Source organism: Streptomyces odontomachi, assembly GCF_024435355.1.
Classification (GTDB): domain Bacteria; phylum Actinomycetota; class Actinomycetes; order Streptomycetales; family Streptomycetaceae; genus Streptomyces; species Streptomyces odontomachi.
Genome location: NZ_JAMJWG010000010.1, coordinates 1 through 57,671 on the forward strand (window position 1 = coordinate 1; position 57,671 = coordinate 57,671).

General features: G+C 72.1%; 44 protein-coding genes and 2 tRNA genes (1 of these 46 running past the window's edge). 11 read left to right on the plus strand and 35 right to left on the minus strand.

Annotated elements, in window-relative coordinates:
- Positions 1–19: 19 nt before the first annotated feature.
- The gene (locus tag NQO67_RS21090; protein WP_255951890.1) at positions 20–838 is read right to left on the minus strand and encodes a helix-turn-helix transcriptional regulator; all 819 of its coding nucleotides are present in this window, start codon (positions 836–838) and stop codon (positions 20–22) included.
- Positions 839–1,186: 348 nt separating this feature from the next.
- Between NQO67_RS21090 and NQO67_RS21095 the strand changes: the two genes are divergently transcribed.
- Positions 1,187–2,773, plus strand: coding sequence for an MFS transporter (locus tag NQO67_RS21095; RefSeq protein WP_255951662.1), 1,587 nt, complete (start codon positions 1,187–1,189; stop codon positions 2,771–2,773).
- Positions 2,774–2,878: 105 nt separating this feature from the next.
- On the opposite strand, the gene NQO67_RS21100 is transcribed toward NQO67_RS21095, so the two are convergent.
- The gene (locus tag NQO67_RS21100) at positions 2,879–5,662 is read right to left on the minus strand and encodes a hypothetical protein (RefSeq protein WP_255951663.1); all 2,784 of its coding nucleotides are present in this window, start codon (positions 5,660–5,662) and stop codon (positions 2,879–2,881) included.
- Between the two features lie 374 nt (positions 5,663–6,036).
- Here NQO67_RS21100 and NQO67_RS21105 point away from each other — a divergent pair, with 374 nt between their 5' ends.
- The 3 genes from NQO67_RS21105 (at position 6,037) to NQO67_RS21115 (ending at position 12,353) form a co-directional block, all read left to right on the plus strand.
- Positions 6,037–7,542 carry a vWA domain-containing protein gene (locus NQO67_RS21105; protein ID WP_255951664.1) on the plus strand — a complete coding sequence of 502 codons (1,506 nt, stop codon included), beginning with the start codon at positions 6,037–6,039 and terminating at the stop codon, positions 7,540–7,542.
- 240 nt (positions 7,543–7,782) lie between these two features.
- Positions 7,783–9,624, plus strand: a complete 1,842-nt coding sequence (locus NQO67_RS21110; RefSeq protein WP_255951891.1) for an ATP-binding protein — start codon at positions 7,783–7,785, stop codon at positions 9,622–9,624.
- A 158-nt stretch (positions 9,625–9,782) separates the two neighbouring features.
- Positions 9,783–12,353 (plus strand): hypothetical protein, encoded by a 2,571-nt coding sequence (locus tag NQO67_RS21115; RefSeq protein ID WP_255951665.1) that lies wholly within the window; start codon positions 9,783–9,785, stop codon positions 12,351–12,353.
- 22 nt (positions 12,354–12,375) lie between these two features.
- Here NQO67_RS21115 and NQO67_RS21120 read toward each other — a convergent pair whose 3' ends face one another.
- The 3 genes from NQO67_RS21120 to NQO67_RS21130 form a co-directional block, all read right to left on the minus strand.
- Complete coding sequence (locus NQO67_RS21120; protein WP_255951666.1) at positions 12,376–13,686, minus strand: hemolysin family protein; 1,311 nt, start codon at positions 13,684–13,686, stop codon at positions 12,376–12,378.
- A gap of 13 nt (positions 13,687–13,699) precedes the next feature.
- A complete protein-coding gene (ybeY, locus tag NQO67_RS21125) occupies positions 13,700–14,197 on the minus strand; it encodes an rRNA maturation RNase YbeY (RefSeq protein WP_255951668.1) in 498 nt (165 codons plus the stop codon).
- Positions 14,198–14,327: 130 nt separating this feature from the next.
- Positions 14,328–15,371: a PhoH family protein gene (locus tag NQO67_RS21130; RefSeq protein ID WP_255951669.1), complete on the minus strand. Its 1,044-nt coding sequence runs from the start codon at positions 15,369–15,371 to the stop codon at positions 14,328–14,330.
- A gap of 232 nt (positions 15,372–15,603) precedes the next feature.
- Between NQO67_RS21130 and NQO67_RS21135 the strand changes: the two genes are divergently transcribed.
- Positions 15,604–16,143: a hypothetical protein gene (locus tag NQO67_RS21135; RefSeq protein ID WP_255951670.1), complete on the plus strand. Its 540-nt coding sequence runs from the start codon at positions 15,604–15,606 to the stop codon at positions 16,141–16,143.
- Positions 16,144–16,304: 161 nt separating this feature from the next.
- Here NQO67_RS21135 and NQO67_RS21140 read toward each other — a convergent pair whose 3' ends face one another.
- Positions 16,305–17,417 (minus strand): carbohydrate kinase family protein, encoded by a 1,113-nt coding sequence (locus tag NQO67_RS21140; RefSeq protein ID WP_255951671.1) that lies wholly within the window; start codon positions 17,415–17,417, stop codon positions 16,305–16,307.
- Between the two features lie 169 nt (positions 17,418–17,586).
- Between NQO67_RS21140 and NQO67_RS21145 the strand changes: the two genes are divergently transcribed.
- Entirely contained in the window at positions 17,587–18,996 is a 1,410-nt protein-coding gene (locus NQO67_RS21145; protein ID WP_255951672.1) for a family 4 glycosyl hydrolase, read from the plus strand.
- A gap of 120 nt (positions 18,997–19,116) precedes the next feature.
- Here the strand turns inward: NQO67_RS21145 and NQO67_RS21150 are convergent, their stop codons facing one another.
- Positions 19,117–20,412 carry a glucarate dehydratase family protein gene (locus NQO67_RS21150; RefSeq protein WP_255951673.1) on the minus strand — a complete coding sequence of 432 codons (1,296 nt, stop codon included), beginning with the start codon at positions 20,410–20,412 and terminating at the stop codon, positions 19,117–19,119.
- A 152-nt stretch (positions 20,413–20,564) separates the two neighbouring features.
- On the opposite strand from NQO67_RS21150, the gene NQO67_RS21155 reads away from it, so the two are divergent.
- The gene (locus tag NQO67_RS21155; RefSeq protein WP_255951674.1) at positions 20,565–21,371 is read left to right on the plus strand and encodes an IclR family transcriptional regulator; all 807 of its coding nucleotides are present in this window, start codon (positions 20,565–20,567) and stop codon (positions 21,369–21,371) included.
- Positions 21,372–21,443: 72 nt separating this feature from the next.
- On the opposite strand, the gene NQO67_RS21160 is transcribed toward NQO67_RS21155, so the two are convergent.
- The 6 genes from NQO67_RS21160 to hrcA all read right to left on the minus strand — a co-directional run bounded on the left by NQO67_RS21160 (position 21,444) and on the right by hrcA (position 30,161).
- Positions 21,444–22,349 (minus strand): ribonuclease Z, encoded by a 906-nt coding sequence (locus tag NQO67_RS21160; protein ID WP_255951675.1) that lies wholly within the window; start codon positions 22,347–22,349, stop codon positions 21,444–21,446.
- Positions 22,350–22,381: 32 nt separating this feature from the next.
- On the minus strand, positions 22,382–22,741 hold the full coding sequence (locus tag NQO67_RS21165) for a histidine triad nucleotide-binding protein (RefSeq protein WP_255951676.1): 360 nt from the start codon (positions 22,739–22,741) through the stop codon (positions 22,382–22,384).
- A 533-nt stretch (positions 22,742–23,274) separates the two neighbouring features.
- Entirely contained in the window at positions 23,275–26,664 is a 3,390-nt protein-coding gene (locus NQO67_RS21170) for a S41 family peptidase (protein WP_255951677.1), read from the minus strand.
- Positions 26,665–26,695: 31 nt separating this feature from the next.
- Positions 26,696–27,919, minus strand: coding sequence for a nitronate monooxygenase (locus tag NQO67_RS21175; RefSeq protein ID WP_255951678.1), 1,224 nt, complete (start codon positions 27,917–27,919; stop codon positions 26,696–26,698).
- Positions 27,920–28,007: 88 nt separating this feature from the next.
- Positions 28,008–29,144 carry a molecular chaperone DnaJ gene (gene dnaJ, locus NQO67_RS21180; protein ID WP_255951679.1) on the minus strand — a complete coding sequence of 379 codons (1,137 nt, stop codon included), beginning with the start codon at positions 29,142–29,144 and terminating at the stop codon, positions 28,008–28,010.
- Positions 29,145–30,161: a heat-inducible transcriptional repressor HrcA gene (hrcA, locus tag NQO67_RS21185; RefSeq protein WP_255951892.1), complete on the minus strand. Its 1,017-nt coding sequence runs from the start codon at positions 30,159–30,161 to the stop codon at positions 29,145–29,147.
- Positions 30,162–30,672: 511 nt separating this feature from the next.
- Between hrcA and NQO67_RS21190 the strand changes: the two genes are divergently transcribed.
- Entirely contained in the window at positions 30,673–31,506 is an 834-nt protein-coding gene (locus NQO67_RS21190) for an MBL fold metallo-hydrolase (protein WP_255951680.1), read from the plus strand.
- A gap of 134 nt (positions 31,507–31,640) precedes the next feature.
- The gene (locus NQO67_RS21195; protein WP_255951681.1) at positions 31,641–32,453 is read left to right on the plus strand and encodes a DUF3097 domain-containing protein; all 813 of its coding nucleotides are present in this window, start codon (positions 31,641–31,643) and stop codon (positions 32,451–32,453) included.
- Here the strand turns inward: NQO67_RS21195 and NQO67_RS21200 are convergent.
- The 4 genes from NQO67_RS21200 to lepA all read right to left on the minus strand — a co-directional run bounded on the left by NQO67_RS21200 (position 32,431) and on the right by lepA (position 39,025).
- On the minus strand, positions 32,431–33,021 hold the full coding sequence (locus NQO67_RS21200; RefSeq protein WP_255951682.1) for a Uma2 family endonuclease: 591 nt from the start codon (positions 33,019–33,021) through the stop codon (positions 32,431–32,433). The genes NQO67_RS21195 and NQO67_RS21200 overlap by 23 nt on opposite strands.
- Positions 33,022–33,150: 129 nt before the next feature.
- Positions 33,151–34,383: a radical SAM family heme chaperone HemW gene (gene hemW, locus NQO67_RS21205; RefSeq protein ID WP_255951683.1), complete on the minus strand. Its 1,233-nt coding sequence runs from the start codon at positions 34,381–34,383 to the stop codon at positions 33,151–33,153.
- A 285-nt stretch (positions 34,384–34,668) separates the two neighbouring features.
- Entirely contained in the window at positions 34,669–36,561 is a 1,893-nt protein-coding gene (locus NQO67_RS21210) for an AMP-dependent synthetase/ligase (RefSeq protein ID WP_255951684.1), read from the minus strand.
- Between the two features lie 592 nt (positions 36,562–37,153).
- Complete coding sequence (gene lepA / locus NQO67_RS21215; RefSeq protein WP_255951685.1) at positions 37,154–39,025, minus strand: translation elongation factor 4; 1,872 nt, start codon at positions 39,023–39,025, stop codon at positions 37,154–37,156.
- 382 nt (positions 39,026–39,407) lie between these two features.
- Here lepA and rpsT point away from each other — a divergent pair, with 382 nt between their 5' ends.
- The gene (gene rpsT / locus NQO67_RS21220; protein WP_255951686.1) at positions 39,408–39,674 is read left to right on the plus strand and encodes a 30S ribosomal protein S20; all 267 of its coding nucleotides are present in this window, start codon (positions 39,408–39,410) and stop codon (positions 39,672–39,674) included.
- 413 nt (positions 39,675–40,087) lie between these two features.
- On the opposite strand, the gene holA is transcribed toward rpsT, so the two are convergent.
- The 17 genes from holA to NQO67_RS21305 form a co-directional block, all read right to left on the minus strand.
- Positions 40,088–41,101, minus strand: coding sequence for a DNA polymerase III subunit delta (holA, locus tag NQO67_RS21225; RefSeq protein WP_255951687.1), 1,014 nt, complete (start codon positions 41,099–41,101; stop codon positions 40,088–40,090).
- A gap of 347 nt (positions 41,102–41,448) precedes the next feature.
- Positions 41,449–41,706 carry a hypothetical protein gene (locus tag NQO67_RS21230; RefSeq protein ID WP_255951893.1) on the minus strand — a complete coding sequence of 86 codons (258 nt, stop codon included), beginning with the start codon at positions 41,704–41,706 and terminating at the stop codon, positions 41,449–41,451.
- A gap of 132 nt (positions 41,707–41,838) precedes the next feature.
- Complete coding sequence (locus NQO67_RS21235; protein WP_255951894.1) at positions 41,839–42,720, minus strand: YceI family protein; 882 nt, start codon at positions 42,718–42,720, stop codon at positions 41,839–41,841.
- Between the two features lie 239 nt (positions 42,721–42,959).
- Positions 42,960–45,782 carry a ComEC/Rec2 family competence protein gene (locus NQO67_RS21240; RefSeq protein WP_255951688.1) on the minus strand — a complete coding sequence of 941 codons (2,823 nt, stop codon included), beginning with the start codon at positions 45,780–45,782 and terminating at the stop codon, positions 42,960–42,962.
- Entirely contained in the window at positions 45,779–46,795 is a 1,017-nt protein-coding gene (locus NQO67_RS21245; protein WP_305126094.1) for a ComEA family DNA-binding protein, read from the minus strand. Before NQO67_RS21245 ends, NQO67_RS21240 begins: the two co-directional genes overlap by 4 nt.
- 700 nt (positions 46,796–47,495) lie before the next feature.
- A complete protein-coding gene (locus NQO67_RS21250; protein WP_255951690.1) occupies positions 47,496–48,341 on the minus strand; it encodes a DegV family protein in 846 nt (281 codons plus the stop codon).
- A 181-nt stretch (positions 48,342–48,522) separates the two neighbouring features.
- Positions 48,523–49,299: a hypothetical protein gene (locus tag NQO67_RS21255; protein WP_255951691.1), complete on the minus strand. Its 777-nt coding sequence runs from the start codon at positions 49,297–49,299 to the stop codon at positions 48,523–48,525.
- A 629-nt stretch (positions 49,300–49,928) separates the two neighbouring features.
- Positions 49,929–50,001: transfer RNA gene (locus tag NQO67_RS21260), tRNA-Ala, on the minus strand.
- Between the two features lie 180 nt (positions 50,002–50,181).
- Positions 50,182–50,415: a hypothetical protein gene (locus NQO67_RS21265; RefSeq protein ID WP_255951692.1), complete on the minus strand. Its 234-nt coding sequence runs from the start codon at positions 50,413–50,415 to the stop codon at positions 50,182–50,184.
- Positions 50,416–50,418: 3 nt separating this feature from the next.
- Positions 50,419–50,622: a hypothetical protein gene (locus NQO67_RS21270; RefSeq protein WP_374119051.1), complete on the minus strand. Its 204-nt coding sequence runs from the start codon at positions 50,620–50,622 to the stop codon at positions 50,419–50,421.
- Positions 50,623–50,975: 353 nt separating this feature from the next.
- A tRNA-Ala gene (locus NQO67_RS21275) sits at positions 50,976–51,048 on the minus strand.
- A 161-nt stretch (positions 51,049–51,209) separates the two neighbouring features.
- Entirely contained in the window at positions 51,210–51,857 is a 648-nt protein-coding gene (locus NQO67_RS21280; RefSeq protein ID WP_255951693.1) for a histidine phosphatase family protein, read from the minus strand.
- A complete protein-coding gene (gene rsfS / locus NQO67_RS21285; protein ID WP_255951694.1) occupies positions 51,854–52,312 on the minus strand; it encodes a ribosome silencing factor in 459 nt (152 codons plus the stop codon). The genes NQO67_RS21280 and rsfS overlap by 4 nt, the downstream gene beginning before the upstream one ends.
- 254 nt (positions 52,313–52,566) lie before the next feature.
- Positions 52,567–54,414, minus strand: a complete 1,848-nt coding sequence (locus tag NQO67_RS21290) for an LCP family glycopolymer transferase (protein ID WP_255951695.1) — start codon at positions 54,412–54,414, stop codon at positions 52,567–52,569.
- Between the two features lie 15 nt (positions 54,415–54,429).
- Positions 54,430–55,128 carry a nicotinate-nucleotide adenylyltransferase gene (nadD, locus tag NQO67_RS21295; RefSeq protein WP_374119044.1) on the minus strand — a complete coding sequence of 233 codons (699 nt, stop codon included), beginning with the start codon at positions 55,126–55,128 and terminating at the stop codon, positions 54,430–54,432.
- 73 nt (positions 55,129–55,201) lie between these two features.
- Positions 55,202–55,363 carry a hypothetical protein gene (locus NQO67_RS21300; RefSeq protein WP_255951696.1) on the minus strand — a complete coding sequence of 54 codons (162 nt, stop codon included), beginning with the start codon at positions 55,361–55,363 and terminating at the stop codon, positions 55,202–55,204.
- Between the two features lie 113 nt (positions 55,364–55,476).
- Positions 55,477–55,740, minus strand: coding sequence for a hypothetical protein (locus NQO67_RS21305; RefSeq protein ID WP_255951916.1), 264 nt, complete (start codon positions 55,738–55,740; stop codon positions 55,477–55,479).
- Positions 55,741–55,880: 140 nt separating this feature from the next.
- Here NQO67_RS21305 and NQO67_RS21310 point away from each other — a divergent pair, with 140 nt between their 5' ends.
- Positions 55,881–56,975: a M48 family metallopeptidase gene (locus NQO67_RS21310; protein ID WP_255951697.1), complete on the plus strand. Its 1,095-nt coding sequence runs from the start codon at positions 55,881–55,883 to the stop codon at positions 56,973–56,975.
- A 314-nt stretch (positions 56,976–57,289) separates the two neighbouring features.
- Here the strand turns inward: NQO67_RS21310 and NQO67_RS21315 are convergent, their stop codons facing one another.
- Positions 57,290–57,671, minus strand: the final stretch of a protein-coding gene (locus NQO67_RS21315; RefSeq protein ID WP_255951698.1) for an SCO2583 family membrane protein. The gene runs 689 nt beyond the window's last position; 382 of the gene's 1,071 nt are visible here — the last part of the coding sequence; its start codon lies off the right edge, out of view; its stop codon occupies positions 57,290–57,292.

Genomic DNA, 57,671 nt, shown 5'->3' on the forward strand with positions numbered 1-57,671 from the left:
CCGGTTCCCCAGGCTCCTGCTAGCCGGCCACCGGATACATCGTTCCCCGGCGCCCCTCCGGCGAGGTCAGCCACTGGAGCTTCTCGGCCGTGTCGGTGCCCTCCCGCGGGGTGTGCAGCGTGAGGGTGAGGTCGGGCCTGGCCGGCACGCGCAGGGAGGTGGACTCGAAGAGCAGCGGTCCGACGAGCGGGTTGTCGAGCTCCTTGTTCATCACCCCGCTCGGGGCGATGTCCTGCCGCTCCCACAGCGCGGCGAACTCGTCGCTCTCCCGCCGCGCGCGGGCCACGACCTCCTCGAAGCCGTCGTCATGCGGGCGCTCGGAGCAGGCGGCCCGGTACTGGGCCACCACCTGGGGGGCGTTCCGCTCCCAGCTGGTGGACCTGGCACGGTAGATCGGGTCGGTGAAGAACATCACCAGGCAGTTGTTGTCCGCCTCGGGACGCATGCCGAGCACGAGGGCCGACGCGTCGTTGTACCGGATGTTGTTCCAGTACGGGTCCATGATGTGCGCCGGGTACGGCATCCAGGTGTCGATGAGCCGTTGGAGCCCCTCGCACATGTCCTCACCGGCCGCGGCGGCCTCCATCGCGGGCGGGTTGAGCCCGGCCAGGACGTAGAGGTGGCGGCGCTCGGTGTTGTCGAGCCGCAGCACCCGTGCGACGGAGTCCAGCACCTGCGGCGAGACGGAGATGTCCCTGCCCTGCTCGAGCCACTGGTACCAGGAGGCGCCGACTCCGGCGAGCACGGCGACCTCCTCGCGGCGCAGGCCCGGGGTGCGCCGCCGGCCACCCGCCGGCAGGCCCGCCTCGGCCGGGGAGACCCGGGCCCGACGGCTCATCAGGAACTCGCGCAGTTCGCCGCGGCGCCGCGCCTTGGCCTGGTCGGAGACGACAGCGCCGGCGATGGACGGGACCGCCGCACCGGCGGGGGCGGCGCCGGTCGCACCGGCCGGCCCGGCGCCGGCAGCGGTCCGCCCACCGGGGCGGCCCGCGGCCGATCCTGTGCCCCTGCCCGAAGTCCGTCCGCCCCGCTCCGCAGCCGCCACTTCTCCCCCTCGGTCCCTCGGTGCCCGTCGTCCGGCCTGCCAGGTCCGCACCCCCGTTGCGGTGCCGGCTGCCTGGTGGTGCGACCACCAGCATAAGTTCCCGCTCCCCACGTTCATTCCGAGCGCACGATGCTCATGGTCATGCCGACAGAGACCCACACGGACATCGCTTCCGATGTCGCCACCGACATCATCACCACCGCAGACCTCTCCGACCTCACCGAGCTCACCGAACCCGCCGACGTCAGCAGCGAGGGCACGGTCGTCCGGGCCGCCGCCGGCCGCGGCAGCACCGCCGCACGGGGCGCGGCCGCGTCGAACCCGTCTGCGCCCCCGCTCTCCCGCCGCGACCGTCTGGTGCTGTTCGTGCTGTGCGCGGCGCAGTTCATGGTCGCGCTCGACTTCTCCGTGCTGAACGTGGCGCTGCCCGTGCTCGGACCCGACCTGGGCATGAGCCCGGCGGCGCTGCAATGGGCGGTCACCGCGTTCGCCCTGCCGTCCGCCGGGTTCCTGCTGCTCTTCGGACGGATGGGGGACCTGTTCGGGCGACGCACGCTGTTCCTTTCGGGCCTCGCCCTGTTCGGAGCGGCCTCGCTGCTGGCGACGTTCGCCTGGGACCCGGCGTCGTTCCTGAGCGGACGGGCCCTCCAGGGTCTGGGGGCCGCGGCCATCGTGCCGACCGGGATGTCGTTGTTGACCACGGCGTTCCCCGAAGGGCCGCTGCGCGAGCGGGCCCTGGGCCTCAGCGGCACCCTGCTCTCGCTCGGCTTCACCGTCGGCATGGTCGCGGGCGGCGTCCTCACCGACGCGCTGGGCTGGCGCTCCACGATGGGCCTGCTGACGCTGTTCGCGCTGATCGTGCTGCCGCTCGCGCCCGGTCTGCTGCCCGGCCCGGCACGGTCGGGTGCCGACGGCACGGCACGACCCCGGCTGGACGTGCCCGGCGCGGTGACCGTCACCGGCGGGCTGCTCTCGGTGGTCTACGCGCTGTCCACGGCCGCCGACCGCGGCTTCGGCGGCACCGATGTGATCGCCGCCCTGGTGGCCGGCGCCGTGCTGCTCACCGCGTTCGTCCGCATCGAGTCCCGCCCGCACGGTGCCGCAGGTGCCAAGGGCGCGCCCGAACCGCTGCTCTCGCTGTCGATGCTGCGGCGCCGCACGGTCGCGTTCGGCAACCTGGCCGGTCTCGTCACGTTCTCGATGATGCCGGCGCTGGTGTTCGCACTGACCCTGTACTTCCAGGAGGTGCTGCGGCTGTCCGCCTTCCAGACGGGTCTGGTCTTCGGGGTGCAGGGCGTGCTGTCGGTGCTCGCCGGCACGTTCGCGCCCCGGGTCATCGGCCGCCTGGGCGCGCACCGGGCGCTGACCGTCGCCCTGTTCAGCCAGGGGCTGCTCACCGCCACGCTGCTGTTCCTCGGCACCGGTGGCCGGTCGGTCGTGCTGGCCACGGTCGGCGTCGCACTGGCCAGCATGGGGCACCTCGGCGTCATCGTCGCCTACGGCGTGACGGTCACCTCCGGAGTGCCGGACGACCAGCAGGGCCTGGCCTCCGGCCTGGTCACGTCCACCCAGCAGATCGGCATCACGCTCGGCATCCCGCTGCTCGGCGTGCTGGCCACGACGGCGCCGGACCTGTCGGTCGGCGTGCACACGGTGGTGGGCCTGGACGCGGCGGTCGTCCTGGCGGCCGGCGTGCTGGTGGGCCTGGGACTGCGGCGGCGCGGCTGAGGCCGGCCACCCGCCCGACCGTCGGGTTGCGCCCCGGGGCGTTCCCGTGCCCGGGACCTGCGCGTGCCGGGCTTGCGTGGGTGGCGCGTGGCCCGCCCGGCGGCTTCAGCTGACGATCGCCCCCGCGCTGGCCAGGAGCTCCGGCAGCGTGCCCTCGAAGTCGGGCATGAGGCGCACGGCCAGGGCCCATGCCTCGACGTCGTCGCCGAGGTGGGTGCGCACGAGGTCCGTGACGGTCGTTCGGGCCTCGCGCAGCTCCGCGGCGACGGTGGCGTCGGCACGGCCGTCGACGGTGCGGGCGGTCTCGTCCTCGGGCCCCGTGAGTGCCGTGCCGAGGAAGGCCGTGCCGAGGAAGGCCGTGCAGGCCCGGGCGGGGGACGCGTCCCGCAGCACCTCGGCGAAGCCGACCAGGCCGGCCCGGTAGACGTCGGACAACCAGGGGCACTTGCCGCCGTGCATCGGCAGCGGAAGCTTCTTCAGCATCTCGGGCACCGTCGGCGGCCGGCTGCCCCGGCGCGGGGTGTAGTGCCGGTGCGACAGGCGCAGCTTCGCCTCACGGGCGTCCCGGGTGATCTCGGGTGGGCACTCGGCCAGTCCGGCAAGTCCGACCAGGAGCCGGTCGTGCAGTGGCCCGGTGCGGTGCGCGGCGAGCAGGAGGTCCCACGGCACCGGTGCGGGTCCGTTCTCCTCGGCCCACAGGTCGAGTGCCCGGGTCAGCTCGTCGCCCCCGGGGCCGTAGCCGTTCGCCTGGAGGAACGCCGCCTGGCCGGCCGGGCTCGCGGCCTCGGCCTGCGCGGTGCGCAGCAGGGTGAGGCCGTCGGCCGCCTCCAGTGCCCGGCCAGCCGTCTTCACGATGTCCCGGGGCAGCGGGTGCCGGCCCGGTTTGCGCCCCGGGAAGCGGGTCTCGTCCAGCAACGCCCGTACCTCGCCGGGGCCGTGCCGCTCCCACAGGCGAATCAGCATCAGCAGGTACTGGGCGTCGGTGTGGACCTTGACGCGTGGGCTGCCCAGGAGCACCCGGCACAGCAGCGGATCACCGGAGTCGCAGGCCGGCAACAGCCAGTTGCGCCGGGCGCTCTCCTTGAGGCCGTTGACAAGGGCTGCCGTGAGCGGCAGACGGTCGTCCTGGGGAGTGGCCTCTTCGGAGGCTGCGCCGGCACCTTCGGTGGGGGTGGTGTCCGGGTCGGCCCAGTGGCGGCCGGAGAGGACGTGGCGGCGCTGGGCGGCGGTGAGGTTGGTGTACAGGAAGAGCGCGGCGTTGACCTCGGGGTCGTCGTAGCGGATCAGTTCCTCGATGACGTCGGCGGGGGTCGTCCACTGGCCCGCGAGACCTGCGAGGACGGCGGCGCCGTGCGTCTGTACGAGGTGGTCGCGCAGCTCGGGGGCCGGATCGTGCCACAGCAGCAGGTACTGGATGGTGCGGGCGTCCATCTCCGCGCCGACGGCGCGTTGGGTGGCCGGATCGGCCCGGTCGAAGAGGTGCAGCCAGGCGGTTCGACCGAGCGAGTTGCCGCGCGGGGGGAATTCGGGACCCACCGGCTTGGGCCATCCCTTGCCCCGGTGTCGGGATGCTGCGTCCAGCGCGGCGTCGACGGCCTCGGACACCGTTCCGCTGAAGCGCGGCAGCAGGGTGTACAGGGCCCGCCAGGGCGCGAAGTCGGCGCCCAGCCGGGCCACCTGGGCGGCGAGGGCGGAACGCACCCGTCCGTCGTCGTGTGGCAGCCCGTCCAGGACCTTACGAGCCGGCCGGACCTCGCCCAGCACCCGCGGCACGGGGAAGGCACCCGAGGCGATCCCCGGCGGCAGGACGTCGCGCAGGGTCTCCTCCTCGGCGGAGAAGTCGACGGCCGACAGCATCGGCCAGTGCAGCGCACCGACCGGTTCCGACAGGCCCCGGTGCCAGACGAAGGCCTCGACGGCGAGTTCCTCCGGGCAGCCCTCCTGCTGCCACAGCAGGCGCAGGCCCTCGGACGAGAACCGCTTCTCGCGGTGGGCGGCGAGCAGCGCGTGCCAGTCCAGCGGCGTTCCCTCCGGCAGCGACGTGTAATGCCACTCCGTGTCGTACATCAGCTCGATCAGCTCGTGGAGCGTGGCCGGGGCGTGCTCCCGATGGCCGGAGGTGTGGCCGGTGACCGGTGGGAACGCGGTGTCCGCCGCACCCTGGCGTGCGCCGGAGCCGGTGACCGGCTGCTCGGCCGCCGCGTGCCGCGCCTCCTGGGCCACGCGGATCGCCTCGTCGAGCAGCGCCGCCGGATCGGCCGACGCACAGGCCAGCCGCACCTGCTCGGCGACCTGCCGGCACAGGGCGGGTGGTTCCGTCTGGGCCAGCACGGTCGAGCGGAGCGTCTCCACGCCCCCGTGCGCCAGGACGTTCCGGCAGGCGCGCAGCTCGTCCTCGGCGGTCCGGTCGCCCACGGTCTTGACCAGCGCGTGCCGGACCAGGTCGGGGAAGGGGCTGTGGAGCGCGGGCAGCAGGGTGGGCGCGCGGTCGTCCTCGAGCAGCTTGGCGACCAGCCCGTCCGGGTCGCGCCAGCCGGGTGCGTCGGCGGTGGCGGCCGCGCCCTGCCAGACCTTGGCGCGCTCTTCGGCGGTCCTGAGCCTGCCGGTCCAGCTGGTGAGCCCGTAGAGCGCGACGGCCAGATCCGGGTCGCCCAGCGCCGCCAGCCGGTCGTAGAGGGCGCCGCGCCGGGTGGCCGCGCCGGCGAGGACCCTGCGGAACTCCGGATCCGTCGTGTCGAAGACCTCGTCGACGAGTACCGGGGGCAGTGGCTCGTCGCTGCCCAGCAGCGCGGCGGTCTCCTCGGGTAGCCGGGTCAGGAGCGCACGGGTGAGGGCCCGGTCGGCGAGGGCGTAGGCGGCCGAGGTGACGGGCGGATCGGCGAGTTGCATACGGGACTTTCCGGGGTGGTGGTGCCGGACAGGACGTGCGGGGGCGGGGTGAACGCTATCCGGCGGGCGTCCGGCTGTCAGACCCCGCCGGTAACTTGGGAGTTGGGAACGAGGGGGACTAGGTCCTGTCGTCAAACTCCCGTCTGCCTGGCGACGCCATGCACGCACTCTCGCCGCACCTGACGCCGCCAGGCCGCCCTTCGGGCAACGACGGGAGTCTGACGACAGGACCTAGCGGGGCCCGCGCCGGTGGACGTGCGTCAGGTCCGCGGTGCCGCGCCCGGGCCCGCCCCCCGCCGAGCCGGGATCACGCGACGTGCGCAAGGAGACAAGCAGCCGATGACCACAGGTCCGACGCGGAAAGCCACCGGTCGATGACCCGGCCCCCGGCCGAAGGCCGCGCGCAGCCGCCCGCCCTCGCCGGCGCCACCGATGCGCACGTGAGGCGGCGCCCGGTCATCGACGTCACCGACCGGCGCGCCCTGCTGGCCTGCGAGGCCGGCCCCCCGGAGGTGACCGAAGCGGGCCGCCGGCTGAAGGAGGCCGCGCTGCTCGACTTCGGGGTCAAGGAGAGCGTGATCGCCTCCTGGCTGTACGCCAAGTGCCACCACCAGATCCCCACCGCCGCCGTGCCGACCGCCGCCGTGGTGGCCAGCGGCGACGGCACCTGTCTGCTGCTGTACAACCCCGCGTTCTTCGTGGAGATCGGCGCCGGCGGAGTGCGGTTCGTCCTCTTCCACGAGGCCCGCCACCTGATCCACCGGCACCTTTACGTGGCGGACGACCTGCTGGCCGACCCGGTCTTCGAGCTGGCCACGGAGGTGTCCATCAACCATGTGGCCATGGTCCGGCTCCGCCAGGGCGTGCCGACCCGCAAGGTCCCCGACGGCAAGGGCGGCACCGTGCGCGAGAAGGTCGGCGTCGACCCGCGCGACATCCACCGGCGTTACCAGGAGGATCTCGAGAAGCAGGGCCTCGACCCGCTGATGTACGACGACTTCGTCCGTACCGACCTGACGATCTACGGCGAGTTGCAGCGCATGCGCAATCCCCCGGTGCCGCCCCCGGAGCTGTGCGTGCATCTCGTTCCGGACGGCGGCAAGGGCGAGGAGACCGGAGTCAGCCGGCTGCCGATGGACGCCGAGACGGTGGCCTCGGTGGTGGACGCGGCGCTGAGCGAGACGATGCGGGCCGCGCTGCGCCGCGGCGGCCTGGCCCGGGACGAGCTGCTGGGACTGGCGGACCGCTCGGAGTCCGGCGGCGATCGGCTGACCAAGATGTGGGGCCGCCTGGGGCTGTCCGCGCTGCGCGGCCGGACGCCGAAGACCCGCCGCGTTCAGTGGTGGAAGCGCTGGCTTTCGGACACCTTCGCATCCAAGCTGCGCGAGGGCGAGCGGCTGATCTACCCGAAGAAGCAGGGCGCCGTGCTGCTGGCGCTCGGGCACGAGCCGATGCTGTCCCGGCGCGGCGCCGAGCGCACCAAGGTCGTGGTCGTCGCGCTCGACACCTCAGGGTCGATGCCGGACGAGGTCATCGACTGGGTCACCAAGCTCGTCGGCAGCACCGAGGGGGTCGAGACCCACTGGCTGAGCTTCGACGGTGTGGTGATGCCCTTCGTCCCGGGTGAGCGCGTGCTCGGTGGCGGCGGCACCGACTTCAAGAACGTCGTCGACTACGTGGAAGGCCGCCTGGAGGTGGACGGCAAGCGCTTCGAGGAGAACGCCGACGCCGTGATCATGGTGACCGACGGCTACGCCCCCGCGGTCACCCCGTCCCGTCCCGACCGCTGGATCTGGCTGATCACGGACGGTGGCGACGACTGGCCGGAGCGGCATGATCCGCCGATGTCCTGCCACCGGGTGGTCACCGGCGACGGCTGACACCGCCGGGTACCGCCCCGCCCACCGCCCTTTCCCTCACCCGCACCCCCCTTGAGCCAAGGAGACGACACCACCGTGAGCAGCGCCAGCATCAAGCAGGACGCCAGGACGGCGGTACCCGCTGACAGCGCGACGGACCCGGCGGCCGGCGCGGCGGACCCGGCGGCCGGCGCGGCGGAGCAGCTGGACGGCAGGGCGGACCCGGCGGCCGGCCGCCGGCTCTGCCAGTTCATCGACGCCATGATCGCCATGGGGCAGACCGGGCAGGTGTTCGGGGAGCACGGCATCGGGAAGACCTCGACGTTCCTCTCCCACATCCCCGAGGCCCACCCCGGCACCCAGGTGGTGGTCGTCCCGGCCGCCAACCTCACCCCGGACGACCTGCTGGTCAACGCGCCGGTGCGGGACCGGGACAGCGGCGAGCTGATGCTGACCCAGCTGATCATGCAGCAGCTCACCCCCGGCACCCCGTTCGTGCTGCTGATCGACGACTCCTTGCAGGCCGGCGAGACCATCCAGTCGCAGCTGATGCAGATCGCGTGCAACTGGACCCTGGGCGAGCACGATCTGCGCAAGCTCGGCTGCACGGGAGTCTTCCTCGCCGACAACGAATCGCTCTCCGAGACCAGCGCCCGCCGCAGCGACCTGGCGGTCCTGGACCGCATGGTCACGGTGCGGATCACCGCCAACGACACCGCCTGGCGCGCGAAGCTCGCCGAGCGCTACCCGGAGTGGAACCTGACCGGCGTCTTCCGCCTCTGGAGCGCCCTGCCCCCGCGGCTGCGGTCCGCGCTCTCCCCGCGCACCCTGCAACACGTCCTGGACTGCGCCCGCGCCGGGTTCCCGCTGAGCTGGGGGCTGCCCCTGGTGGGCGGGCATCGACTCACCCTGAGCGACGTCAAGGCGGACGGCAAGCCCGGCCCCGACCGCACGACGGAGATCCTGGACGGCATCGCCGCGGCGGTCGGCTGCGCCAACCCCGACACCGTCCCGGACCCGGTGCGACGCATCCTGCGCACCGCCGTCCGGGAGAACTGGGCGGTGCTCCTCCAGGGCCCGCCCGGCTGCGGCAAGACGGAGCTCACCAAGGCCGTCGTGCAGGAGGAGACCGGGCGTGACCCCGTCTACTTCTCGTTGCCGGTCACCAGCGTCGAGGATCTCTGCGTGCCCATCCCCACCCCGGACGGCACCTTGGACACCCTCCTCACCCGTGCCCTGGCCGGCTCCGACCCCAAGATCATCATCTGGGACGAGTACAACCGCCCCAAGGACAAGGCCACCTTCGCCAAGCTCATGGAGATCACCCAGGAGTGGACCCTGGCCGGCCGCCCCATCGAGGGCCTGACCGCCCAGGTCGCCCTCCAGAACCCGCCGTACCACCTCGGCCGCAGACTCCAGGTCAGTGGTAACAACGTCGCCCAGGCCAGCCGCTTCACCATCAGCTACGAGGTGCGCCCGGAGGACATCCCGGCCAACGAATGGCTGATCGCCACCTACGGCGAGGTCGCCGAGACCGTCCTCGAATGGTGGAAGAACGACATCGACGACGAGGGCCGCGAGTGGATCTCCAAGCGCACCCTGGAGCGCCTGATCAAACTGCATCTGTGCGGGCAGCCCCTGGAGACCGGCCTGATCTACCTGGGCGAGGGCGAGTACGCCCCCGTACCGCTCACCCAGCTCGAAGCCCGGCTGGCCGACACGGACGACCAGCCGCGCATCGGCCTGGCCGAACTGGCACAGGACGTGGCGGCATGGGAGGCCCGTCTCGCCGCCGCCACGGAGACGTCCGCCGAAGGCACCAACGACACCGACCTGGTGCACCAGATATTCGCCAACGCCGAGGTGTCCCAGCTCCAGCGGCACGCCGAGGTGGTCGCCCGGCTGCTGCGGCACCTCCCGCCCAAGCTGCGCGCCACCCATCTGGTCGGCCAGACACCGGAGCGCCAGCGCTTCTGGGTGAAGGCGCTGGCCCGCATGAGCGAGTTGGCGAACACGCCGGCGTCGTCGCGCAAGGCGGGCAAGGCGAGCACGGCGGGCAAGGCGAGCACGGCGGGCAAGGCGAACAAGGCGCGTAAGGGGTAACGGCCGGCGCACCGTGACGGCCGCGCCCCTGCGCGGCACCGCACTCGCCCCTTTCCCTTCCCCGGCGCGTCCCCTTTCCGGCGTCCCGCTTCCCCGTCCCGTCCGCGCACCCGTCCCCGTCCTCGTCCTCGTCCCCGCACCCGTCCCCGGAGCACCCCATGTCCGAGCTGGGCTTCCTCTCGGCCGCCTACCGGCTGGCCGAGCCCTCGTTCGTCCCCACCTTGGTGGCCCGGCTGCGGGAGGACACCGGCGCGCTGCTGGCGGGCGAGGCGGAGCCGCCCCGCCGGCTGGTGCGCGCGCTCCTCGACTCCGGCGACCATGACCTGCTGGAACGCCTGACCCGCTGGGCTCGAGGGTTCGGAAGCGGACGCGCCGGGATACTGCTCGGCCTCGCCCGACGCTGCGATCCCGGGCTTGCCGCCACGCTCTACTCGATGATCATGCCCTACGCATCACTGAACGAGGCGGTCGACGACATCCGAGCCGCCGTGCTCCTCAACGCCGCGGACCGACCGGACGACCCCGGCTGGCGGGAGCCGGGCGGTCTCGTTCCCGCCCTGCTCGCGACACGCGACCCTGACCTTCTCATCCCGGCGCTGCGCGCGCCGTTCCCCGAAGTCGTGCGGCACGCGCTTCGGACCCTGCTCCCCGGCGTCGATCGGCTCGACCAGTACGCGGCCTGCCGGGCGGTGCTGGCCCACGGCGGCGCGGAGCGGCTCGCCGAGCTGGCCACGCTGCCCGGACTCCGTCCCGATGTGGCGCGGGCGGCCACCGATCCACATCGCCTGACCGCCCATCACGAGCAGCCGACAGACCGGCTGATCGCACTGTTGCGGCGCCAGTCCGACTGGCGGTCCACCAGACCACGGACGCTGCCCCGTAGGGAGGCGGCGCTGCTCGGCTGGGACGCGGTCCTCGCCGCGCACCGCGAGGAGCCGCTGCCCGGCGGGGCGCTGCGCATGCTGTGGACACATGACGGTTGCCCGGCGGAGCTGATCCTCGCCGGCTATGAGCTGGCCGGCCGGCAGGTGCCGCCCGTCATGGCGAACGCGCTGCCGTGGGAGGTGCTGACCGGCGAGCGGTGGCGGGACGCCTACGATCCCACCAAGGCCCCCAGCGTGCTGACCGAGGGGGTCCTCAAGGGCTGGTTCCCCGTGGAGCGCGTCCTGGCCGAGGTGGGTTCCGCCCACTCGGTGCTCGGCATGCTGCCCCACACCCCGGCCGTCCAGGATGCGTTGGCCTCACTTGTCACCCCCCTGGGAGCGGACGCCCGTGCCTGGCGAGCGCTGCTCCAGCTGGGTCCCACATTCCTCGGCAGCTGCGCCGAGTGGGTGGCCACCGCCGTGGAACTGGCGCCCTCCCAGAGGGGCTCGGTGTGGTGGCGGGGCGGCGACACCTTCGTACGGCTCCTGGCCGCGGCTCCGACGGAGGTGCAGCATGCCCTGCTCCCCCTGCTCCACCACAACGACCTGTACCGGCTGTTCTGCGTCCACGAGATCGCCGACGAGACCCGTGACCGCGTCGTCGCCATGCTGAGCGAGGACGCCCTGCCCGGGTCGGCCCGGGATGCCGTCACCAGCGACAGCGTCCGCGACTACCTGTTCGGTCGCGACCTGCCCGAGGTCAACGCGATCCTCTTCGAGCGCTGGCAGCTTCCGCTGACCGTGCACCGTGCGCTGCTCGCGGGCCTGCCCCAGCGTCCGGGCCGCACCGAACGGCTGCCGCTGGACGAAGGCGTCGTCAGGGCGGTGGGCGGTTCAAGCACCCGCAGCAAGGCCGAGCGGCGCCCCGCGCTGCTGCGAGCCGTGGGCTGCGGAGATCCGCGCCTCGTCCGGCTGGTGCTGGGCCAGACCCCGCTGCACACCCCTGCCGCCCAGCTCACGCTGCTGATCGGGCTGTGGGAACGGCACGGGCCCGAGGAAGTACGGGCGCTGCTGGCCGACACGGACTTCCCCGGACGCACCGGCAAGACGCATCCGCTGCCGGCCCGACTGCACAAGCTGGCGCACACCGCACTGAACGCGCAGGACGGGCAGGACGCACAGGACGGGGCCGACGGGCAGGACGGGGCGGACGGGCAGGAGGCGCAGGCTGGTCTGCGGATCCTGCGCCAGCGGCTCGGAGAGGAGCTGAGCCCGGCCGGGAAGGTGACCTTCCTGCGGTCCTACGGCGCCACGTCACTCCAGCGGGCCACCAGCGGAGTCACCAGGCTCCTCGAAGAGACCGAACCCGAAGGGCTGCCCTGGGCCGAACTGGCCGCGGCGCACCGGACACGTCCGCTGCCGGAGCCGCTCCTTGCGGCCCTGAGCAGGCAGGACGACTGCCCTCCCGAACTGCTGGGCGAGGCACGCGCCGCCTGGCTGCGCATGTGCCTGAGCGGCTATGTGTCCAACGGGACCGGCCCCCACCCCGGCCTCCTCGACCTGGTCCGCTCCCACCCGCTCGAAACCCAGGACCCGATCGGCTGGCTGGCGGAGGCCGTCGAGCACCGGTTGCTCACCGCACAGGACGTGCTGCGCGAGATACGGCCCGCGGCCCACGCCGCACGGTTCCTGCTCACCCGGCCGCCGCAGCGCCGCTGGCTCCCCGCACACCGGGAGGCGCGCCGGCTGACGGCCGAGCACCTCGGTACCCACCCGGAGGCGTGGGCCATGGCCGTGACCCTCCTGCCGGACTTCGGCGGCACCGTTCCGGAACTCCTGGCCACGGCCGCTGCGGTGGTCGCCTGACCGGGCGGACGGCCCTACGGCCCTACCGGCCCGCCACCGCGTCGGGAGAGTCGGCGGGGCGGTTCTCCCGCGGCTCGACGAGTACCGTCACGATCTTGTTCCGCCGACCGGCCGCCGACTCGGCGGTGAGCCGCAGCCCGCGCCCGTCGGGAAGCTCCACCATCGCGCTCGCGCCGGCGATCGGCACCCGGCCGAGTGCCTTGGCGAGCAGGCCGCCGACGGTCTCCACGTCCTCGTCGTCGAAGGCCTCCAGGCCGTACAGCTCGCCGAGGTCGCCGATGTCGAGGCGGGCGGTGACACGGTGCCGGCCGCCGCCGAGGTCTTCCACGGGCGCCTGCTCGCGGTCGTACTCGTCGGTGATCTCGCCGACGATCTCCTCCAGGATGTCCTCGATGGTGATGATGCCCGCGGTGCCGCCGTACTCGTCGATGACGACCGCGACGTGGGTGCGCTGCTGCTGCATCTCGCGGAGCAGATCGCCGGCGTTCTTGGTGTCGGGCACGAAGAACGCCGGGCGCATCGCGGTGGAGACGGGCTCCGACTCCGCGTCGCGACTGATGTGGGTACGGCGCGCCAGGTCCTTGAGGTACACCATGCCGACGATGTCGTCCTCGCTCTCGCCGGTCACCGGGATCCGGGAGAAGCCGGAGCGCAGCGCGAGCGTGGTGGCCTGGCGGATGGTCTTGTACCGCTCGATGACGATCAGGTCGGTGCGGGGCACCATGACCTCGCGTACCAGCGTGTCGCCGAGTTCGAAGACGGAGTGCACCATGCGCCGCTCCTCGTCCTCGATCAGCGACTCCTGCTCGGCCAGGTCGACCATCGCACGCAGCTCGGCCTCGGAGGCGAACGGGCCGCGGCGGAAGCCCTTGCCGGGGGTCAGGGCGTTGCCGATGAGGATCAGCAGTGGCGGGATGGGGCCCATGATGCGCGCCAGCGGCAGCAGGACGTAGGACGCGGCGGTGGCCGTGTTCAGCGGGTGCTGGCGGCCGATGGTGCGCGGGGAGACACCCACCGCGACATAGCTGACCAGCACCATCACGCCGATCGCGACGAGCAGCGCCTGGGCGGTGGAGGAGAAGGCCCGCAGGCAGGCATAGGTGACCAGCGCTGCGGCGGCCATCTCGCAGGCGACCCGCACCAGCAGGGCCACGTTCAGATACCGGGTGGGGTCGGCGGCGACCTGGGCGAGCTTCTCGCTGCCGCGGCGACCGGAGCGTGCCGCCTCCTCGGCGCGGAAACGGGTGGTGCGGGCCAGGCCCGCCTCGGCGCAGGCCGCCAGCCAGGCGATGACGATCAGCAGGACCGCGCCGAGGATCAACTCGATACTCATGGCTGCAACAGGCCTACGAGACGGTGGGGGCGGGCGACGGGCCGCTGACGCCCTGCTCGGCGCGCCAGCCGTCCACGATGGCCGACTGGAGGCCGAACATCTCGACCTTCTCGTCCGGCTCCTCGTGGTCGTAGCCGAGCAGGTGCAGGACACCGTGCACGGTGAGCAGCTGGAGCTCCTCGTCCATGGTGTGCTGGGTGGACGCTTCCTTGGCCTGCCTGGTGGCGACCTCGGGGCAGAGCACGACATCGCCGAGCAGGCCCTGGGGCGGCTCGTCGTCGTCCTTGGACGGCGGGCGCAGCTCGTCCATCGGGAAGGACATGACGTCGGTGGGGCCCGGCAGGTCCATCCACTGCAAGTGCAGTTGCTCCATGGCGTCGGCGTCGACGACGATCACCGAGAGTTCGCTGAGCGGGTGGATGCGCATCCGGGCGAGGGCGTAGCGGGCGATGTCGAGGATCGCCCGCTCGTCGACCTCGGTGCCGGATTCGTTGTTGACGTCGATCGACATGGCTGGTGCCGTTATCCACTTTCCGTGTCTGGTCGGGCCGCGGGCCGTGACCGGCCCGCCCGTGGCCCGGGGGCCCGGCGCGCCCGCCGCTCCGTGCGGGCGTGGGCCCGCCGGGCGGCGGGCGGCCGGCTCACTTGCCGGTCCGGCCGCGGTCGGCCGTGCCGTTGCGCTGGTCGTACTCCTCGTACGCGTCGACGATACGGCCAACCAGCCGGTGCCGGACGACATCGTGCGAGGTGAGCCGGGAGAAGTGGACGTCGTCGACGCCCTCGAGGATCTCCTGGACCTGGCGCAGACCGCTCTTGGTGTTGCTGGGCAGGTCGATCTGGGTGACGTCGCCGGTGATCACGATCTTCGACTCGAAGCCGAGGCGGGTGAGGAACATCTTCATCTGCTCGGGATTCGTGTTCTGCGCCTCGTCGAGAATGATGAACGCGTCATTGAGGGTGCGTCCGCGCATGTACGCGAGGGGCGCGACCTCGATGGTCCCGGCGGCCATCAGCCGCGGGATGGAGTCGGGGTCGAGCATGTCGTGCAGCGCGTCGTAGAGCGGGCGCAGATACGGGTCGATCTTCTCGTAGAGGGTGCCCGGCAGATAGCCGAGCCGCTCGCCGGCCTCCACCGCAGGCCGGGTCAGGATGATGCGGTTGACCTGCTTGGACTGGAGGGCCTGCACCGCCTTGGCCATGGCCAGGTAGGTCTTGCCGGTGCCGGCGGGGCCGATACCGAAGACGACCGTGTGCTTGTCGATGGCGTCGACGTAGCGCTTCTGATTGAGCGTCTTGGGGCGGATGGTGCGGCCGCGCGAGGAGAGGATGTTCTGCGTCAGGACCTCGGCGGGGCTCTCCGGGATGTCGCTCTCGCCGTTCTCGCTGGCTCTGAGCATGGCGATCGAGCGTTCCACCGCGTCCTCCGTCATCGGCTGGCCGGTGCGCAGCACCAGCATCATCTCGTCGAAGAGGCGCTGTACCAGGGCTACCTCGTGGGCGTCGCCCACGGCGCTGATCTCGTTGCCCCTGACGTGTATGTCGGTGCGCGGGAACGCGTTCTCGATCACGCGCAGCAGGGCGTCTCCGGAACCCAGGACGGTCACCATGGGGTGCTTGGCCGGGACGGTGAAGTGGGCTCGTGCCTGTCCCTGTGCAGGGTCGTGAGCTGTTCGTGTCTGAGTCATGGGCCGGCTCTTGGGCCTTGCGTGTCCTCCTCCTTGAGCGCCGCCCTCGTCCGGGCGGCCCTGGCACGCTCAAGGGTACGTCGGGCCACCGACAAGACCGAGACCTTTTCCCACCCGGCTGCGGACGCGAAGTCGGGGTAACCGAATCGTGTGCGACCGGTGACGCAGGGTCCCGCCACGGACCCGCGCCGGCGCGCGGAACAGGTCTGAGGACGAAGGGAAGTGGCGTGCCGTGACCGAGCAGCAGCAGAAGCCGAGGGTGACGGACCGGTGGTGGGCGTTGGGCGCGATCGTGGTGGTGGCCTGGGTGGTCGTCGAGCTGATCGTGCAGGGCGCCGACGGCGTGGTCCCGGGCCTGATCAGCGGCGTGGTCTACGGTGCGCTGTTCACCGGCGCGCTGCTGTACCGGCGGTACACGGACGCCCGGAAGACCGGGGCGGACTCTCCCGACGACGTCCCGGTGCTCGACCGGCGCATCCGCACGGAGGACATCCCTCAGGATCCCGAGCAGCGTGCGGTGATGCGCCGGCTGGTGTGGCGGCGCCGCAAGCAGCTGCGCATGGGGCACCCCTGGGTGATCCCGGTCGTGGGCGCGCTCTTCCTCCTCACCGCCGTGCTGTGGTTCGCCGCAGGACGGTACGGCCTGGGCGCCACCTGGCTGGTCGGCGGCGCGTGCTTCGACGGGTGGCTGTACTGGCTACGCGGTCGGGAGGCGAAGCGGCTGGCCCGGGTCGAGCAACGGCTCACCGACGACCCCCGTCAGCCGGCCTGATCGCCCCCGCGCCCGGTGCACGCTCCCCCACGCCCCTGCGAGCGCCCGCACGCCTTCTCCGGCCCGCACGGCCGCAGGCTCCCCGGCGCACCGCCACGCTCCCCGCGCCCGGCCCGTGCGCTCAGCGTGCGCAGGCTGCCCCCTGCGTGCGCAGGCTGCGCTCAGCGTGCGCAGGCGCCGAAGCCGATGGTGGGGACCGCGCGCCGCAGCGGCCACGGGCGGGCCGTGGTGGGCAGCAGGGTGTCCAGGAAGGCATAACGCCGCAGGGCGGCCGGTTCCTGGTCGTCGTACTGCTGGACGTGCCGCCACCAGGCGGCGATCTCTGACCACCCGGGTGCCGACAGCGAGCCGCCGAACTCCTGCACCGACAGCGCCGCCGTCAGACCGGCGAAGGCGAGCCGGTCGGCGAGCGGCCAGCCGGCCAGGGTGGCGGTGACGAACCCCGCCACGAAGACGTCCCCGGCGCCGGTGGTGTCCATCGCCTCGACGTCGATGGCGGGCACCTCGGCGGACTCGCCGGTGCCGCCGTCGACCGCGTAGGCCCCTTCGGCGCCGAGCGTCACCACGGCCGTCGGGACCCGCTCGGCGAGCGCGTGGGCGGCGGTGCGCGGGCAGGAGGTGCGGGTGTAGCGCATGGCCTCCTGCGCGTTCGGCAGGAACGCCTCGCAGTGCGCCAGGTCGGGGAGGCTGTCGAGGTCCCAGCGTCCGGTGTCGTCCCAGCCCACATCGGCGAAGATCCGGGTGCCGCGGCGGGCCGCCTCGGCGATCCACGGCGCCGGTTCACCGGGGGTGAGCGCGGCGACTGCGGCGCGTGCGCGCGGTGGGCAGCTGGGTGCCGGTTCCTCGGGCGGTGGCTCGTGACCATGCGAGATCATCGTGCGCTCACCCTCGTAGGCCATGGAGACGGTGACGGGCGAGTGCCAGCCGGGCACGGTGCGCGACGGCGCTAGGTCGATGCCCTCGCCCTGCTCGAGGGCGTCCCAGCAGTACTCCCCGTAGTGGTCGTCGCCGAAGGCGGCGGCGAGCGAGGTGCGCAGGCCGAGACGGGCGAGCGCGGTCGCCATGTTGGCGATGCCGCCGGGGCTGGAGCCCATGCCACGCGCCCAGGACTCGGTGCCGCGCACCGGGGCGCTGTCCAGACCGGTGAAGATGATGTCGAGGAAGACGGTGCCGGTGAGGTACACGTCGATCGCGGGGTCGTCCGGGGTGCGCAGCCCGGTGAGCGGGTCGACCGGAATCGACTGCCGCAGTAGCTCTCCCTTGTCTTCCGTCACGGCTTGCTCCCTGGATGGTGCGGATCAGCTCAGTGTGCCTGATCCGCTCATCCGCGTGCCCGCCAGCCCCGGTGAGCGCCCTCGGAGAATCGGCGGGAGCCGCCCCGGGGACCGCGGCAGGGGGATGCGCCCGGACGGTCCTGCCGTCCGATGAGGTACGTTCCGGCCCATGAGGCTGACGATTCTGGGCGGCGGTGGTTTCCGCGTTCCACTGGTGTACCGGGCGCTGGCCGGCGGCGACGTATCCGAACTGACCTTGTACGACACGGATACCACCCGGCTCGGCGTGGTGCGCTCCGTCCTCGCCCAGCTGGCCGCGGACGCGCCCGAAGGCAGCCGTCTCCCTGCGGTGCGGGTCACCGAGCGGCTCGACGACGCGCTCCGGGGCGCTGACTTCGTCTTCTCGGCCATCCGGGTGGGCGGCACCGCGGGCCGGGTGCGTGACGAGCACGTACCGCTGGCCGAGGGCGTGCTGGGGCAGGAGACGGTGGGCGCCGGCGGCGTGCTGTACGGCCTGCGCACCGTGCCCGTGGCGCTGCACATCGCGGAGCGTGCGGCGGCGCTCGCACCGGACGCCTGGGTCATCAACTTCACCAACCCGGCCGGCATGGTGACCGAGGCGATGTCGGAGGTGCTGGGCGATCGGGTGATCGGCATCTGCGACTCGCCCGTGGGCCTGGTGCGCCGTGCCGCGCGGGCCGCCGGCGCCGACCCCGACCGCTTCCTCGGCGCGCCCGGCGTCTCCGACGGCTCGGGCGCCGCCGCCTCGTTCGACTACGTGGGCCTGAACCACCTCGGCTGGCTCCGCTCGCTCCACGACGGCAGCCGCGACCTGCTGCCGGCGCTGCTCGCCGACGCCGACGCGCTCGCCGGCTTCGAGGAGGGCCGGCTGTTCGGCGCCGGCTGGCTCCAGGCCCTGGGCTCGCTGCCGAACGAGTACCTGCACTACTACTACTTCCGCCGCGAGACGCTGGCCGCCGTGCAGGCCGCCGACGTCACCCGCGGCGCGTTCCTCCAGCGCCAGCAGGGCGAGTTCTTCGACACCGCCGCGCGCGAGCCGGATCGGGCCTACGAGCTGTGGGAGACGACGCGACGCGGCCGCGAGGAGACGTACATGGCGGAGAGCCGCGCGGCCAGCGGCGGTTGGCAGCGCGACACCTGCGACCTGGACGGCGGCGGCTACGACCAGGTGGCGCTCGCCCTGATGCGGGCGCTCTCGGGCACCTCCGGCGGGACGGCCGGAACGGGCAGCGCCGACGACGCGGTGGGGGCGTCGGGCCACCGCACCCGGCTGATCCTGAACGTGCGCAACGGCACCACGGTCCCCGCGCTACCGCCCGAGGCGATCATCGAGACGGTCTGCGAGGTCGGCAGGGACGGCGCGCGCCCGCTGCCCGTCGCCCCGCTGGGCGCCGCCGAACTGGGGCTGATGCTCCAGCTGAAGGCGGTGGAGCGGGCGACCATCGACGCGGCCCTCTTCAAGGACCGCACCGCGGCCCTGCGCGCCCTCGCCCTGCACCCGCTGGTCGACTCCCCCGCGGTGGCCGCCCGCATCCTGGAGCGGGCGGCGGCGGTCTGACGGCGGTCGGGCACCGTCGGCCGGCCGACACCGCACGGCGGGGCGGCCCACCGGCCCACCGGCCCACCGGCCCACCGGCCCACCGCGGGGCATGACCCGCCACCAGCACGGCGCGACCGGCTACCAGCGCGGCATCGCCGGTGACGTCCAGCCCGGCTGGGTGACCCGCATCGCGGCGGCGTCGTCGCGGTCCCGCATCGTGCCGTCGTCGTCGCGCCAGCGCCGGTGCAGCAGGGCGAGCCGGTCGCGGTCCACCTCGATGCCCAGGCCGGGCGTGTCGGTGACGGTCACCTTGCCGCCGTCGAAGGTGATCCGCTCGGTGAGCACGTCCTCGGACTGCCAGGGGTAGTGCGAGTCGCAGGCGTGGTGCAGGTTCGGCACGGTGGCGGCGACGTGGGTCATGGCGGCGAGGCTGATGCCGAGATGGGTGTTGGAGTGCATCGAGACCCCGACACCGAAGGTGCGGCAGATCGCGGCGAGCTGCTGGGTGTTGCGCAGGCCGCCCCAGTAGTGGTGGTCGGAGAGCACCACCTGCACGGCGTCCCTGGTGAACGCCTCCTTGATCTCCGCGAAGGTCGTGACGCACATGTTGGTGGCCAGCGGCACGCCGGTCGCGCCGGCGACCTCAGCCATGCCCGGGGTGCCGAGGGTGGGGTCCTCCAGGTATTCCAGGATCCCGCCGACCTCTTCGGCGACCTTCAGCGACGTCGGCACGGACCAGGCGCCGTTCGGGTCGAGACGCAGCGGGTGGCCGGGGAAGGCCTCGGCCAGTGCGCGGATCGCGGCGATCTCCTCGTCGGGCGGGAACACGCCGCCCTTGAGCTTGAACGAGGTGAACCCGTGCCGCTCGGTGAACTTCCGGGCCTGTGCGACGATCCCCGCCGGGTCCACCGCCTCGCCCCAGTCCTCCGGCTCGCTCGGCACGCCCGCGGGGTGGGCGGCGTACTTGTAGAAGAGGTAGGCGCTGTACTCGACCGCGTCACGCACCTTGCCGCCGAGCAGGGTGTGCACGGGCAGCTCGAGGGCTTTGCCGAGCGCGTCCAGGCAGGCCACCTCGAAGCCGGAGACGACCGACAGGCGCAGCTTGTCGGCGGTCTGCACGCCGCGCAGCCCGCCCACGTCGACGGCGTTCTCCACCCGGGCGGCGTCCACGGCCACCGCGTCGGCGACGGTGAACAGCCCGTTCAGATCGTTCACCTGCCGCCCCGCGAGCCGCTCGGCGAACGGCTCCGCCAGCTCCAGGTACTTGGCGTCGCCGTAGGTCTCGCCGAAGCCCGAGACGCCGCCGGCGGTGACCACCTCGATGATCAACCGCGGTGTGTAGGGCTGGTGGACGCCCTGCGTGTTGAGCAGTGGCGGATCGGCGACGAGGATCGGCGTCAGACGCACCTCGGCGATGGTCAGGTCACGGCTCACGGTGGGGACTCCTCGGCGTCATCGGCCCTGCCATGGACATCTACGTAGGACATCTACGTATGAAGATGAAGGTTACGTACGCGAACCAAAGGTCGTCAACGGCCCCCGGCGCCGGCGGATCACCGCCGCACGGGCGCCGTTACGATCGCCCCATGCGCGAGACAGGGGACGCGACCGCCACGGGCGGGGGCGGGGTGCGGGAGGTGAAGTCCGCGGCGCGCACCGTCGATCTGCTGGAGGTGCTGGCCGCACGCGGCGACCGCCCGGCCCGGTTGCAGGAACTCGCGGACGGGCTCGGCGTGCCGCGCAGCTCCATGTACGCGCTGCTCCAGACCCTCATCGCACGCGGCTGGGTACGCACGGACGTGACCGGGTCGCTCTACGGCATCGGCATCCACGCGCTGCTCACCGGCACCGGCTACCTCGACTCCGACCCGCGGGTGCGGGCCGTCCGCCCGTATCTCGACGAGGCGTCCGACGCGGTCGGCGAGACCATCCACCTGGGCCGGCTCGACGGCTTGAACGTCGCGTACCTGGCCACCCGCGAGTCGCACGAGTACCTGCGCACCATCAGCCGGGTGGGGCGGCGGCTACCCGCGCACGTGGGCGCACTCGGCAAGGCGCTGCTCGCGGAACGGGACGACGGCGCACTGCCCGATGGCCCCTACGAGCGGCACACGCCCCACACGCTCACCGATCGGGACGCGCTCGTGGCGGACCTCGCCGCGACGCGGCGGCGCGGGTACGCGGTGGACCGCGAGGAGGGCGTGCTCGGGATCGTCGGGTTCGGGTTCGCCCTGCGGTACGACCGGCCGGCGCAGGACGCGATCAGTTGCTCGGTACCGGTCTCCCGGCTCACGCCGCGGCACGAGGAGCAGATCATCGAGGTGATGCGCGGCGTGCGCGACCGGATCGAGTCGGCGGCACCGGGCGGCCGCACCGAGCCCCAGTGGCGGTGAGCCGGACGGAACGGGCCCGAGCAGTCGGGGGTCCGCCCCTCACTGCCCCCTCACCGACCCCTCATCGACACTTCACCGACGCTTCGGCACGGGGATGCGCATCAGGTCCTCCGCCACCGTCAACTCACCCGCGTAGCCGGCCGCCCGGGCGTCCCGGGTGAAGGCGGTGGGGTCGGTGTAGCGCTGGCTGAAGTGGGTGAGGACCAGATGGCGAACGCCCGCGTCACGGGCCACCCGAGCGGCCTGCCCCGCCGTCAGATGCCCGTACTCCTCGGCGAGCGCCTCGTCCTCGTCGAGGAACGTCGACTCGATGACCAGCAGATCGCACCCGTCCGCCAGCGCATACACCGCATCGCAGAGGCGCGTGTCCATGACGAACGCGAACCGCTGCCCGCGCCGTGTCTCGCTCACCTCGTCCAGCGTCACCCCGCGCAGCTCCCCGACGCGCTGGAGCCGGCCGATGTCAGGGCCCTCGATGCCGTGCGCGGCGAGTTCGGCGGGCAGCATGCGGCGTCCGTCGGGCTCCACGAGGCGGTAGCCGAACGCCTCGACGGGATGGGAGAGACGGCGGGTCTCGAGGCGGTACGCGGCGGTGTCGGCGAGCACGCCGTCCCCGCCCGCCGGGACCTCGGTCAGGGGCACCGTCTCGCGGTACGCCGTGGCGTACCGCAGCCGTTCGAAGAAGCGCCGGCCGCTGGCCGGGTAGTGCGCCACGATCTCGTGCGGCACCCGGTCCAGGTTGATGCGTTGGATCACCCCGGCGAGCCCGAGCGAGTGGTCGCCGTGGAAGTGCGTGACGCACAGCCGGTGCAGGTCGTGTGCGGCGACCCCGGCGCGCAGCATCTGGCGCTGGGTGCCCTCGCCGGGGTCGAAGAGGATGCCCTGGCCGTCCCAGCGCAGCAGATAACCGTTGTGGTTGCGCTGCCGGGTCGGGACCTGGCTGGCGGTGCCGAGCACCACCACTTCACGTACGGACACGGCATCCCGCCCCGGCTACCCCGGCCACTCGCCTATCCCGGCGGCCACTGGAGGCCGCGGCCGCCCAGGACGTGCGCGTGGGTGTGGAAGACCGTCTGGCCGGCGCCGGCGCCGGTGTTGAAGACGATGCGGTACCCGCTGCCGTCGACCTTGTCCTCCGCGGCGACCTCGGCGGCCTCGCGCAGTATGTCGGCGGCGATCTGCGGCTCGGCGGCGGCGAGCGAGGCCGCGTCCGGATAGTGCACGCGCGGGATGACGAGGACGTGGGTGGGCGCCTGGGGGTTGATGTCGCGGAACGCGACGGTGGTCGCGGTCTCCCGGACGACGGTCGCCGGCACCTCCCCCGCGACGATCTTGCAGAACAAACAGTCCGCCTGCCGCTCTCCGGCCACTTGCCACGCCTCCTAGACGAGCGTTTCCTTCTCGTACCGGTCGGCCCTGTCGGGCCGTTGGTCACGCGTACGGCATGCTATCGGCCCTACGTCGTTCTTCGGGCCGGTCCTACGGCTGCGGGGTCGCGGCCGGATCCCACCCACCGGCTCGGTGGTCCCGCCCCGGACACGACCGAAGCCCCCCTCCGGCCGGTGACGACCCGACGGCCTCGTCGCGGCTTGTCGCGCAGTTCCCCGCGCCCCTTATCAGGCGCCTTCGGCGCTGTAGGGGCGCGGGGAACTGCGCGACCAACCCACCACCGGCCGGTGGCCCGAACACGACAGAAACAGCCCCCTCAGACCGGTGACGACCCGACCGCCTCGTCGCGGCTTGTCGCGCAGTTCCCCGCGCCCCTTATCAGGCGCCTTCGGCGCTGTAGGGGCGCGGGGAACTGCGCGACCAACCCACCACCGGCCGGTAGTCCGGACACGACCGAAACAACCCCACCGGGCCGGTGCCAACCCGGCGGCGCCACGCCCTGGGTGGGCACCGCTCACCCCACCGGCGGCAGTGCCGGTGGGGTCTTCGCCGGGGTCTCCTCGAGCGCTGCGAGCGCGATGCGGATCGCCTCGTCGAGTTGCGGGTCACGGTTGGCCGTGTGGTCCTGGGGTGTGACGATCACCTCGACGTCGGGCTCGACTCCGTGGTTCTCGATGCTCCAGCCGTAGCCCTCGATCCAGAAGGCGTACTTCGGCTGGGTGACGAGCGTGCCGTCGACGAGCCGGAAGCGGCTGTCGATGCCGATGACGCCACCCCACGTGCGGGTGCCCACCACGGTGCCGATGCCGAGCGCCTTGATCGCGGCGTTGACGATGTCGCCGTCCGAGCCGGAGTACTCGTTGGCGACGGCGACGACGGGGCCGCGGGGGGCGTCCTCGGGGTAGCTGTAGGGGCGGGTGCCGCGCGGCACGTCCCAGCCGACGATACGGCGGGCGAGTTTCTCGACGACCAGCTGCGAGGTGTGCCCGCCACGGTTCTCGCGCACGTCGACCACCAGGCCGTCATGGGCCACTTCCACCCGCAGGTCGCGGTGGATCTGGGCCCAGCCGGGCGCCTGCATGTCGGGCACGTGCAGGTAGCCGAGCCGGCCGCCGGACTTCTCGTGCACGTAGGCGCGGCGGTCGGCGACCCACGCGTGGTAGCGCAGCGGCTCCTCGTCGTCGAGCGGGACGACGACCGCGTGCCGTGGATCGCCGCCGCCGGACGGCAGCACGGTCAGCTCGACCGGCTTGCCCGAGGTGCCGACCAGTAGCGGGCCGGGACCGGTGACCTGGTCGACGGGCTGCCCGGCCACCGCGATGATCGCGTCACCGGCGCGCACCGCGGCGCCGGGCGCGGCGAGCGGCGAGCGTGCGCCCGGATCGGACGTCTCCGAGGGCAGGATCCGGTCGATGCGCCACAGCCCGTCCTCGTGCCGGGACAGGTCGGCGCCGAGCAGGCCCTGCCGGCCCGACGAGCCGCCCCAGCCGCCGGACGGCGAGACGTAGGCGTGCGAGGTGCCCAGCTCACCGTGCACCTCGTAGAGCAGGTCGACCAGGTCGTCGTGAGTGGCGATGCGCTCCACCAGCGGACGGTAGCGGGCGAGCGCCCCGTCCCAGTCGACGCCGCCGAGGTCCGCGCGCCAGAAGTGATCGCGCATCAGCCGGCCCGTCTCGTCGAACATCTGGCGCCACTCGGCGACCGGATCGATCTTCTGCCGGACCCGGGACAGATCGACGGTGATGTTGGTGTCGCTGTCGTCGTCGTGGGAGGCGCGGCGGTCGCTGGGCACCACCTTCAGCTTGCTGTCGGTCCACAGCAGCAGCCGCTTGCCGTCGCCGCTGACCGCGAAGTGGTCGGCGCCGGACGCCAGGTGCTCCATGCTCAGCTGCGCGAGGTCGTAGCGTTCCAGGTCCGACTTGGGGTCCTGGTCCTCGGGTTTGGCGCGCGAGGAGCCGAGCACGCCGAGCACCGGGTGCCGCAGCCACAGCAGCCCGTCCTTGGCAGCCCGCAGCGTCGAGTAGCGACCCGCCTCGACGGGGAAGGGCACGATGCGGTCGGCGAGGCCGTCCAGGTCGATACGGGTGACGGGGGCGCCCTCGCTGTCCGGGGTCTCGTCCTTGTCGGGCGCCTCGAAGGGGCGACCGTGCCGCTGCGGCCCGAAGGGCGCGGGCGTGGTCGCCGACAGCGTGATGAGGTGCGGCCGGGATCCGTCGACGAAGGCCAGGTCGAAGACGTGCTCGTCGTAGATCGGGTCGAAGGAGCGCTCCGAGAGGAACGCCAGGTGCTTGCCGTCAAGCGTGAACGCGGGCGAGTAGTCGCGGAACCTGAGCGGGGTGGCCTCGCTGACGGTGAGGTCAGCGGTGCCGGCGAGCTTGAGGTGGCGCAGCGGGCGCGGCCCGGGGTGCGACCAGGCGAGCCAGGCCGAGTCGGGCGAGAAGACAAGACCGGACGCCTCGCCGTGCTCGCTGCGGTCGACCTCGCGCACCTCGCCGGACTCCCGCTCGATCAGCAGGATCCGCCCGTCGTGCGAAGCGACGGCGGCCCGGCTGCCGTCCGGCGCCATGGCCAGGGACATCACCCGGCCGAGCCGGCCGGCGGCGAGCCTGCGCGGGGTGGCGCCCGGCGCCAGGCCGGTGGCCGGCGCGAACTCGAGTGCGTCGTCGCCCTCCGCGTCCGTCACCCACACCACGTGTTCCTCGCCGTCCACCCGGAAGGTGCGCGGCAGCCTGGCCCGTACGCCGGGCGTGGTGGCGAGGGCGCGGGCCGGGCCCTCGCGGTGGGTGACCCAGTGGATGGTGCCGCGCACCGACAGGGCGCTGCCGCGCCCGGTGTGGTCGGGCGCGGCGGCGCCGAACCAGCGGGCCGCGTTCAGCGCGTACGGCTGGAGGTCGGTGCGCTGGCCGCCGAGCCGGATCTCGAGCCGGCGCGGTCCGGCGTCCGGGCCGCCCTCCAGGTCGTCCAGGACGTACAGCTCGCCCGCGCGGGAGTAGACCACGCGACGGCCGTCGGTGGAGGCGTGCCGGGCGTAGAAGCCGTGGACGGGTTCTGCGGCGGGCCCGTCGGACGGGCGGGCGGCGGTGTCCTCGGGCGCGCGCTGGCGGGAGGCGCCCTCCTCGGGTGCCCCGTCGTCGGAGGCCGCGTCGTCGGAGGCCGCGTCCTGCGGCTCGGGTGCCGAAGACCGCGGCGCGTCCGCGGCGTCGGCTCCGGCGCCGAGGTCGGTGTGCCGGCGCAGGTCGGAGCCGTCGGGCAGGGACGAGTAGACCGCTCCGACGCCCTCGTGGTCGGAGACGAACGCGATCCGCTCGCCCACCCACATGGGGTCTTCGATGTTGCCGTCGATGTCCTCGTGGACGCGGACGAAGGTGCCGTCGCCGTCGCGGTCGATCCACAGCTTGCCCATGCTGCCGCCGCGGTACCGCTTCCAGTAGGCGGCTTCGCGGCCCATCGTCACCGACAGCAGCAGCACCTGCCCGTCGGGGCCGTGGGCGACCGCGTCGACCGGGCCGTACGGCAGCGTCTCGGCCGGGCCGCCGTCGAGCGGGACGGCCCGCGCCCAGGTGCGGCGGAAGGACGCCTGGTCGTAGGGGCTGATGGCGAGGACACGACCGTCCGGGGTCCAGCCGCGCACGCCGGTGCGCACGCTGCCCCAGTGGGTCAGCCGCCGCGACGGGCCGCCGTCGAGGGGGGCGACATGGACCTCGGGCGCCCCGTCACGGGTGGAGGTCCAGGCCACGCTCGTGCCGTCCGGGGAGATCCGGGGATGGCTGACCGGCATGTTGTCCGCGCTGACCCGAAACGCGCGGCCGCCGTCGAGCGGGGCGACCCAGACGTCGTCCTCCGCGGTGAAAGCGACATGTTCGCCGTGAAGATGAGGAAACCGTAGGTACCCAGACTGTGTCACACGATCAGCCTAGGAGCCCGGACCGTCCCGGTCAGCGGTTTGGATCACTTCCGGGCCGGTTGGCCGTGTCGCCGGGGGGTGCGGCGGGCCCGGTCGGGGCGTGCGCGGTCGGGGCGTGATCCGTCGGAGGCGCCATGCGTCCGGGGCGGCCGGGGGGCGCCCAGGCGGCGTTCCTGGCGTCGTCCAGTTCGGCCGCCAGCACCTCGACGAGGCGCCCGGCGGGCAGTGCGCGGGCCATCCGGTGGCCCTGGCCCGCCCAGAGGGCCATGCCCTGCGGATCGCCGGCGTCCGCCGCGGCCCTGCGCAGCGGCGTGGTGAGGAAGTGGACCTGCGGGTAGCCGGCGGGGGCGTAGCGGCCGTGCTCGCGCATGAAGCGGTTGACCAGGACGCGGGCCGGGCGGCCTGTGAAGGCGCGGGTCAGCTCGGTGCGGGCGAAGATCGGGCTGGTTATCGCTTCTTTGTGCAGGCTGTGAGCGCCCGACTCGGGGGTGACGAGGAAGGCCGTGCCGAGCTGTCCGGCGTCCGCCCCCGCGGCGATGGCCGCCGCGACCTGGGTGCCGCGCATCAGGCCGCCGGCCGCCAGGATCGGCAGCCGGACGCTCTCGCGCACCTGCGCGACCAGGGTGAGCAGCCCGAGGCCGGCATGGTCGTGCTCCGGCCGGTCGCGGTGGGTGCCCTGGTGGCCGCCCGCCTCGATGCCCTGCACGCAGAGCGCGTCGGCGCCCGCCTGCTCGGCGGCCCGGGCCTCCTCGGAGCTGGTCACGGTGACGATCGTCAGGGTGCCGGCGTGCGCGAAGGCCTTCAGCACCTCCGGGGAGGGGCAGCCGAAGGTGAAGGAGACGACGGCCACCGGGTCGTCGAAGAGGACGGCGAGTTTGGCGTCGTAGCCGTCGTCACGGTCCCCGTCGGGGTCGCCGAGTTCCGTCTCGTACCAGGAGGCCTCTCCCGCGAGCTGGTCGCGGTAGACGCCGACGGCGGGCCAGGCCGCGCTCCCGCCGGACACGCCGGCGGGGCCGGGCCGTACGCCGGCGTCGGGCTGCGGCACCAGCAGGTTCACTCCGAACGGTCGGGTCGTGAGCTGCCGCAACTGCTTGATCTCGTGGTACATCCCGTCCGCCGTCTTGTGGCCACCGGCGAGGAACCCGAGTCCACCGGCTTCGGACACGGCTGCGGCAAGCCGCGGACACGAGGCGCCACCGGCCATGGGCGCCTGCACGATCGGCAGAGGGAAGAGATCGGCCAGTGCGGAGGACATGACCGCATGTTGTCACGTCCCCCGCCCGCATTGGACAGCAGCCTTACGCCTGGCATATGACTCGGTCACCGACTGCTATCAGGCGCGGTCACCGGCCGTTGAAGGCGTCCTTCAGACGGGAGAAGAGGCCCTGCTGGCCCGGCTGGAACTGACCGGTCGGACGCTCCTCGCCGCGCAGCTTCGCCAGTTCCCTGATCAGTCGTTCCTGCTCGGGGTCGAGCTTGGACGGGGTCGTCACCTCGACGTGCACGATGAGGTCACCGCGCCCGCCGCCGCGCAGGTGGGTGATGCCGCGGCTGTGCAGCGGAATCGACTGCCCGGACTGCGTACCCGGCCGGATGTCGACCTCTTCGAGTCCGTCCAGGGTCTCCAGCGGCACCTTGGTGCCCAACGCACCGGCTGTCATGGGGATGGTGACGGTGCAGTGCAGATCGTCGCCGCGGCGCTGGAACACCCGGTGCGGCAGCTCGTGGATCTCCACGTACAGGTCGCCGGCGGGGCCACCGCCGGGGCCGACCTCGCCTTCCCCGGCGAGCTGGATGCGGGTGCCGTTGTCCACACCGGCGGGGATCTTGACGGTGAGGGTGCGGCGCGAGCGGACCCGGCCGTCGCCGGCGCACTCGGGGCACGGGGTGGGCACCACGGTGCCGAAGCCCTGGCACTGCGGGCAGGGCCGCGAGGTCATGACCTGGCCCAGGAAGGACCGGGTGACCTGCGAGACCTCGCCACGGCCGCGGCACATGTCGCAGGTCTGGGCGCTGGTGCCGGGCGCCGCGCCCTCGCCGTTGCAGGTGGCGCAGACGACGGCCGTGTCGACCTGGATGTCCTTGGTGGTGCCGAAGGCCGCCTCGTCGAGCTCGATCTCCAGCCGGATCATCGCGTCCTGGCCGCGCCGGGTGCGGGACCGGGGGCCGCGCTGGGACGCGGTCCCGAAGAACGCGTCCATGATGTCCGAGAAGTTCCCGAAGCCGCCCGCGCCGAAGCCACCGGCGCCACCGCCGCCGGTCTGCGACAGCGGGTCACCACCGAGGTCGTAGACCTGCTTCTTCTGCGGGTCCGACAGGACCTCGTAAGCGGCGTTGATCTCCTTGAACCGCTCCTGCGTCTTCGGATCGGGATTGACGTCCGGGTGCAGCTCGCGTGCGAGCCGCCGGAACGCCTTCTTGATCTCGTCCTGGGACGCGTCGCGGCGCACGCCGAGTACGGCGTAGTAGTCCGTGGCCACTTACGACTCCGCCAGGATCTGTCCGACGTAACGTGCCACTGCGCGTACTGCTCCCATCGTTCCCGGATAGTCCATGCGGGTCGGTCCGACCACGCCGAGTTTGGCGACTGCCTCGCCGCCCGAACCGTAGCCGACGGAGACGACGGACGTGGAGCTGAGTCCCTCATGGGCGTTCTCATGACCGATCCGTACGGTCATGCCCGAATCCGTCGACTCGCCAAGCAACTTGAGGAGCACGACCTGCTCCTCCAGGGCTTCGAGCACCGGCCGGATGGTGAGAGGGAAGTCATGCCCGAAGCGGGTGAGATTGGCGGTGCCGCCGATCATCAACCGCTCCTCGGTCTCCTCGACCAGGGTCTCCATCAGGATGGAGAGCACAGTCTGGACGGTACCGCGGTCCTCGGCCTCGAAGGCCTCCGGTAGATCCTGCACCAACTGCGGCACATCCGCGAAACGGCGGGATCCGACCCGGCTGTTCAACCGGGCCCGCAGATCCGCGAGAGCGGTCTCGCCGAACGGCGCCGGGCAGTCCACCATGCGCTGTTCGACCCGCCCGGTGTCCGTGATCAGCACCAGCATCAGCCGGGCCGGGGCGAGCGCCAGCAGTTCCACGTGCCGCACCGTGGAGCGGGTCAGCGACGGGTACTGGACGACCGCGACCTGCCGGGTCAGCTGCGCCAGCAGCCGCACGGTACGGGCCACGACGTCGTCGAGGTCGACGGCGCCGTCCAGGAAGTTCTGGATGGCACGCCGCTCGGGCGCGGTCATGGGCTTGACGTCGGCCAGCCGGTCGACGAAGAGGCGGTAGCCCTTGTCGGTGGGGATGCGCCCGGCGCTGGTGTGCGGCTGGGCGATGTAGCCCTCCTCTTCGAGGACCGCCATGTCATTGCGCACGGTCGCCGGCGAGACGCCGAGCTTGTGGCGTTCGGTGAGCGCCTTGGAGCCGACCGGCTCCTCCGTGCCGACATAGTCCTGGACGATCGCGCGCAGCACTTCAAGCCTGCGTTCGCTGAGCATCGCGCGCACCTCCAGCTCTGCCTGCGGGTCCCCGACCGGCACCGGTGCACCGGCCCCGTCCGGCCCGTGTCCGGTCTACGGTCTCTGCGTCCCGTCGGTACGCCTCCGCGTACCGCCGTCTCGAACGTCGCTTACGTCTCTTACATCTCGAACGTCCATGTTCTGTTGCCTCTGCACCGCCGACCGGAGCCGCCGCATCCGCTGCCTTGGCACTGTTCGCCGCCGGTGCTTGGCACTCACGGCGTAGGAGTGCCAGTCTCCCCGTTCAGTGTACGGCCGGAGGGTACGGCCGCGGCAAGAGTGCTCACTGCGGACGGCGGAAGGCGGAACGGGAGTTACCGGGCGGGTGGGTCGGGGGTTGGTCCCGGGTGAGGATGATCACAGGGCCGGCGAACTGCGTGTCGCGCCTCCCACCGGCCCTGGTCGCCGCCTGGCACCGGGGCGCAGCACGGGTGGGCGCACGGCACGGGACGACGCGCGGCGAGTGAGGACGCACGGAGTGAGGACCCACATGGGAGAGCGAATCGACTGGGACGCGGCGGGCTGGGAGCGGCTGGCCCCCGGGGTGGGCCGGATCCGGCTGCCCGGGCTCGACTGCACCGTGGGCCTCGTCGCCGGGCCGGCCGCAACCGGCGGGCTCGACACGGCCACCGTCTTGACCGCGGCCTCCGCGTCCGGCACGGCCTCCGCGTCCGGCACGGTCCTGCTGGTCGACGCGGGCGGCACCCTGAGCGAGGGCGCCCGGCTGCGCGCCGACGCCGTCCGGCTGCTCGGCGCCGGGACTCCGGTGACCCACGTGGCGCTGACCCACGCACACTTCGACCATGTGTTGGGCGCCGCGGCCTTCACGGGAGCGGAGGTGTACGGGGCGGCCGGCGTCGGGGCGCTGATCGCGGCGGACCGTGCGGCGCTGCGCGCGGACGCGGTGCGTTACGGGGTCGACGAACGGGACGCCGCCGAGGCCGTCGACGCGCTCGTGGCGCCGCGGCACGAGATCGACGCCGAACGGACGCTGGACCTGGGCGGCGGCGTGCGCGCGGTGCTGGTGAACGCCGGCCCTGGGCACACGGCGCACGATCTCGCCGTCCTTGTGACCGGCGCCCCTGGCGACCCTGGTGGCAAGGCAGGGCCCAAGGTGGTCTTCTGCGGCGACCTCGTGGAGGAGTCCGGCGAGCCGCAGGCGGGGCCCGACGCGGTGCCCGCCCGCTGGCCCGACGCCTTGGACCGGCTGCTCGCTCTCGGCGGCGAGGACGCCCTGTACGTGCCCGGTCATGGCGCGGCGGTGGACGCCGCGTTCGTCCGTCGGCAACGCGACGAGTTGGCGGCGCGGTTCGGGGTGGGGTAGCGGTGGGGCGGCGGGGGCGCCACTCCACTCGGCGGGTGCCTGACGGGTCAACTGGCGGATCAACTGACGGGTCAACTGGCGGCCGGATCCGTCCCGGCACCCCGGGGCGGCGTCGGGGCCGCTATCGTCGCCGGATGCGCCACTACTCGCCGGATCTGACGCCGCCGTGGAAGAAGCAGCAGCCCGCGCCCGAGGTGCCCGCTGAGCCAGGTCTCGTGGTGGAGGAGCCGGGGTCCGGGTTCTGCGGGGCGGTGATCCGCTGCGAGGCGGGCACGGTCACGTTGGAGGACCGCTTCGGCAAGCACCGTGCGTTCCCGCTCCAGCCGCGCGGCTTCCTGCTGGAGGGCCGGCCGGTCACCTTGGTCCGTCCGGCTTCCGGTGCGCCTGCGCGTCCGGCCCGTACGGCGTCCGGGTCCGTCGCGGTGCCGGGGGTGCGGGCGCGGGTGGCCCGAGCGAGCCGGATCTATGTGGAGGGCCGCCACGACGCGGAGCTGGTGGAGCGGGTGTGGGGCGACGACCTGCGGATCGAGGGCGTGGTCGTGGAGTACCTGGAGGGTGTCGACGATCTTCCGGCGATCGTCGCGGACTTCGCACCGGGCCCCGACGCCCGGCTCGGCGTGCTCGTCGACCACCTGGTGGAGGGCAGCAAGGAGTCCCGCATCGCGGCCGAGGTCACCGACGCGCACACCTTGGTCGTCGGCCATCCGTACATCGACATCTGGGAGGCAGTGAAGCCGTCGTCGGTGGGCATCCCCGGCTGGCCGAGCGTCCCGCGCGGCCAGGACTGGAAGACCGGTGTCTGCCGTGCCCTGGGCTGGCCGGAGAACACCGGCGCGGCCTGGCAGCGGATCCTGTCCCGCGTACGGTCCTACAAGGACCTGGAGCCGGCACTGCTGGGACGGGTGGAGGAGCTGATCGACTTCGTCACGGCCAACGGTGCGGCTTGACGTTGGGGAGTGTCCCGAACTCTTCGGTTTCCAACTCGATGCCGAGCCCGGCCAGCGGTACAGGGTCACCGAACTTGCTGACTCGCTGAACCTGGTAGTCGGCGTCCTCACCCGCACTCGCGGGTTCCGTGAGCAGCACGCACTGACCCATGATCGGGTCGATGATCAAGTAGGCGGACACACACCCTGCCGCATAAATCGAACGTTTGGTGCAGTAGTCCCGTTCGATGCTGGTCTTTGAGACGACCTCGACCAGCAACGTGATCAATTCAGACGGGATCAGTCGGCCGGACTCCGGGCCGACACCGCGTTCCAGGACCACCAGGTCAGGCTGAGGCTCGCTGGCCTCGCTCAGAATGGCGACGTCCTGGGTCTGGAGCCGGCTCCACTGCTTGCGCGGGATCTGATCCTGCACTGCCTCCACGATGTCGTTGTGGACCCGGTCCGGCCCCGCCATCATCACGATTTCCCCCCGGAGGAGCTCCACCTTGAAGCCTTCGGGGGGCTCAAAGTGCTCGAAGAAGTCGGTCATCCGGCGGGTCGTCGGGCGCTCGTCCACAGTGGTCATCTCCGTGGCCTCCGTTTTCTGCCGCCGCTGTAAACGACAGCAGCGTAGGAACAAGCGTATGCGGAGTGCCCCGATCTTGATATTGATTCACTCCAACGGGCGATTAGTCCTCTATGTCATCCCGCGGCATCAGTCCACCAGGTCCCTGACCACCGCATCCGCCAGCAGCCGCCCCCGCAGGGTGAGGACGGCGCGGCCCGCGTCGAACGGGGCGGCTTCGAGGAGTCCGTCGGCCAAGGCCCGGCGTGCCGCCGCGAGGCCGTCGGGGCGCAGGATCGACAGCGGGCAGCCGTCGCCCAGCCGCAGCTCCAGCAGGACGCGCTCCACGCGGCGGTCCTCGGCGGCCAGGACCTCGCGCCCGGCGCCCGGTGAGCGCCCCTCGGCGAGCCGGGCCGCGTACGCGCCGGGATGCTTCACGTTCCACCACCGCACGCCGCCCATGTGGCTGTGCGCGCCGGGGCCCGCGCCCCACCAGTCGGCGCCGCGCCAGTACAGCTCGTTGTGCCGGCAGCGGGCCGCCGGGGACGCCGCCCAGTTCGACACCTCGTACCACCGGAAGCCGGCCGACGCGAGCGCTTCCTCGGTCATCAGGTAGCGGTCGGCGTGCACGTCGTCGTCGGTCATCGGTATCTCGCCGCGCCGGATCCGGCGGGCCAGCCGGGTGCCCTCCTCCACGATCAGGGCGTACGCGGAGACGTGGTCGGGGCCGGCGCCGACGGCCGCGTCGAGGGAGGCCCGCCAGTCGTCGTCGGACTCCCCCGGGGTGCCGTAGATCAGGTCCAGGTTCACATGGTCGAAGCCTGCCGCGCGTGCCTCGGCCACGCACCGTTCCGGGCGGCCGGGGGTGTGCCGGCGGTCGAGCACCCGCAGGACGTGCTCGCGTGCGCTCTGCATCCCGAACGAGATCCGGTTGAAGCCGCCGTCCCGCAGCGCGGCCAGGTACGCGGGGTCGACGGACTCCGGATTGGCCTCCGTGGTGATCTCCGCGTCGTCCGCGAGGCCGAACTCGGTGCGGATCACGTCCAGCATCCGCACGAGGTCGGCGGCGGCCAGCAGGGTCGGCGTGCCTCCGCCGACGAAGACGGTCTGCACGGCGCGCGGGTCGTCGCCCAGCACCTTGCGGGCCAGCCGGACCTCGTCGGTCAGGATGCCCGCGTAGGTGTCCCGGGAGGCCAGCACTCCGCCGGTGCCGCGCAGCTCGTCGGCGGTGTAGGTGTTGAAGTCGCAGTACCCGCAGCGAGTGGCGCAGTACGGCACGTGCAGATAGAACCCGAGCGGCCGCTTCCCCGCGCCCACCAGGGCGGACGCGGGCAAGGAACCGTCCTCGGGCACGGGCTCACCGTCGGGCAGCAGGGAAGGCATACGGCCCATTGTCCCGTATGCCCCGGGTTCCCAGGGAACGGCTATCCCGCCCGGCCAAGGGCCACCGCTAAGGGGCGCGGGGAACTGCGCGACCAACCACAACGAAACCGGCAGACCGCCACCGCCCCCAGCGGGCCTGTCTCTTCCACACGGGGCCACCGTGGGCAGGGGATGGTGCCACCGGAAGGCCCCCCGGGCGCACCGGGTGCACCGGACGCGCCACACCCCGGGGAAGCCGGGGAGACCGGGGCCCTCAGGCCCCGGTGGGCGCCGGGCGCCGCCCGGTCACGACTCCCGCGTGCCCGCGTACATCTCGTCGAGCAGATACCCGTACTCCCGCTCGACGACCGGCCGCTTCAGCTTCAGGCTCGGCGTCAGCTCACCGTGCTCGATGTCGAGGTCCCGCGGCAGCAGCCGGAACTTCTTGATCGTCTGCCAGCGCTGCAAACCCTCGTTGAGCTGCTGGACGTAGCCGTCGATGAGCGCGACCGTCGCGGGCGCGGCGACGATGTCGGCGTAGGGCTTGCCGCCGAGGCCGTTCTCCTCGGCCCACTCGGTGATCGCGATCTCGTCGAGCGCGATGAGCGCGGTGCAGAAGTTCCGGTTGGCACCGTGCACCAGGATGTTGGAGAGGTACGGGCAGACCGCCTTGAACTGGCCCTCGACCTCGGCCGGCGCGATGTACTTGCCGCCGGAGGTCTTGATCAGGTCCTTCTTGCGGTCCGTGATGCGCAGGTAGCCGTCCGAGGACAGTTCTCCGATGTCGCCGGTGTGGAACCAGCCGTCGGACTCCAGCACCTCCGCCGTCTTCTCGGGCAGCCCGTGGTAGCCCTGCATGATGCCGGGGCCGCGCATCAGGATCTCGCCGTCGTCCGCGATGCGCACCTCCGTGCCGGGCAGCGGTTTGCCGACCGTGCCGGTGCGGTAGGCCTCGCCCGGGTTGACGAAGGACGCCGCGGAGGACTCGGTGAGGCCGTAGCCCTCCAGGATGTGCACACCGGCGCCGGCGAAGAAGTAGCCGATCTCCGGCGCCAGCGCGGCGGAGCCGGAGACACAGGCGCGCATCCGACCGCCGAACGCCTCGCGCAGCTTGGCGTAGACGAGCTTGTCGGCGACCTTGTGCTTGATCGTGAGGCTCGTCGGGGCCGAGGCGGTGCCGGTGCGCTGGAAGTTGTCCTGGGTGACCTTGCCGTACTCGCGTGCCACCTCGGCGGCCCACTGGAAGATCTTGAACTTGGCGGCCCCGCCGGCCCGCGCCTTGGCCGCGACGCCGTTGTAGACCTTCTCGAAGATGCGCGGCACGGCCGCCATGTACGTCGGCCTGACCACCGGCAGATTCTCGATGATCTTGTCGACCCGGCCGTCGACGGCGGTGACGTGGCCCACCTCGATCTGCCCGCTGGTGAGCACCTTGCCGAAGACATGGGCGAGCGGCAGCCAGAGGTACTGCACGTCGCTCTGGAAGACCAGGCCGGTGGCGGCGATGGCCTTGGCCATGTACGACCAGTTGTCGTGCGGCAGGCGCACGCCCTTGGGGCGGCCGGTGGTGCCGGAGGTGTAGATCAGCGTGGCCAGCTGGTCGGCGGTGATCGCGGCGACCCGCTCCTTGACCACGTCCGCGTCCTTCTCCAGGCGGGCGGCGCCACGGGCCTCGAGCTCGTCGAGGCTGAGTACCCAGCCGTCGGGCTCGTCGGCGGGCGCCGGGCCTATGCCCTGGGCGTCGATCACCACGACATGGGCGAGGTCGGGCAGCTCGAAGCGCCGCTCGCGTGCCTTGGCGAGCTGCTCGGCGTTCTCCGCGACCAGCACCTTGCTGCCGGAGTCGGAAAGGATGAAGGCCGACTCCTCGGCGTTGGTCTGCGGGTAGATGGTCGTCGTGGCCGCCCCGGCGCACAGGATGCCGAAGTCGGCCAGGATCCACTCGAGCCGGGTGGCGGCGGCGAGCGCGACCCGCTCCTCGGGCTGCACGCCGAGCTCGATCAGCCCCGCGGCGATGGCGTAGACGCGTTCGGCCGACTCCGCCCAGGTCAGCGTCTTCCACTCGTCGGGCCCCGTCCCGGAGGCGGGCGGCACCGGATACTGGAAGGCAGGCGCGTCGGGCGTGGCGGACACCCGCTCAAGGAAGAGCGTCGCCACGGACGGCGGGCGGTTTTCGATCTGGGGCTGTGTGTCGCTCACGACTTCCTCCGGGCCCGCGACAGTGTGCACCGTGCGTCTGCGACGTCTTCGCTGTGCGGCTGCTGCTTGAGGCGGTTTGCTTGGGGGTGTTGTTTGCGGCGCCTGCGCGGCGCGTTGTTTAACTCGTGAGTAACCAACGAGTTGTGATCAGACTAGAGCCCTGCCGCGCCCCACGTAAGAGGCTACGAACAGAGTCTTTACACGGAACTCCGTCTCTTTGCACACAGTCCGGCTTCTGTGCACAGCCGACACGTCTTGCGACCGGTCCGGGGCCGGCGAGCGGTACACCCGACGCCGGCGGAACCTCACGGGCACACGGGGGGGGCACACGGCGCGGGGGGCCCGGCGGCACCCGTTCGGATCGGACGCGAGGCCGACGCACGGACGGATACGACGTAACGGATGTAACGCGCATAACGGCACCCAAACGGATAGGAAAGGCTCCCCGCCCGCCTTGGGGGCGCGGGCGGGGAGCCTGGTACGCGCAGGTGTACCCGGGTCCGTGGACGCCATCGGCGTCATGCGTGCCGTGGGCGTCATGGATGGCATGGGCGTCATGGGTGCCGTGGGCACGTCATGGGCGCCGTGGACGTTACTTCTTCGCCTTCGCCTTGCCGCCGTCGTCACTGGAGAGGACGGCGATGAAGGCCTCCTGGGGCACCTCCACCGAACCGACCATCTTCATCCGCTTCTTGCCTTCCTTCTGCTTCTCCAGCAGCTTCCGCTTACGGGAGATGTCACCGCCGTAGCACTTGGCGAGGACGTCCTTGCGGATGGCGCGGATGGTCTCGCGCGCGATGACCCGGGAGCCGATGGCGGCCTGCACGGGCACCTCGAAGTTCTGCCGCGGGATGAGCTCCTTGAGCTTGGCGACGAGCCGCACCCCGTACGCGTACGCCTGGTCCTTGTGGGTGATCGCCGAGAAGGCGTCGACCTTGTCGCCGTGCAGCAGGATGTCGACCTTGACCAGGTCGGACTGCTGCTCCCCGGTGGGCTCGTAGTCCAACGAGGCGTACCCGCGGGTCTTGGACTTCAGCTGGTCGAAGAAGTCGAAGACGATCTCGGCGAGCGGAAGCGCGTACCGGATCTCCACACGGTCCTCGGAGAGGTAGTCCATGCCTCCCATGACGCCGCGCCGGCTCTGGCAGAGCTCCATGATCGCGCCGATGAACTCGCTGGGCGCCAGGATGGTGGCCCGTACCACCGGCTCCTGCACCTCGTCGATCTTCCCCTCGGGAAACTCACTCGGATTGGTGACCGTGTACTCGGTGCCGTCTTCCATGCGGACCTGGTAGACCACGTTCGGCGCGGTGGCGATCAGGTCGAGACCGAACTCGCGCTCGAGGCGCTCGCGTACCACGTCCAGGTGGAGCAGCCCGAGGAAGCCGACCCGGAAACCGAAGCCGAGCGCCGCGGAGGTCTCCGGCTCGTAGACCAGCGCGGCATCGTTGAGCTGGAGCTTCTCCAGGGCGTCGCGCAGTTCGGGGTAGTCCGAGCCGTCCAGCGGGTACAGGCCGGAGAAGACCATGGGCTTGGGGTCCTTGTAGCCGCCGAGCGGCTCCTGGGCGCCCTTGGTCTGCGCGGTGATGGTGTCACCGACCTTGGACTGCCGGACGTCCTTCACGCCGGTGATGAGGTAACCCACCTCGCCGACCCCGAGGCCGTCCGCGGGCAGCATCTCCGGAGAGTTGGTGCCGATCTCCAGCAGCTCGTGGGTCGCACCGGTGGACATCATCCGGATCCGCTCGCGGCGGTTGAGCTGTCCGTCGACGACACGCACGTACGTCACCACGCCGCGGTACGAGTCGTAGACCGAGTCGAAGATCATCGCGCGGGCGGGGGCGTCGGCGACGCCGACCGGAGCCGGCACCTCGGCCACCACCTTGTCCAGCAGCGCCTCCACGCCGAGGCCGGTCTTCGCAGAGACCTTCAGCACGTCGGTGGGCTCACAGCCGACGAGGTTGGCCAGCTCCTCGGAGAACTTCTCCGGCTGGGCGGCCGGCAGGTCGATCTTGTTGAGCACCGGAATGATCGCGAGATCGTTCTCCATGGCCAGATAGAGGTTGGCGAGGGTCTGCGCCTCGATCCCCTGGGCCGCGTCCACCAGCAGGATCGTGCCCTCGCACGCGGCCAGCGAGCGGGACACCTCATAGGTGAAGTCCACGTGGCCCGGCGTGTCGATCATGTTCAGGATATGGGTCTGGCCCGAGGCCGCGCCGCTGGTCGGGGCCCAGGGCAGCCGGACCGCCTGGGACTTGATCGTGATGCCGCGCTCGCGCTCGATGTCCATCCGGTCGAGGTACTGGGCTCGCATCTGCCGCTGCTCGACCACCCCGGTGAGCTGGAGCATCCGGTCGGCCAGGGTGGACTTGCCGTGGTCGATGTGCGCGATGATGCAGAAATTGCGGATCAGAGCCGGGGCGGTACGGCTCGGCTGAGGCACATGGTTAGTGGTCGCGGGCACGCAGGGTCCTGTCTCTTGAGGCTGCTCAGGCCTCGGCTCGGATCTCGGGATCCACTCGGGATCGATACGTAGCCTCCATGGTCCCACGGGCCGGGCAGTGCGACCGGTTTGGGCTGCTCGGTCGCCGACTGCTAGATTGGGCAGCTGTGTCTTCGGACCTATCGGGCCGAGCCGGGAATGGACCTCGTTTGTCCGTCTATACCATCCCGGATTCCGGCGGATGACGGCCTGGAACGGTCCGAATCAGTCCGGATCGGCCCAGATCGGTCCGAGTCGGCCGGGAATCGGTACTGGATTGGTTCAGGATCGACCTCGGGTGGGTTCGAGACACGCACAAAGCACTTTCTTCCGTAACTGAACCTGTACCTGAAAAGGCTCATTCGTGGCGAACATCAAGTCCCAGATCAAGCGGATCAAGACCAACGAGAAGGCCCGGCAGCGCAACAAGGCCGTGAAGTCCTCTCTGAAGACCGCGATCCGCCGCACCCGTGAGGCCGTCGAAGCGGGTGACATGGAGAAGGCCACTGCGGCAGCGCGCGAGGCTTCGCGCAAGCTGGACAAGGCCGTCTCGAAGGGCGTCATCCACAAGAACCAGGCCGCCAACAAGAAGTCGGCCCTGGCTCACAAGGTCGCATCCCTCAAGGGCTGAGGCGCCCGGCGCCTCCCGGTAGCGGTCCCGACCCTGCCGTACGTGCGTGTGTGCACCGCTGTCCGTGCCCCGCGAGAACCGCGATATGCGAGGACCGCGATATGCGAGGACACGCACTACGTGTGCACTTGCGCGAGGTGAGGGTCGTGTGATCGACCGACCAACTGAATGATCGACCGCCGGACGGACCCAGAGCGGGCCCTCTCATCCGCTCCCTGCCGGCACTTTCGGGCTCCGCATATACCTCATATATCTCATATACCTCGAGGTGTGCCTCGCGTTCGCCACGACGCGGGGGCGGACCCCTCATGACAGTCCTGAGAACCCCTTCTCCGCCTTTCCCCGGGCGAGCAGGGGTTCTCGGCGTTTGGGGAGGAGTGCCTGATGTCAGGGCCCATGCGCCACGGGAGGGCCTATGCGCCGCGGGATCGGGCCGCGCGGGCGATGGCGACGACCGCCTTCTCCAGCGCGTACTCCGGGTCATCGCCACCGCCCTTGACGCCGGCGTCCGCCTCCGCGACGGCTCGTAGCGCCGCGGACACGCCGTCCGGTGTCCATCCCCGCATCTGCTGGCGCACCCGGTCGATCTTCCACGGCGGCATGCCCAGTTCCCGTGCGAGATCCGCGGGACGTCCGCCGCGCGCGGCGGAGAGCTTGCCGATGGCCCGTACGCCCTGCGCGAGGGCGCTGGTGATCAGAACGGGGGCGACGCCCGTCGCCAACGACCAGCGCAACGCCTCCAGGGCCTCCGCGGCCCGGCCCTCCACGGCGCGGTCGGCCACGGTGAAGCTGGACGCCTCGGCCCGGCCCGTGTAGTACCGCCCCACCACCGCCTCGTCGATGGTGCCCGCCACATCCGCGGCGAGCTGGGACACCGCCGAGGCCAGCTCCCGCAGATCGCTGCCGATCGCGTCGACCAGGGCCTGGCATGCCTCCGGCGTCGCAGACCGGCCGAGCGTCCGGAACTCGCCGCGCACGAACGACAGCCGGTCCGCCGGCTTCGTCATCTTCGGGCAGGCGACCTCCCGCGCCCCGACCTTGCGCGCGGCGTCCAGCAGGCCCTTGCCCTTGGCACCGCCGGCGTGCAGCAGGACCAGGGTGATCTCCTCCACGGGCGCCGCCAGGTACGCCTTCACGTCCTTGATGGTGTCCGCGGACAGGTCCTGCGCCTGGCGCACCACGACGACCTTCCGCTCGGCGAAGAGCGAGGGGCTCGTCAGCTCGGCCAGCGTGCCCGGCGTCAGCTGGTCCGGGGCCAGGTCCCGCACATCCGTGTCCGGATCGGCCGCGCGGGCCGCGGCGACCACCTCCTGCACGGCGCGGTCGAGCAGGAGATCCTCCTGCCCGACGGCGAGCGTGACGGGCGCGAGTGGATCGGACCCGCCGGACCTGCCGGAGGTCCCGGTGCGTGCAATGTTCTTGGCCATCGCGCCCCAGCATCCCACGCGGCACTGACAACCCGGTCCCGCAGGCCGGCGAGCCGACCACGGACGGGACGTCCCACAGGCCGGCGAGCCGGCCATGGACGGGACCCGTGGCGGGCACCCCCGACCGCCCATCACGCTCACCCAGGCTCCCCGAGGCACCCAGCCACCCCGCCACCCCGCCACCCCGCCACCCGGCCACCCGGCCACCCGGCCACCCGGCCACCCGGCCACCCGGCCACCCGGCCACCCGGCCACCGGGTATCGTCCGGCCGCCCCGGGATCGTCCGGCCGCCCCGGGATCGTCCGGCCGCCGCGGGATCGTCTGGCCGTCCCGGCTCACTCGGCCGTCACGGCTCCTCGCGCCAGCCGTCCCATTCCGCTGCGAACTCGTCAAGCTCCCGCGCGTCCAGCTGGTCCTCGGCGTCCTCGACGATCAGCAACCACTGGGCGTCCTCGGCGTCGTCCTCACCGGCGAGCGCCTCCCGCACGATCTGGGGTTCCTCGGACAGGCCCAGCCGGTCCACCAGCGCCTCGGCGGCCTCTTCCGCCGCGTCCCGATCCGGCAGCACGAGGACGTGTCTGACCTCGGACCCGTCCTCACTCATCTCTTCCACAAAGCTCACGCCCCCCACGAATCCCGAAACCATCCGGCACCTGCGTCGCCACTCGACTCAGGCACATCAGCATTTTCGGGCATTCGGCGCCGCACCCGGGGCCGGGGTCGATGACTGGCCGGCTCACCCCTTCGGGACGATCTGCACGTCCAGGTCGATCGCGATGCTGGGGCCGACGACCGCGATACCGCGGGCCAGCATCGTCTGCCAGCTGACGGTGAAGTCGTCACGGTGCAACTCGGCGGTGGCACGGCAGGCGGCGCGTTTCTCGCCCTCCATACCGTTGCCGAGCCCCTGGTACTCGGCGTTGAGGGTGACCGTGCGGGTGACGCCGTGCAGCGTCAGCGCACCCACGATCGCCCACTGGTTGCCGCCTCGGTGCATGAAACGGTCACTGTAGAACTCCACGGTCGGGAAGCGCGCCACATCCAGGAAATCGGCCGAACGCAGGTGGTCGTCCCGCATGCGGACATTGGTGTCGATGGATGAGGCGTCGATCACGACATGCATCACGGAGTCTTCCATGGAGTCCGCTATGCGGATCGCACCAGCAAAGCTGTTGAACCTTCCATGAATCCGCGCAAGGCCGATATGACGGGCCGTGAAGCCGATCGACGTATGCATCGGCTCGATCTCCCAATCGCCCTGCTCAGGAAGCGTCAGGGGCGGCGAATACTGGAGCGTCACATCCCCCAGAGCAGCGTACGCATCCTCGGCGACCGTGGCATCCGCGTGATGCGGCAGATAGCCGTCCGCGGTGACCGTCAGCCGGTACCCGCCGGCCGGCACGGTCGCCACGAAGTTGCCATACGGATCGGCACCACCTGCGACAACCGTACGACCGATACTGTCGGCCACGCTCACCTTCGCCTGCCGCACGGGCTCACCGACCGAATCCAGCACCCGGCAGCCCAACACTCCCGCATCCGGCGGCACGGACACCGCCGGGAGAACCCCATTCCGAAGCCCTCGGTTCATCCGTTTTCCCAGCAAGCGGCCGAACATCAGCAAGCACTCCCATGTCGTATGAAAACTTGTCAGTAACTGTGCGACGGCCGAATCGTGCGTCACGACCACCGGATGCGGTAATCAACTTTCGCGAAGGAACATTCGATCATTGTCGCCACATTCGGAGCAACTACTGGCCACTGTCGCAGAATTCACAGAGGGCCCTGCTGGATATGAGGAAGATCTCGCCAGTGATCATTCAGGAGGCTTCCGCACGGCGGCCCGAGACCGTCCGATCAGCCGGGAGACGCCCGCGACTGCGCCACACGCAACCCTTGTGGTGTGGTGCCGGTGACCGCGAGCGAGCCGTTCCGATCGGTCCTGAGGACCATGGCGCCGCTGGTCCGCAGCGCGGCCACGGTGCGCGGCGAGGGGTGGCCGTACGGGTTGCCGGCACCGCACGAGATCAGTGCGAGCCGTGGCGCCGCGGTCCGCAGCAACCACGGGTCCTGGTACGCCGAGCCGTGGTGCGCGACTTTCATCACGTCGACATGCGCGAGGTCCACACCGGCTGGGCTGCGCAGCAGCCCTTGCTGCGCCGGTGGTTCGAGATCGCCGAGCAGCAGCAACCGCAGTCCCGCGGTGTGCACCAGCAGCGCGATGCTGGCGTCGTTGGGGTCGTCGGGCTGGGGCGCGGGGCGCGCCGGTGGCCACAGCACCTGCCAGGTCAGCGCACCGGTGCGGCGCCGCTCTCCCGGCAGGACACGCCTGACCGGAATGTGCCGCTCAGCGGCGGTCCTGCGCACGAACGCCGCCTGGTCCGCGGGCTCTTGAAGCGAGGTCGTCTCGATGGCCGCGACCCTTCGCCCCCGCAGCACTCCGGTGAGCCCGGCCACATGGTCGGCGTGGAAGTGGGTGAGCAGCACCAACGGGATCCGGGTGATGCCCAACGCGCGCAGGCAGTGGTCGACCAGCGCGGGCTCGGGCCCCGTGTCGACCACCACTGCGCTGCCGTCTCCCACCGCCAGCACGGTGGCGTCGCCCTGCCCCACGTCGCACATCGCGAACCGCCAGCCCGGCGGGGGCCAGCCCGCCAGCACCCGCGGGAGCGGCGCTGGTTGCAGGACGAACAGCAGCAGGCCCGCCACGCACACCAGGCACACCCATGGATGCCGGATCAGCCTGCGGCCCACCCCGATCAGCACCACCATGGCGACCGCCAGCAGCACACCGCCCCGCCAACCGCCCGACCACGGCACACCGCCGCCCGGCAGGTCCGCGCCGGTGCGGGCGATGTCCGCCAGCCAGTTCACCGGCCAGCCCGCACACCAGGCGAACGCCCTGGCGAGCGGCATCGCCACGGGCGCCGTCACCAGGGCCGCGAACCCCAGCACGGTGGCGGGACCGACCACGCACTCCGCCAGCAGATTGCACGGCACCGCCACCAGGCTCACCCGCGCCGCCAGCATCACGACCACCGGTGCGCACACCACCTGCGCGGCGGCCGCGGCCGCCAGCGCCTCCGCCACCCGGGACGGCAGGCCCCGACTCCGCAGCGCCGCCGCCCACCGTGGCGCCAGCGTGAGCAGGGCGCCGGTCGCCAGCACCGAGAGCACGAAACCGGGGCTACGCGCCAGCCACGGGTCGTAGAGCGCCAGCAGCAACACCACCGCCGCCAGGGCCGGGAGCAGCGCTCTGCGGCGGCCCGTGGCCAGGGCGAGCAGCACGATCCCCCCGCAGGCCGCCGCCCGCAGCACGCTGGGCTCCGGGCGGCAGACCACCACGAACCCGAGCGCCAGCGCCCCACCGAGCACGGCGGTGCTGCGCAGCCCGAGGCCCAGCCGGCCGGCCAGACCACGCCGCTCGGCCCGGTGCGCCAGGCCCGGCGGCCCGACCAGCACGGCCAGCAGAATCGTGAAGTTGGCGCCGCTGACGGCCAGGACATGAGTGAGGTCGGTGGCCCGGAACGCATCCTCCAACTCGGGCGAGACCCCTGAGGTGTCTCCGACGACGAGCCCGGGGAGCAGCGCACGCGCGTCCGGTGACAGGCCGCGAACGGCCGTGCGCAGCCCCTCGCGCAGCCGGCCCGCGAACCGCTGCGGGGCCGACGGCGGCCTGACGACCCGCGGCGGCTCGCCGCGCGCCACCCGCACCACCGCGGCGATGCGGTCCCCTCCGTGCATCGGTGGGGCGAGCCGGGCCCGTACCCGCACGCGCGTGCTCGGCAGCAACCCCTCCCACCCGGGCTCCGGGGCGGCCCGGGACCGCGCCCCGGACGTGGATCGCACCCCGGACGGAGATCGCGCCCCGGACGGGGACCGCGTTCCGGACCGGCCGGGGCCGCCGTCGCCCTGCGGTGCGTCAACGATCACCAGGACCGGGGTCCTGGTTTCCCAGCCGCCGCCGTCTGCCGTCCTGATCCGCACGGCCCGTGCGTCGGCCACGACGGCGACCGGTGCCATGTGGTCGCCCGTGACGCGCGGACGGGTTCTGCGGGGGTCCGAGGTGATGTCCAGGTCCACGGTCACCCGGGCGTATCGGTGCGCCAGATCGGGCACGGGGCCGCGGTGCAGGTCGGCGCCGTGCAACCCGGCGGAGGCGGCCGCCGCGGCGACGCACAGCAGCACCGCCGCCGCGGACATCCGGCCCGCTGCGTACCGCCGGCCCGTCCGACGGCCGGCCGGCCCTCGGCCTCCCGCTTTTCTCGCCGGTACCGCGAGGAGGCCGACCGCGACCCCCACACACCCCAGTACCGCCACGATCACCCAGCTCGACGGTGCGTCCACCAGCACGGCCGCGGTGCCCCACGCGGCGAGCGCAGGCGGCACCAGCCGCAGATCCGCCGGGCCCTCCTGCCGGGGATGCGAAGCGCCGAGCCGACTGGCCGCGTCCCGGTGCACGGCAGCCCGCGCCGCAGCACCGGAAGCCGGCCGGGGCTCGCCCCGGCACGAACCACTGCCCGGCTCGGTGCCGCGGTACGGGTCGGGGGCGTGGTACGGGTCGGCGGCAGTGCTTTCCGGCGCGGTCCCGAGCCGGCTCCCCGCGTCGCCGGCGGGAGAGGTCGGCTGCCGGGTCTGGCGGGGCCCACCGGCCCGCCGCCCGGTCGCATCGGTGCTCATGGCCGTACCAGGGCGCGCAGGTCGGCGAACCGGCGGTCGCCGATGCCGTTGACCTCGCGGAGCTCGTCGACGGAACGGAAGCCGCCGTGCTGGGTGCGGTAGTCGATGATGTGCTGCGCCAGGACCGGGCCGACGCCCGGGAGCGTGTCCAACTGCTCCACCGTGGCGGTGTTCAGACTCACCGGGGTCACGGGCGTGCCCCCGCCCCCGCCTGCCCCACCGGCCGCAGATCCGCCCGTGCCCGGCGCGCCCGCTCCACCGGCCGGACCGGCACCCGCGCCCGTTGCCGGCTCGCCCACGATCACCTGCTCACCGTCGACGAGGAGGCGTGCGCGGTTGAGGTTCTCCGTGGAGACGCCGGGGGACACTCCGCCGGCCGCACGCAGTGCGTCAGCCACCCGCGAGCCCGCGGGAAGGTGCTGAAGTCCGGGCCTGCGCACCTTGCCCGTGACGTCCACGACGATCGTCGTGCCGCCGGTCTGGGGTGGGCCGCCGGTCGGCGTGGCGGGCGGGTCCTCGGGCTCCGTGCCGGCCTCCGGCACTGCGGCGCGCACCACGTCCGGTGGTGGGACCGGCTCGGTGCGGCCGGTCCAGAAGTGCTGGACCGCGAAGCCGGCGGCAACGACGAGGACCACCACCAGCGCGATCACGCTGCGGCGCTCCAGACCGCAGCGTGCCTGGAGGGCCTGGGCCCACAGCGGCATCCGCTCACGCACCGCGGCACCCGTCCTCGTCCGCCACGACGCCGACCCGCCGGCCCATCCGATGCCCCCTACACCGTCTGCGCCACCACGATCGCGTACCGCCTCGTCGTCGCCCTCGCCCGCGTCCTCGCCGTCACCGCCGCCGCCCACGACGACCGCCTCACCGCGATCCCACCCAGCCTCGGCAACACGACCAGCCGGATCCCGCCCGCTCGAACCGGCGCTGTTCCCTTCCCCCTCCCCCGGCCCAACGCGCTTCCCCACCCCCGAACCAGCACGACTGCGCCCATCCGAACCGCCACGACCCAGCCCGACCGAACCCGCACGATCACGGCGGCCCTGCCCGACGTCGCCCTCGCAGTCGCCGTCGCCTGGGGGCGTGGTACCACCTGCCGATCCCGCCCCAGCACCGCCGTCCGTCCTGACTCCGCCATCCGTCCCAGAGCCGCTGTCTGTCCCAGCGCCGAAACCCGACGCGGCACCTCGCCCCGCCCCAGCACCACGCTCCGCCCCGCCGCCATCACGCGCCCCGGCACCGATGGCCACCCCCATCCCGCCCCCGCCGTACGCCCGCGGCGCGGCACCCGGGGTCAGGCCAAGTGGTGCCGTAGCGTCCACCACACCCGCGTCCGGAGGATCACCACCCGGGCCCGGGTGGCCGGTCGATCGGTCGGCGAAGACCGCTTCGGTGCGTAATCTCAGCGTTTCCGTTCTCGCGCTGGTGCGGCGTGCGCGAGCGCCGGGTAAGCGGGCGCGGTGGGGGCGGACCCGGCTGTCCGACGCGGGGGCGCGGCCCGGGCCGCTGGTCGCGGGAGACGCGGTCCGTGAAACACGTGATCGAAGTGCCATGCAGGGGACGCTAGGCAGTTCCCCACCACGTTGTGGATCTTGGTCGATTCCCGTGGATTACTTACCGGTTGTGGACAACTCCGTCACCCACCCGAGTCCCAGGGCCCTCACCGCTCCCCCACTCCCCACTCCCCGGCGCCGGGGGCCGCGGCGCCCCGGCTCACCTCGGCGAGACCACCGCGCCCAGCAGGCCGGGCCCCGTGTGTGCGCCGATGACCGCGCCGACCTCGCTCAGATGCAGGTCGACCAGGGCGGGGATGCGGTCGCGGAGCCGGTCGGCGAGGAGCGCGGCTCGTTCGGGGGACGCGAGGTGGTGCACGGCGATGTCCACCTCGCTGTGGCCCGCGCGGTCGGCGACGATCTCCTCCAGCCGGGCGATGGCCCGGGACGCGGTCCGCACCTTCTCCAGCAGTTCGATGCGGCCGGCGTCGAGCTGAAGCAGCGGCTTGACTGCGAGAGCGGAGCCCAGCAGGGCCTGGGCAGCGCCGATCCGGCCGCCCCGCCGCAGGTAGTCCAGGGTGTCGACGTAGAAGTACGTGGCCGTGCCCGCGGCTCGTTTCTCCGCTGCGGTGACCGCCTCGTCGACGGTGCCGTCCGCTTCCGCGGTCTGAGCGGCCGCGAGGGCGCAGAAGCCGAGGGCCATGGCGACCATGCCGGTGTCCACGACTCGCACCGGAACGGGTGCCTCGCGTGCTGCGAGCACTGCCGCGTCGTAGGTTCCGGAGAACTCCGCGGACAGGTGGAGCGACACGATGCCTTTCGCGCCGGCCTCCGCCGCCTTGCGGTACGTCTCTGCGAACACCGCAGGTGCGGGCCGTGAGGTGGTCACCGGTCGCCGCTTCTGGAGCGCCTGGGCAAGGGAGCGGGCCGAGATCTCGGTGCCTTCTTGCAGTGCCCGGCCGTCCAGCACCACGGTGAGGGGCACGGAGATGATGCCGTGCCGCTCCATCGTCCGCTGCGGCAGGTAGGCCGTGGAGTCGGTGACGATGGCGACATGGCGGGACATGAGCTGGAGGTTACCCGCAGGTGCCGGTGGTCGGCAGCCCGGGCCCGTCCACCTGGTGACCGCTCATGTGGGCGCGTCTACCCACCGGACATCGCCATGAACCTCCGTTGTCCATGGGCCTTGCGCGCAGCCGGTGGGGATGCCGCCCCGGGCCTGCGCCCGCATCGCACGCCGGTGGGGGTCAGGTGGTGTTTTCGGGGCGGCTCTGCTTCTGCCAGCGGTGGGTGGGCGGCCGGACCGCCGGGGAGATCGCGGGGCGCGTCGCGTCCTGCGCGCCCCCTGTCGGGGGTCGTGGGGCCTGCTGGCGCTCGCGTCCGGGCCGCTCGCCGGCTGCTGATCCGGTTCCGCCGGAGGACGCACCGGATCCGCCGGTCGCCGGACGGGAGCGCGGTGCCCGGCGCGGGGGCGCGGAGTCGTGCACCCAGTGCCGCAACGCGCCCGCCTCCATGTCGATCTGTGCGCTGAGGTTGTCCAGGTCGTCGTCGGCGAACCGGTGGGCACGGTCGCGGGCGGCCCAGCGCAACGCGTCGGCGGAGTCGACGATGCGCCGGGTGCGCTCCCGCAGCTCGGGCAGCCGGCCGGCCAGTGCGGCCCGGTCGGGCTCGCTCTCCAGGCGCTTCAGCTCGTTGTCCAACTCGTGCCCGTGGACGCTCAGCCGCTTGAAGAGGCCTACCGACTCCTTCAGGGACTCGTCCTGCCCGGCCTCGGCGTGCAGGGCGTCCTGGGTGGCCCGCATCGTCGTGCGCAGCCGCAGCCGCAACTGGGCCAGCTCACCGGCGGGACCGGGCTGTGCGTACGACTTGGCGCGCAGCGCGGAGTCCTCGACCGTGCGCCGCGCCTGCGTGATGGTGCGGTCCACGCCGCGCTTGGCCGCGCCGACCGCCTTGACGGTGGCGTACGCACCGAGGGCCACGAACAGCAGGAACAGCAGCGCCATGACGGCGAGCACGGTCTCCATGACGCTCCTTGGGATACTCCCGGTGCTGACGATCCTGACGGTGCGGGGTGCGCGCGATCCGTCCGCGGGCGCCGGCCCCGCTCTCCTCCGGCATCCCGCCCGTGGGCGAGCGCACGCTTGCGGTACGCCGCCTGCGGATCCACGCGTGTACTGCGGGTCCAGTCTGCGGCTCCGGTGCAGAAATCCCTTGGACCCTGCCGGAACGGGTGGGTCGTGCGGCCCTCCCGCACGCCTCTCGGGTTCTTTCCGGGCTGCCACGGCCCATGCCGGCAACCCACCACTCCACGGTAAACGCAAACCGTGGTCAGGGAGTTCCGCCGGAACCCGGAACCTACCCGTAGGGGACCTCCCGGATCCGGTCCCTGCGACTGCCCCAACCCCGAAACGCAGCGAAGAAGCCCGACCCACAGCGAAGGCGACCTACCCCCGCACCATCCACGAGCAGATCGCCCTTCGACCACCTTCTGGGCCCAACGCAGTGCCCCTCGAACCTTGAGGCACCCCCGGACGGGCCACCCCCAAGGGGGCGCGGGTGGCAAAGCCCCCGCACAGCGCGGCGAAGCCGCGCAAAAAAGGAACGAGGCGAGGCGGCCCGCGCTGTCCGCGGGCACACCTCGCCTCTCGCCTCGTGGAGCTAAGGAGAATTGAACTCCTGACCTCTTGCATGCCATGCAAGCGCTCTACCAACTGAGCTATAGCCCCTTGCGACCGCCGCCCGACTGCTCGGCGGCGGAGCCAACATTACACGCTCCCCCAGGTGGATCACCAAATCCATTTCACGGGCGGCCGCCAGCGCGCGCCGCAGGTACCCGAGTCATGCCAGCCACGCCCGCCGGACGGCCGGGACGAGGGTGACGAGCGGTTGACCAGGGCGACCACGCGTCATGCCGTGGCGAAGGAGTAGAAACGCTTGAGCGTGCAGTGTTCGTCCAGGAGCCGTCCGTAGATCGGCTCGCCCTCCAGTTCCCGGTACGTCTCGATCGGGTCGCCCTTTATGATCAGCGCCCGCGCGCATTCCTCGCACCAGTACTGGTAGTCGGGGTTGACCGGCTCCATGTCGCGGACGATGGGGGTGCCGCCGCCGCACCAATCGCATTTCCGCCTGTGTGCGCCCATCCGTCAGCTCCAGTTGTGGCCGCAGGCCGTGCAGACGTAAGAGACACCGCCGTTGTCGCCGAGCATCTGGGCGACATGGCTGGAGCCGCAGGACGGGCAGGTGAGGTGGGTCTTGACGGCGGGGCCGGGGGGACGGAGGCCGGGGTGGCCGAGGAGGAGCCGGGCGGTGGGGAGGGTCCTGGAGGGGGTCTTCGGATGTCTCTTCACCGCTTCGGGGAGGTTGCCGGCCTCCCCAGGGATGCACGCAGGCATCGTTTCTCCCTCCCGTCGGGTGTCCCCTTCCGGCCCTTTTGATTCTGCCACGGAGGGTTGCTGGGGGTCATCGACGCAGGAGTACCAGTCCGGACACGACGTTCGACCACCAGGCACGACGTTCTAACAGAGGTCATCGGGTAGAACGCGGGCCAGTGGGACTTCGCGAGCGGGCCGCCCGGGCTCTCCGACCACCACCCAAGGGGGTGCGGGTGGCAAAGCCCCCGCACAGCGCGGCAAAACCGCGCAAAAAGGAACGAGGCGAGGACACCCACGCTTCCTGTGGGCACACCTCGCCTCTCGCCTCGTGGAGCTAAGGAGAATTGAACTCCTGACCTCCTGCATGCCATGCAGGCGCTCTACCAACTGAGCTATAGCCCCTTGTGCCCGTCCCGTTGATCCCGGGCGAACAACCAGAACTTTAGCCTGCGGGCTGCCGGAAAGTGAAATCCGCCCCCGGCTACGCCGCGCCGTGCAGCCGCGCCCGGTGCACGCCGGAGCGTGCCCGACATGACCCGGCGCGTCCGGCCGCCGGGCCGGCCTCAGTCGTCGTCGCCCAGCACCGGCGCCGGCAGGGTGCCGGCGTTGTGCTCCAGCAACCGCCAGCCGCGCAGGCCCTCGCCCACCACCGACCAGCAGCAGTTCGACAGGCCGCCCAGGCTCTCCCAGTGCGGGGGCTCGAGGCCGAGCAGCCGCCCGATGGTGGTACGGATGGTGCCGCCGTGACTGACGACCACCAGCGTGCCGTCATCCGGCAGCTTCTCGGCGTGTCGCAGCACGACGGGGGCGGCGCGGTCGGCGACCTCCGTCTCCAGCTCGCCGCCGCCCCTGCGGACCGGCTCGCCGCGCTTCCAGGCCGCGTACTGGTCGCCGTACGACGCGATGATCTCCTCGTGCGTCAGGCCCTGCCAGACGCCCGCGTAGGTCTCTCGCAGGGCCTCGTCGTACGTCACCTCCAGGCCGGTGACACGGGCCAGCTCGGCGGCGGTGGCCACCGCCCTGCTGAGGTCGGAGGCGATGATCGCGTCCGGGTGGAGGGAGGCGAGCAGCCTGGCGGAGCGGCGGGCCTGGCCGGCGCCCTCCTCGGTCAGCGGCACGTCCATGGAGCCCTGGAAGCGGCGCTCCAGGTTCCACGCGGTCTGGCCGTGCCGCCAGAGGATGAGGCGCCGGCCGCGGTGGCCGTCGCTCATCGAAGCTCCCCGCCGAGCTCACGCATCTCGGCGGCCTCCTCGGCGGCCTGCTCGCGCTGGGCGTACTCCTTGCTCTTGCCGCGGGTGGCCTTGGCGTCGGCCGGCAGCTCCATCTCGGGGCAGTCCTTCCACAGCCGCTCCAGGGCGTAGAAGACGCGCTCCTCGCTGTGCTGGACGTGCACGACGATGTCGACGTAGTCGAGCAGTACCCAGCGGGCCTCACGGTCGCCCTCCCGGCGCACCGGCTTGGCGTCCAGCTCCTTCATCAGCCGCTCCTCGATCTCGTCGACGATGGCCTTGACCTGGCGGTCGTTCGGAGCGGAGGCGAGCAGGAAGGCGTCGGTGATCGCCAGCACGTCGCTGACGTCGTAGGCGATGATGTCGTGCGCGAGCTTGTCGGCGGCCGCCTGCGCGGCGGTGGTGATGAGCTCGGAGGAACGGTCCGTTGCGGTCACTGCGCAGCTTTCGGTCGAGGAAACGGCATCGCCCGGCCCGCGGTGGCGCGCCGCGAAGGGCGGGTGCACCGGCGGTCGGACACCTCCCAGGGTCTCACGGACCGCCGACCGTTCCTCAAACGATTACTCCGGCTTCGAACACCCACCGCACACGGTCCAGGCGCCCTCGCTCCACGGCGGCAGCCCGCCTACGGATGCGGACGACGCCCACGTGCCCCGGCGCCCGCGCGGGAACCGGGGTACGCCGCGGGCGCCTACGACGTCGTGCGCTGGTAGTCGTAGTCCTGGCCGAGCACGACCGACACATCGGCGTTCGTGGTGGTCTTGCCCTTCTTGACGGCGCTGGTGGGCAGGCCGAGGGTCTTGGCGACCTCGACCGCGTCCTGCTTGCGCTTGTCGTCGGCATAGGTGATCTGCGAGGACACCTGCGCAGGGGAGGTCGTGCCGTCGACGAAGGTGTAGCCGCCGTTCACCAGGGTGACGCGGGCGCTCTCGGTGGCCTGCTTGGCGCCGGTGGCGTTCTTGACGCCGACCCGCACGGCATCGCCCTGCTCGGCCGGCTTGACGGTGCCTCCCAGGACCTCCTTGACGCGGTCCGTGGCCTGCTGGCTGAGCGTGCCGTCCTGCTGGACGGGCAGCATCGTGGTGCTGTAGTCGCCGCCCTTGGCGAGGTCGGCCAGCTTGGCCAGGAAGGCCCCGAGGTCCTTGTCGGTCAGGGACGGGTCAAGGATCTGCTGCAACGTCTGGATGGTGGTCGTGGCGGAGCCCGAGTCGGACGACATCTTGCGCAGCACGCCCTGCATGACCTGGCCGAAGCGATTCAGCTGGGCGGTCTCGGGCTCGCCGGGTGCGCGGTAGGTGGCGTAGGCCACGGCCATCGCGCCGCTGAGGGTCTGGTTCTCGCCCTTCTTCACCAGCGGCTCGGGCGTGCCCTTGCCGCCCTTGCCACTCTTGCCGCCCTTGGCGTCCGGGTCGGGCACGTCCGCGTCGGTGGTGATGTCGATGCCGCCGACCAGCTCGACGAGGTTCTCCAGGTACGGCGTGTCGAGCCGCCAGGTGCCCTGGATCTGGGTGCCCAGCAGGGTGTCCACGGACTCCCGGGTGCCGGTCGAGCCGTCGTCGCTCACCGACTTGCCCAGGGTGGTGGCGGTGCCGTCGTCGGCGGTCAGGGCGAGCGAGTTGGGCAGCAGGAGGGTGGCGCCGTGCTTGGTGGTGGTGTTGTCCACCAGCAGCACGGTGGAGGTGCCGCCCTTCTTGGTGTTGTGCAGGTGGACGACGATCACGTCGCGGTTCTGGGGGCCGCTTTCCTGGGCGGAGCCCGCCCCTGAGTCGGTGCCGGGCAGCGCGGGCAGCTTCCCCGCGTACCAGAGGTAACCGACCCCGCCGGCCAGGGCCAGTGCCAGGACGACGACCAACGCTATGACGCGACTGCGGGCCCGGCGTCTGGCCTCCTCACGACGCTCGGTGCGTGACTCGGTGAATTTGAGCCAGTCGATGACGTCTTCGGAGTCCTCGCTCTCCTCCTCCACGAAAGCGAACTGGTCGGGCCGGTAATCGGCGTCGGCGCCCGCTCCGGGCCGCCCGTCCGGGCCGGAGTCACGCGGCGGGCGCGAGCGCACGCCGGCGCCCGCCCCCCGGCCCGCCGGCTCGTGCAGCTCCTGGGCGGGCACCACGGGCTGCCGCGCCGTCTCGTACGCCCCGTGGGCCTGCTGATGCGGTACGGCGGGCTGCTGGCCGGTGCCGTGCGGGTCGTACGGGGGAACGGTGGGCTGCTGGCCGGTGCCGTAGGGGTCGTCGTGGCCGGTCTGGGGGTACCACCCGTCCGGCGACGGAGGAGGGTCCTGCGCGGGGATGACGGGCTGCTGGGCGGTGCCGTACGGATCGCCATAGGCGTAGGGGTCCTGCGGGGCGCCGTACGGCTGGGCCGTGCCGTACCCGTCGTACGGGCCGTGGCCCTGGTGCGCGCCGTGCTGGCCGCCGGACGGGCCGTTCTGCTGGTGCGGCGGACGCTGCGGCACCTGCTGGTACACGGGCTGACCGTTCGCGTCGTAGCCGATGAGCTCGTACTGGTCCCCCGCGTATCCGTCATGGCGATCGTTCACAGGTGGCCTCCCGGCTCAGGTGCCGCGGTAGAGCTTGCGCTTGTCGATGTAGCGCACCACACCGTCCGGTACGAGGTACCAGACGGGGTCGCCCGCTGCGACCCTCGCACGACAGTCCGTGGAGGAGATGGCCAGCGCGGGAACCTCCACCAGCGTGACGCCGCCCTCGGGCAGGCCCGGATCGGTGAGCGTGTGCCCGGGGCGGGTGCAGCCGATGAAGTGCGCCAGCGAGAACAGTTCGTCGGTGTCGCGCCAGGTGAGGATCTGCCCGAGGGCGTCGGCACCGGTGATGAAGAACAGGTCCGTGTCCGGATTGAGGTCACACAGCTCGCGGAGGGTGTCCGTGGTGTAGGTGGGGCCCGCGCGGTCGATGTCGATCCGGCTGACCGAGAACTGCGGGTTCTCCGCGGTCGCGATGACCGTCATCAGGTAGCGGTCCTCCGCGGCGGAGACCTCCGTCTCGGCCTTCTGCCAGGGCTGCCCGGTCGGTACGAAGACGACCTCGTCGAGCTGGAACTGCGCGGCGACCTCGCTGGCCGCCACCAGGTGCCCGTGGTGGATCGGGTCGAACGTACCGCCCATGACGCCGAGGCGGCGCTTGCCCGTGACCGACGAACCGGCCTGGGCGCTCCGGCTGTCGGCCGTGCCCGGCCGGTCGGTCCGGGGGTACCGCCCACGCCCTTCGGGGGGTGGGGGAATGTCCTGCTCTCCCATGCGTGCAGACCCTACCGGCCCGACGGTGGGGCCCCGGCGGGCCCCACCCGGCGGTCGGCGGCCGGGCGACGGCTCAGCGGTCGCGGTTGAAGCGGGTGGTGACCCACAGCAGCAGCAGGAGCACGAAGAGCGCGCCGCCGCCGGTGAGGTAGGGGCTGAGGCTTTCATGGTTGCCACCGCCCTCGCCATCGGCGGCGAGAGTGACCAGCTGGGTGGCGGTGCTGTAGGGGCTCATCGTCGACAGGACCTATCCGGAAGTGGTGGTTCGGGCAGTGGGGTGAAGTCTTTCCCGGGCTCATCGTATGCGGACGGCCACGGGACCCTCACGGCGACTCCGGTCCCGTCCTCTCACCCTGCGTCACGGCCGCCACGGTCGCCCGCGTGATGTTTCCCACTGTCGGCCTCCTCGCGGCCGCCGCCCGCGCCGCCGGGGCCCTCCTGTCCGCCGTCCTCCGGGTCCCCGGCGTCGCGGTAGCCGCGCAGCAGGAACCAGGCCATCAGGGCGGCGCCGACCAGCAGCACCACCAGCACGATGCGCAGCAGGGGACCGGGGCCCTGCTGCTCGGCTGCGCTCACGACGCCGGCCAGCGTGGTGGGGGACATGTGCTCCATGGGGGGCTGCTCCTGACGACTCCTGCGGCGCGCTCATGTAATGGAATGTGCACAGCCGCTGTGGTGCGCTGCTTCCGCCACGGTAACCCCGCATAGGCTGGTGCCGCCTTGGGGGAGTCGACTTCGCAATGGGGGATGGCATGACCAACGATCACGAACCTCAGGACCGCGTGCCCAGCCGGTCGCGCACACGTTTCCCGGGCATCTCCTCCCGGGCCTACGAGCATCCGGCGGACCGCTCGGCGCTGGTCGCGCTGCGCAAACTGAGCGGCTTCGACACCGTCTTCAAGACGCTCAGCGGCTTCCTGCCGGAGCGCAGCCTGCGGCTGCTGTTCCTGTCCAACTCGGTGCGGGTCTCCGACGCGCAGTTCGCGCACCTCAACGACATGCTGCGGGACGCCTGCTACATCCTGGACCTGGAAAAGGTTCCGCCGATGTACGTCAACCAGGACCCGCAGCCGAACGCGATGTGCATCGGCCTGGACGAGCCGATCATCGTGCTCACCACCGGCCTGGTGGAACTGCTGGACGAGGAGGAGATGCGGGCGGTGATCGGCCACGAGGTCGGCCACGCGCTCTCCGGGCACGCCGTCTACCGCACGGTGCTGCTGTTCCTCACCAGCCTCGCGATGCGGGTGTCCTGGATCCCGCTGGGCAACGTCGCCGTGATGGCGATCGTGACCGCACTGCGCGAGTGGTTCCGCAAGTCGGAGCTGTCCGCGGACCGCGCCGGGCTGCTGGCCGGCCAGGACCCGCAGGCCTCGCTGCGCGGCCTGATGAAGCTCGCGGGCGGCAACCACCTGCACGAGATGAACGTGGACTCGTTCCTGGAGCAGGCCGAGGAGTACGAGGCCGGCGGCGACCTGCGCGACTCGGTACTCAAGATCCTCAACGTGCTGCCGCGCTCCCACCCGTTCGCCGTGGTACGCGCGGCGGAGCTCAAGGCGTGGTCGGAGTCCCGGGACTACCAGCGGATCCTCGACGGCCACTACCCGCGGCGCGACGAGGACAAGGACGCCTCGGTCTCCGACTCCTTCCGCGAGTCGGCGGCGGCCTACGCCAGCGATGTCCGCAACTCCAAGGACCCGTTGATGAAGCTGGTGACGGATCTCGCGGGCGGTGCGGGCGACCTGGGCGGCCGAGTCCGCAACGCGTTCACCGGCTCGGGTTCCGGGCCGCGCGACCGAACCGACAAGGCGGGGCCGCAGGACGGCCCCGCACCGGAGGCGAACTGACGGCTTGTCAGGCAGCAGGTGGCGTTCCCCCCTTTCGCGGGTTTGCCCCTTTTTGCGGGTGCGCCACCCACTGCGGGTACGTCCCCTTTGTGGGTGCGCCGCCCTTTGACGGGCACGCAGCGTCAAAGGGGCGCGGGGAACTGCGCGAGCAACCCGCCACCGACCAGGTGGTCCGGATGCGACAGAAACAGCCCCTTCGGGCCGGTGACGACCCGACGGTCTCGTCGTGGCCGGTCGCACAGCTCCCCGCGCCCCTGAAGGCGCGCCGGGGCGCCCAGACGGCAGAGCCGCGGAAAGCCAAAGCCCCGTGCCCCTCAGGGCAGGGTCGGCTCCGCACTGGCAGACAGCGTGCCGCAGAGCTCTGCGGCACGCCCCGTGGCGTACGGATCCGTGCCCGCATGCGGCCCACCCGGCTTGGCCTTCTGGCCGGCGAGCAGCGGGCGCAGCCGGTCCGCGGAGTCGTCGGAGCAGGACAGCGGCCCGGCCTGGACGTAGGCGCCGAAGAGATCGGCCTGGTGCAGCCGGAGGTCGGCCCGGTCGAAGCGGAACACCAGCTGACGGCGGACGGTGAACAGCGAGACCGGGCCGTGGCTGCCGGCGGGCCGCAGGGCGTAGACGAAGGTGTGGTCGGAGGTGACCTCGAGGGTGCTCGGGCTGATCTCCGTGGCGTGCAGGGTGCCTTGGACGCGGATCTCG

What these genes read in the sequence shown, in the direction of transcription:
- NQO67_RS21090 (WP_255951890.1), bottom strand. Translation starts at nt 838, where the DNA reads ATGAGCCGTCGGGCCCGGGTCTCCCCGGCCGAGGCGGGCCTGCCGGCG.
- NQO67_RS21095 (WP_255951662.1), top strand. Translation starts at nt 1,187, where the DNA reads ATGCCGACAGAGACCCACACGGACATCGCTTCCGATGTCGCCACCGAC.
- NQO67_RS21100 (WP_255951663.1), bottom strand. Translation starts at nt 5,662, where the DNA reads ATGCAACTCGCCGATCCGCCCGTCACCTCGGCCGCCTACGCCCTCGCC.
- NQO67_RS21105 (WP_255951664.1), top strand. Translation starts at nt 6,037, where the DNA reads ATGACCCGGCCCCCGGCCGAAGGCCGCGCGCAGCCGCCCGCCCTCGCC.
- NQO67_RS21110 (WP_255951891.1), top strand. Translation starts at nt 7,783, where the DNA reads ATGATCGCCATGGGGCAGACCGGGCAGGTGTTCGGGGAGCACGGCATC.
- NQO67_RS21115 (WP_255951665.1), top strand. Translation starts at nt 9,783, where the DNA reads ATGTCCGAGCTGGGCTTCCTCTCGGCCGCCTACCGGCTGGCCGAGCCC.
- NQO67_RS21120 (WP_255951666.1), bottom strand. Translation starts at nt 13,686, where the DNA reads ATGAGTATCGAGTTGATCCTCGGCGCGGTCCTGCTGATCGTCATCGCC.
- ybeY (WP_255951668.1), bottom strand. Translation starts at nt 14,197, where the DNA reads ATGTCGATCGACGTCAACAACGAATCCGGCACCGAGGTCGACGAGCGG.
- NQO67_RS21130 (WP_255951669.1), bottom strand. Translation starts at nt 15,371, where the DNA reads ATGACTCAGACACGAACAGCTCACGACCCTGCACAGGGACAGGCACGA.
- NQO67_RS21145 (WP_255951672.1), top strand. Translation starts at nt 17,587, where the DNA reads ATGAGGCTGACGATTCTGGGCGGCGGTGGTTTCCGCGTTCCACTGGTG.
- NQO67_RS21155 (WP_255951674.1), top strand. Translation starts at nt 20,565, where the DNA reads ATGCGCGAGACAGGGGACGCGACCGCCACGGGCGGGGGCGGGGTGCGG.
- NQO67_RS21175 (WP_255951678.1), bottom strand. Translation starts at nt 27,919, where the DNA reads ATGTCCTCCGCACTGGCCGATCTCTTCCCTCTGCCGATCGTGCAGGCG.
- hrcA (WP_255951892.1), bottom strand. Translation starts at nt 30,161, where the DNA reads ATGCTCAGCGAACGCAGGCTTGAAGTGCTGCGCGCGATCGTCCAGGAC.
- NQO67_RS21190 (WP_255951680.1), top strand. Translation starts at nt 30,673, where the DNA reads ATGGGAGAGCGAATCGACTGGGACGCGGCGGGCTGGGAGCGGCTGGCC.
- NQO67_RS21195 (WP_255951681.1), top strand. Translation starts at nt 31,641, where the DNA reads ATGCGCCACTACTCGCCGGATCTGACGCCGCCGTGGAAGAAGCAGCAG.
- NQO67_RS21200 (WP_255951682.1), bottom strand. Translation starts at nt 33,021, where the DNA reads ATGACCACTGTGGACGAGCGCCCGACGACCCGCCGGATGACCGACTTC.
- hemW (WP_255951683.1), bottom strand. Translation starts at nt 34,383, where the DNA reads ATGCCTTCCCTGCTGCCCGACGGTGAGCCCGTGCCCGAGGACGGTTCC.
- holA (WP_255951687.1), bottom strand. Translation starts at nt 41,101, where the DNA reads ATGGCCAAGAACATTGCACGCACCGGGACCTCCGGCAGGTCCGGCGGG.
- NQO67_RS21230 (WP_255951893.1), bottom strand. Translation starts at nt 41,706, where the DNA reads ATGAGTGAGGACGGGTCCGAGGTCAGACACGTCCTCGTGCTGCCGGAT.
- NQO67_RS21235 (WP_255951894.1), bottom strand. Translation starts at nt 42,720, where the DNA reads ATGTTCGGCCGCTTGCTGGGAAAACGGATGAACCGAGGGCTTCGGAAT.
- NQO67_RS21240 (WP_255951688.1), bottom strand. Translation starts at nt 45,782, where the DNA reads ATGAGCACCGATGCGACCGGGCGGCGGGCCGGTGGGCCCCGCCAGACC.
- NQO67_RS21250 (WP_255951690.1), bottom strand. Translation starts at nt 48,341, where the DNA reads ATGTCCCGCCATGTCGCCATCGTCACCGACTCCACGGCCTACCTGCCG.
- NQO67_RS21255 (WP_255951691.1), bottom strand. Translation starts at nt 49,299, where the DNA reads ATGGAGACCGTGCTCGCCGTCATGGCGCTGCTGTTCCTGCTGTTCGTG.
- NQO67_RS21265 (WP_255951692.1), bottom strand. Translation starts at nt 50,415, where the DNA reads ATGGGCGCACACAGGCGGAAATGCGATTGGTGCGGCGGCGGCACCCCC.
- NQO67_RS21280 (WP_255951693.1), bottom strand. Translation starts at nt 51,857, where the DNA reads ATGAGCGACGGCCACCGCGGCCGGCGCCTCATCCTCTGGCGGCACGGC.
- nadD (WP_374119044.1), bottom strand. Translation starts at nt 55,128, where the DNA reads ATGGGAGAGCAGGACATTCCCCCACCCCCCGAAGGGCGTGGGCGGTAC.
- NQO67_RS21300 (WP_255951696.1), bottom strand. Translation starts at nt 55,363, where the DNA reads ATGAGCCCCTACAGCACCGCCACCCAGCTGGTCACTCTCGCCGCCGAT.
- NQO67_RS21305 (WP_255951916.1), bottom strand. Translation starts at nt 55,740, where the DNA reads ATGGAGCACATGTCCCCCACCACGCTGGCCGGCGTCGTGAGCGCAGCC.
- NQO67_RS21310 (WP_255951697.1), top strand. Translation starts at nt 55,881, where the DNA reads ATGACCAACGATCACGAACCTCAGGACCGCGTGCCCAGCCGGTCGCGC.